The organism is Mycobacterium sp. (assembly GCF_039583785.1).
GTDB lineage: Bacteria > Actinomycetota > Actinomycetes > Mycobacteriales > Mycobacteriaceae > Mycobacterium.
The window spans coordinates 113,286-168,466 of record NZ_JAVKSG010000001.1 but is presented as its reverse complement, the minus strand read 5'-3'; the positions used below and the strand labels follow the sequence as shown (position 1 = coordinate 168,466).

Genomic DNA, 55,181 nt, shown 5'->3' with positions numbered 1-55,181 from the left:
GCCTCGGCCACATGACGCAGATCGCCCACCAGGCCGTCGGAGACGTCGATCATCGCCTCAGCGCCGGCCTCGGCGGCGGCAGAACCCTGCCGGTACGGCGGTTGCGGCACCAGGTGGCGCTGGCGCAACTCAGTGAAACATTCGATCTCTTTGTCCCACAACGCATATCCGGCAGCCGAACAGCCCAACTGGCCCGCGACGGCCAGCTGCGAACCGGGCCGCGCACCGGATCGCAACACCGGGGCCCGGCCGCCGAGATCGCCGAGCACGGTCACCGACACCACCCACTGCGGGCTGCTGACCACGTCTCCCCCGACGATGACCGCACCGATCCGTCCGGCCTCGTCCCACATCCCGTCGGCCAGCGCGGTGACGTGTGCGACCGGGGTGTCTGCCGGCGCGCCGAATCCGACGACGAACGCGGTGATCCGTGCGCCCATCGCCTCGATGTCGGCAGCATTCTGCGCCATGGCTTTACGGCCGACATCGTGCGGCGTCGACCAGTCCAGCCGAAAATGCCGGCCCTCGACGAGCATGTCGGTGGACACCACCACGCGGCCGTCGCCGGCGCCGACCACGGCGCCGTCATCGCCCGATCCGATGACGACATCGCTGGACGCGGGTCGACCGTGAGTCAGCCGCTCGATCACGCCGAACTCACCCAGCTCACCCAGCGTCTGATCCGGCTCACCACTGCCCACGCCGACAACGGTAGGTTCTAGGACGCCGAGATCGAGCAGAGGGTGAGGCAATGACCGACTCCGAAGGCCCGCCGCGGGCAGCGCTGATCGCCGCTTTGGTGGTGGCGATCGGCACGATCGGCGTCATCCTGGCCGTCGCCGCGACCCGCCACCGGACGGGGCCGACGGTCGTCGCCGCCCTACCCGCGCCGCAGGCCCACGATCCGGCGTGCCAGAAGCTGCTTGAGGCGCTGCCCCAGCGACTCGGCGACTACGCCCGAGCCCAGCTGGCCCAGCCCGCACCCGTCGGCGTCGCCGCCTGGCAACCCACTGAAGCCGGGGGTCCCGTCGTACTGCGATGTGGCCTCGATCGGCCGGCCGACTTCGTCGTCGGATCCCCGATCCAGGTCGTCGACAACGTGCAATGGTTCGACGTCCCCCAGGATCAGCGATCCACCTGGTTCACCGTCGATCGCGCCGTCTACGTGGCGCTGACTCTGCCGCAGGGCTCCGGACCGACGCCGATCCAACAACTCTCCGAGTTGATCGACCGCGTGCTGCCGGCCCACCCGATCAACCCGTCGAGCCCGAATTAGCGCAGGCCCATCCCCCGCGACAGCGCGGTGTCCACCATGGTGGCCAGCAGGGTTTGGTAGTCCACGCCGCTGGCCGCCCACATCCGGGGATACATCGAGATCGTGGTGAATCCGGGCATCGTGTTGACCTCGTTGATCAACGGCCCGTCTTCGGTGAGGAAGAAATCCACCCGCGCCAGACCGCGGCCGTCGATCGCCTTGAATGCCCGAATCGCCAACTCGCGCACCGTATCACTGACGTCATCGTCGATTTTGGCGGGCACGTCGAGTTCGGCGGCGTCGTCGAGGTATTTGGTCGCAAAGTCGTAGAAAGAGTCCTCGCGCCCGCGGACCCCCGCCACCCGGATCTCGCCGACGGTACTGGCTTGCACTGTGCCGTCAGGGAATTCGAGCACACCGCATTCCAGTTCCCGGCCGACGATCGCCGACTCGACGATCACCTTCGGGTCGTGTATGCGGGCGTGGGCGATCGCGTCGGGCAGTTCCTGGCGGCCGGCCACCCGGCTGACACCGATCGACGAGCCACCGCGAGCGGGTTTGACGTAAGCCGGAAGCCCAAGCCGGTCAAGCTGGTTGGCATCCAGCGTGGGCTCCGACGGTCGCAGCACCGCGTAGTCGCCGATCGGAAGCCCTTCGGCCACCAGTAACTTCTTGGTGAATTCCTTGTCCATACCGGCCGCGCTGGCCAGCACCCCGGCGCCGACGTACGGCACACCGGCGAGCTCGAGCAGACCCTGGATGGTGCCGTCTTCGCCGTACGGCCCGTGCAAAACCGGGAACACCACATCGACCGACGCCAGCACCTCGGCTCCGCCGGGTGACAGTGACACCAACTGACCGGCCCGCCGGGGGTCCGCCGTCAGCGCCAACTCGGTTCCCGACTCCAAACTCACTGCCGGCAACTGCCGGTTGGCGATCGCGAGCGCGTCCGGATCGCCGTCGGTGAGCACCCAGGAGCCTTCCGGGGTGATGCCGACCGCGACAACCTCGAACCTCTCGGGGTCGAGGTTGCGCAGAATACTGCCCGCCGAGACGCAGGAAATAGCGTGCTCGTTGCTGCGTCCGCCGAAGACGACGGCAACCCGGACACGGCCCTGATCGGGCGTGCCGGCGGACAGGCGGGCGTTCACAACCTAGAGACGCTACCGTCTGGCGCTGCGGCGCTGGTTACAAGCTCATTCCGGCTTGGCGCTGCGCCCCAGCAGCGCGATCACCGCCTGATCCACCGACAACCCCTTGTGGCAGACCCGGTGGACGGCGTCGGTCAGCGGCATCTCGACGTCGTAACTCGAGGCCAGCGCCAGCACCGACTCGCACGACGTCACCCCTTCGACGACGTGGCCGTCGCGCGCCAGCATCGCCGACTCCAGCGATTCGCCGCGGCCCAGGCTTTCGCCGAAGGAACGGTTGCGCGACTGGGGCGAGGTGCAGGTGGCGACCAGGTCGCCCACCCCGGCCAGCCCGGCCATCGTCGTGGCCTTGGCGCCGACCGCGATGCCGAGCCGCATGATCTCGGCCAGGCCGCGGGTGATGATCGCCGCCGCGGTGTTCTCCCCCAGGCCGAGACCGGCCGCCATGCCGCAGGCCAGCGCGATCACGTTCTTGCAGGCGCCGCCGATCTCGGTGCCGATGACGTCGGCGTTGGTGTAGGGCCGGAAGTATCCGGCTTTCAGCATGCGCTGCAGGGCAACCGCACGACCGGAGTCGGTACAGGCGATGACGGTGGCGGCGGGCTGCCCGGCGGAGATCTCGCTGGCCAGGTTCGGCCCGGAGATCACCGCGACCTGCGACGGGTCGACACCGGTCACGTCGACGATGACCTGGCTCATCCGCATCAGCGTGCCCAGTTCGATGCCCTTGGCCGTGCTGACCATGCTGGCACCGGAGGTGACCAGGCCCGCCCATTGCTCGAGGTTGGTCCGCAGCGTCTGCGCGGGCACGGCCAACAGCACGGTGGCCACCCCGGTCAGCGCTTCATTCGCGTCCGCGGTCGCAGTGATGCCGGTAGGTAGCTCCACTCCCGGCAGGTAGGCGGCGTTGTGCCGGCTGGAGTTGATCTCGGCGGCGACGTCGGGACGCCGCGCCCACAACCTGACGTCACCGCCGGCGTCGGCGAGTAACTTGGCCAGCGCCGTGCCCCACGCACCGGACCCCATTACCGCTACCGCTGTGATCGTGGGCATGCGCGTCGGTCTCCGTCTCGTCGGTGTGCTCTGGCTCCCGGCGCTTCACCGTAGCCCAGCGACGATGCAGGCCGGCACGGCCTGAGGAGGAGCTGGGCCATCCGAACCAGCCCAGCGACGATGCAGGCCGGCACGGCCTGAGGAGGAGCTGGGCCATCCGAACCAGCCCAGCGACGATGCAGGCCGGCACGGCCTGAGGAGGCCGGGCCATCGGCACTGGCAGGATGGTGCGGTGAGCCGCGGCCGAACCGACGCTGACATCGGCGTGATCGTCGCCGTCAAGCGTCTGACTGCCGCCAAGACCAGACTCGCGCCGATGTTCGCCGCGCCCGTCCGGGAAAACATCGTGCTGGGAATGCTGGTCGACACTCTCACCGCGGCGGCGAGGGTGAGCTCCGTGCGCCTGATCACCGTCGTGACACCCGACGATGTCGCGGCCGCTGCGGCGGTTGAGCTCGGTGCCGCAGTCATCGCCGACCCGACGCCGGCCGGCCACCCGGATCCGTTGAACAACGCGATCGCCGCCGCCGAACAGGTGGTGTCCGAGTCAGTATCGAATATTGTTGTCCTGCAAGGGGATCTGCCCGCTTTACAGGCCCAGGAGCTCGACGACGCCATTACCGCGGCACGTTTGCACTCGCGCAGTTTCGTCGCCGACCGGCTCGGCACGGGCACCGCGGCGCTGTGTGCATTCGACACCCCGCTCGATCCCCGGTTCGGGTTGAATTCCGCTGAGCGACACAAGAATTCGGGCGCAGTCGAACTCATCGGCAGGTGGCCGGGATTGCGCTGCGACATCGACACACCCGACGATCTCGCGGTCGCGCGCGGCCTGGGAATCGGACCGAAGACTATGAGTGCGATCGAAGGTCTGTCGCACCAAGCCGGGTAACGATGGGACAACGGCTGCTCAACGGCCACCGACAACCGCCGCCGGCCCAACATCACGCTGCGCGCATCCGACAGCCTTGAGCGCCCTGTTCCGGGCACTGCGCCGACCGTAGAGCCGCGCACAGAACGACGTCAGAACCTCCACCATGTCGCGCACCAAATCATCGGTGACCTCACCAGAATCGAGCACCACCAGCCGCCGGCCATGCGCCGACAGCGCGGCCTCGACCAGTTCGGTGTTCATCCGCCCCAACCGGTCCCGATGCTCAACCACCACAGCGGTGACCTTCGGATCCGCTAACAGCCGCCGCACCTTGGACCGTGAGCCGTTCACCCCCGACCCAACCTCGGCCTCCACCCGCACCACCTGGCCACCGGCCTGCGCAGCCCAACGTGAAAGGCGAGCGACCTGCCGATCCAGCTCCGACTTCTGATCATGCGAGGACACCCGTGCATACAACCCAAACGCAGCAGTCAAAGCCCCCGGCAGAACATCCGGTGACACCAGCACCGAGCGGGAGTTCACCCGAACGGCCGGCACCGGCAACGTGCCGTCCCGAAACCAGCGATACGCCGTCTGAGGATGAACACCCTGCGACCGAGCCCACTGCGTCAGATTCACCCAACCAGCGTACTCATTAGAACGTCCGTACACTCACTATTATCCACTAAATCGCCCCCAACGGTTTCACACCCCGTCACCGATGGGGAATGATCGCAAGGGTGACCGACATCGAAGCCCCGGACGCAGGCGTCGCCGCCGGATCGTCCGCATGGTCTGCCGCCGACTCCGCGCCGGGCGCGCCGCCTGCCACCACCGCTGCCGCAGTCGAGAATCCGCTTCCCGAAGACCGCTACCTCAACCGGGAATTGAGCTGGCTGGACTTCAACGCGCGCGTCCTCGCGCTCGCCGAAGACACGTCGCTGCCCTTGTTAGACCGCGCGAAATTCCTGGCGATATTTGCCTCCAACCTCGACGAGTTCTACATGGTTCGCGTTGCCGGGCTGAAGCGACGCGACGAGATGGGGCTGTCGGTGCGCTCCGCTGACGGGCTGACTCCACGTGAGCAACTCCGCCGAATCGGCGAGCAGACCCAGAAGATCGCCACCCGGCACGCGGAAGTTTTCCTGAATTTGGTGGAGCCGGGCCTGGCCGCAGCAGGTATCCGCATCCTCACCTGGGCCGATCTCGACCACTCGGAGCGCGACCGGCTGTCGACCTACTTCACCGAGCAGGTCTTCCCGGTTCTGACTCCGCTGGCCGTTGACCCCGCTCACCCCTTCCCGTTTGTCAGTGGTTTGAGCTTGAACCTCGCCGTGACGGTGAAGCAGCCCGACGACGGCGGTCAGCATTTCGCCCGGGTCAAGGTGCCCGACAACGTCGATCGTTTCGTCGAACTCGACGACCGACCTGGCGCCGCTGATTCAGTCGAAACGAAAGAAGTCCGCTTCTTGCCGATGGAGGAGCTGATCGCGGTATTCCTCACCAAGCTGTTCCCGGGCATGGAAATTGTTGAGCACCATGCATTCCGGGTGACCCGTAACGCCGACTACGAGGTCGACGAGGACCGCGACGAAGACCTGCTGCAGGCGTTGGAGCGCGAGCTGGCCCGCCGCAGGTTCGGATCGCCGGTGCGCCTCGAGGTGGCCGACGACATGACCGAGCACATGCTCGAACTGCTGCTGCGGGAGCTCGACGTGCATCCCGGCGATGTGATCCAGGTGCCCGGGCTGCTTGATCTCTCGTCGCTCTGGCAGATCTACGGAGTTGACCGCCCGGCGTTGAAGGATGCTGCGTTCGTCCCGGCGACCAGTCCCGCATTCGCCGACCGGGAAACGCCGAAGAGCATTTTCGCGACCCTGCGCGAAGGTGACGTGCTGGTGCACCACCCCTATGACTCGTTCTCGACGAGCACGCAGCGCTTCATCGAACTGGCCGCCACCGACCCGAACGTACTCGCGATCAAGCAGACGTTGTATCGCACCTCCGGTGACTCGCCGATCGTCCGGGCGCTGATCGAAGCCGCCGCAGCGGGAAAACAAGTCGTGGCACTGGTGGAGATCAAGGCCCGGTTCGACGAGCAAGCCAACATCAAGTGGGCCCGTGCGCTGGAGCAGGCGGGTGTCCACGTGGCCTATGGACTCGTCGGTTTGAAAACACACTGCAAGACATGCCTCGTCGTGCGGCGCGAAGGCTCGACGATTCGGCGTTACTGCCACATCGGAACCGGCAATTACAACGGCAAAACGGCTAGGCTGTATGAGGATGTCGGCCTGCTGACCGCCGATCCCGACATCGGCGCCGACCTGACCGATCTGTTCAACACCTTGACCGGTTACTCACGCAAGGTTTCCTATCGCAACCTCCTGGTCGCACCGCACGGACTTCGCAGCGGCATCATCGAACGCGTCAACCGGGAGATCGCCGCGCACGAGCAAACCGGGCACGGGCACATCCGGCTGAAGATGAACTCTCTTGTCGACGAGCAAGTCATCGATGCGCTCTACCGCGGGTCGCAGGCCGGCGTCCGCGTCGAAGTCGTGGTGCGCGGCATTTGCGCGCTGCGTCCGGGCGTGCCGGGCTTCTCCGAAAACATCACTGTGCGCTCGATTCTGGGACAGTATCTGGAGCATTCGCGGATCTTCAATTTCGGTGCGATCGATGAATTCTGGATGGGCAGCGCCGACATGATGCACCGCAACCTGGACCGCCGCGTCGAGGTCCTGGTTCAGGTGAACGATCCCAGGCTGACCGCTCAGCTCAACGACATCCTCGACTCGGCCCTCGACCCCGCAACGCGCTGCTGGGAATTGGGACCGGAAGGCCAGTGGAAGGCGTTGCCACGGGCCGGCCACTCGGTTCGCGACCACCAGGTTGCGCAGATGGAAAAACACCGGAGTAACTGACTGACACGTAGCCTTTAGACTTCTGGCCGCGGATCCCCGGAGCTCAAATTGACCTGCAGGAGTTCAGGTGTCGACACAACCCTCGTGGAGTCGCTCGGCGAGCAAGATCGTTCTCGCTGCGGGCGGCGTGCTCTGGCGACCCGATCACCGTGAGTCCGCCGAAGAGGTTGCGGTTATCCACCGTCCGCGATACGACGACTGGTCGCTGCCCAAAGGCAAAGTCGACCCCGGCGAAACAGAGCCGGTGACCGCCGTGCGCGAGATCTTCGAAGAGACCGGACACCACGTTCAGCTGGGTCGCCGGATCGCCACGGTGAGTTATCCCATCGAGCCGCGCACGAAGAAGGTGCAGTACTGGTCGGCACGCAGCATCGGTGGCAGCTTCGCCCCCAACCACGAAGTGGACGATCTCATCTGGCTGCCGGCCGCCGCCGCGATCAAGAAAGTGTCGTATCCATACGACCGAAAGGTATTGCGGCGCTGGGCTAAACAGTCAGCTGACACAAAATCTGTCTTGATCGTGCGTCATGGCACCGCGGGCAGCAAGTCCCGATTCTCCGGCGACGACAAACTGCGGCCGCTGGACAAAAAGGGCCGAGCACAGGCGGAGGCGCTCGTCGCGCAGCTGTCGACCTTTTGCCCCACCGATGTCTATTCAGCGGATCGAGTGCGGTGTCATCAAACGGTGCAGCCGTTGGCTGAAGAGCTGGGCGTCACCATCAGCAACGAGCCGAGCCTGACCGAAGAGGCATACGCCGACAATCCCAAACGCGCCCGGCGACGTGTTCTGCAGATCGCCGAGTCAGACCCCGCGCCGGTGATTTGCACGCAAGGCAAGGTGATTCCGGACCTGATCGCGTGGTGGTGCGAGCGCGACGGCGTGCGCCCGGACAAGTCGCGTAACCGCAAGGGCAGCACGTGGGTGCTCTCGTTGGCGGGCGGGCGGCTGATCGCTGCCGATCACATCGGTAGCGCGCTGGCCGCCAACGTAGTGGCCTGACACGCAAATTCGCCGCGGGCGGCCCGTGAGAGCCGGTGCCACGGCGAATCTGCGTTTGCTGCGGCTAGTGCTCAGCGACGACCACGACGTGCTGCGGCCTTCTTGGCCGGAGCTTTGGTGACCTTCTTGGCCGGTGCCCGCTTCGTCACCGCTTTCTTGGCGGGAGCCTTCTTTGCGACGGTAGTCCGCTTGGTCGCTGCCTTCTTGGCGGGAGCCTTCTTTGCGGCGGTAGTCCGCTTGGTCGCTGCCTTCTTGGCGGGAGCCTTCGTCACAACCGCCTTCTTGGCCGGGGCCTTCTTCACGACCTTCTTCACAGCCGCCTTCTTGGCCGGGGCCTTCTTGGCCACCCTCTTGGCCCCACCGCTTGCGACAACACCTCGCTTCACTGCAGGTCCTTCCGCCGGGAGACGTTGCGAGCCAGAAACAACCGCTTTGAATTGTGCGCCGGGCCGGAAGGCCGGCACGGAGGTTGGCTTCACCTTCACCGTCTCGCCAGTGCGGGGGTTACGGGCTACGCGGGCCGCGCGGCGCCGCTGCTCGAAAACACCGAACCCAGTAATGGTGACACTGTCGCCCTTGTGCACGGCGCGCACAATCGTGTCGACGACATTCTCGACGGCGGCGGTTGCGTGCCGACGGTCTGAGCCCAATTTCTCTGTGAGTACATCGATGAGCTCTGCTTTGTTCATGCAAATCCTCCGAAGCTAGTGGCCCTCGTTTGGGCCGACTAGCAGACACGGTAAACCCTAAGGTGCCTGATTTCCAAGAGCCACGCGCAATTTCAATGGTTCCTGGCGAACTTTTTGGAATCCGCTTGCCGCCCTTGGGAGGTGGCGCGGTAGCCGAATACGGCACTGGGGCGCCGCAAATTCGGGCTCGATCGAGCCGTCAGGAAGCGGGCAAAGTCTTCGGCTTCCAGTCCGGGCGGGCCGCCTCGAAGGCTGCAATCTGATCGCGTTTCCGCAGCGTAAGAGCTATGTCGTCGAGTCCCTCGAGTAGACGCCATGCGGTGTAATCGTCAATCGTGAACGGCACCACCACCGTTCCCGCCGACACATTCCGATCTTGAAGACTTACAGTGATTTCCAGCCCGGGGCTGCCCTCGATCAGCTTCCAAAGAAGTTCCACGTCATCCTGCGCAACTTCGGCCGCTAACAGACCGGCCTTCCCGGCATTACCCCGAAAAATGTCGCCGAACCGGGACGAGATCACCACCCGGAAGCCGTAGTCCATAAGCGCCCACACCGCGTGCTCGCGGGAGGAGCCGGTGCCGAAATCCGGTCCGGCCACCAGTACTGAACCTCTGTCGAATGGGCTGAGATTGAGCACGAAAGACGGATCGTTGCGCCATGCCGCGAACAGGCCATCCTCGAAACCTGTTCGGGTTACCCGCTTCAAATACACCGCGGGAATGATCTGATCGGTGTCGACATTGGACCGCCGCAGCGGCACTCCGATACCGGTGTGGGTGTGAAATGCGTCCATGTTGTTGACCCCCGTCGTCAGTTCAAGTCGTCCGGCGCGGACAGCTTTCCGCGCACCGCCGTCGCGGCGGCAACCGCCGGCGACACCAGGTGCGTGCGGCTGCCCTTGCCCTGGCGGCCTTCGAAATTCCGGTTCGACGTTGCCGCGCAGCGCTCCCCCGGTGCGAGCTGGTCGGGGTTCATGCCCAGACACATCGAGCAGCCGGCCTGCCGCCACTCGGCGCCCGCGGCGACGAAGATCTGGCCCAGGCCTTCACTTTCGGCCTCCGCACGAACCCGCATCGACCCAGGCACTATCAGCATCCGCACGCCGTCGGCCACTTTCCGGCCGCGCAGGATGTCGGCCACCGCACGCAGATCCTCGATGCGGCCGTTGGTGCACGAACCGACAAACACCGTGTCCACGGCGACCTCGCGCATTGGGAGCCCGGGCCGAAGGTCCATGTACGCCAGCGCTTTCTCGGCCGCCTGTCGCTCGTGGTCGTCGGTCATCAACTCCGGATCGGGGACCGCGGCGCCCAGCGGCACACCCTGTCCCGGGTTGGTCCCCCACGTCACAAACGGGGTCAACGACGCGGCGTCCAGATAGACCTCGGTGTCGAACTCGGCGCCCTCGTCGGTCCGCAGTTGATCCCAATAGGCCTGAGCCGCATCCCACCGCGCACCCGTCGGGGCGTGCGGGCGGCCCCGCAGGAACTCGTAAGTCGTGGCATCCGGTGCCACCATTCCCGCCCGCGCCCCGGCTTCGATGCTCATGTTGCAGATCGTCATCCGAGCTTCCATCGACAGGGATTCGATGGCACTGCCGCGGTATTCGATGACGTGGCCCTGACCGCCACCGGTACCGATCTTGGCGATGACGGCCAGGATGACGTCTTTGGCGGTCACGCCGGCCGGCAGTTGTCCGTCGACGTTGACAGCCATCGTCTTGAACGGCCGCAGCGGAAGCGTCTGGGTCGCCAGCACGTGTTCGACCTCGGAAGTGCCGATGCCCATTGCGATTGCGCCGAATGCACCGTGCGTCGAGGTGTGGCTGTCACCGCACACGACGGTCATGCCCGGCTGGGTCAGGCCCAGTTGTGGGCCGACGACGTGGACGATGCCCTGCTCGATGTCACCCATCGGGTAGAGCCGAATCCCGAATTCGTCGCAGTTGCGGCGCAGCGTCTCCACCTGATTGCGCGAGACGGGATCGGCGATCGGTTTGTCGATGTCGATGGTCGGAACGTTGTGGTCTTCGGTCGCCAGCGTCAGATCCGGGCGGTGCACCGGCCGGCCTTCGAGTCGCAGGCCGTCGAAGGCCTGCGGACTGGTCACCTCGTGCACCAGGTGCAGATCGATGTAGATCAGGTCGGGTTCGGCGCCGGCGCCCGACGCCACCACGTGGTCGTCCCACACCTTCTCCGCCAGCGTGCGCGGACGCCCGGCAGTGTCGCGGGCAGAAGTTTTCGTCACGAGCTCATCCCAATTCGTTGCTCCCACTATGCGAGACGTTAATATCTCTTTGTGAGACAGGATAGCGGCATCGGTGTTCTCGACAAAGCCGTGGGGGTACTGCGGACCGTCGCGGAATCACCCTGTGGGCTGGCCGAATTGTGCGATCGCACCGGACTGCCCCGGGCCACCGCGCATCGGTTGGCCGCGGGCCTGGAAGTTCACCGTTTGCTCGCGCGCGACGGTGAGGGGCGCTGGCGACTGGGTCCCGCGGTCAGCGAACTCGCGGCTCGGGTCAACGATCCGTTGCTGGCAGCCAGCGCGGCGGTGCTGCCACGGTTGCGTGAGATCACCGGCGAGAGTGTGCAGTTGTACCGTCGCGAAGGCACCTCGCGAATTTGCATCGCAGCGATGGAACCGCCTGCGGGCCTCCGGGATACCGTCCTGGTCGGCGCGCGCCTGCCGATGACGGCCGGTTCCGGCGCCAAGGTGCTGTTGGCCTTCGGCGATGACGCGACCCGAGCGGCGGTGCTACCCGACGCGAAGTTCGGCGACCGCGCGCTGGCCGAAGTGCGGCGACGGGGTTGGGCGCAGAGCGCAGCCGAACGCGAGCCCGGCGTGGCGAGCGTGTCTGCGCCGGTGCGCGATTCTCACGGCTCGGTGATCGCCGCGATCTCGGTGTCGGGCCCCATCGATCGCATGGGTCGCCGACCGGGCGCGCGCTGGGCCGCCGATCTGCTCGAGGCCGCCGACGCACTGACCCGGCGGTTAGGACACTCGAATCCGTGACCTGAGACACTGTCGCCATGGGAACCAACCAGCGCGCGCAGATCGTCCTGTCCGAGACGGAGATCACCGACTTCGTCACCAATAGCCGTACCGGCACGCTGGCCACCATCGGTTCGGACGGACAGCCTCACCTGACCGCGATGTGGTACGGAGTGGTCGACGGCGAGATCTGGCTGGAGACCAAAGAGAAGTCGCAGAAGGCCGTCAACCTCAAACGCGATCCCCGGGTGAGCTTCATGATCGAGGACGGCGACACCTACGACACCCTGCGCGGGGTGTCTTTCGAAGGAGTCGCCGAGATCGTCGACGACCCAGACGTCATCTTCCGCGTCGGCGTCAGCGTGTGGGAGCGCTACACCGGGCCCTACACCGACGAGATGAAACCCGCGGTCGACATGATGATGAACAAGCGGGTCGCGGTGCGCATCGTCGCTCAGCGCACGCGCTCCTGGGATCACCGCAAGCTCGGCATTCCGGCCATGCCGGTGGGCGGTTCAACCGCCCCAGCCGCCGGCTAGAGCTGCTGGCTTGAAGGATGAGTAGCCCCGATGGGATTCGAACCCACGCTACCGCCGTGAGAGGGCGGCGTCCTAGGCCGCTAGACGACGGGGCCGGAACCGATACCGAGCCGCTAGCATAGCTCACCGCCGAACGCCCACCTAATCGCTAGGCGGTGCAACGACGTTGGAGGAGCGCTGGCAAAACTCTGCTGGGGTACCAGGACTCGAACCTAGAATGGCTGAACCAGAATCAGCTGTGTTGCCAATTACACCATACCCCATTGGCTGCCTAAAACTGCTGGTCAGAGGCTTGCCTGTAGACCCTCGGTAGTCGTACGGGCACTGCTGCCAGCCGTGATGGGCCGTCGAGCAGACTACCAAACAAACTCCTCACCTCTCACCAACGCCCGACTCCCCGCCGCAGCTGCGTCTGAACAGTTCGGACCACCGATGGCGCGGCCGGGTCCGCACAGATCCGGACCGATTGGCGCGGTTGCGAATTCTACTTCTGCACCACAGGATTCGACAGCGTCCCGATTCCCGAGATGGTGATGTCGACGATGTCGCCGGCCACGATCGGCCCCACCCCGGCGGGTGTGCCGGTCAGGATCAGATCGCCGGGCAGCAACGTCATCACCCCGGAGATCCATTCCACGATCGCACCGATGTCGTGGATCATCAGCGAGGTCCGACTGTCCTGCTTGACCTGGCCGTTGACCGTGGTGCGCAACTCCAGATCGGCAGGGTCGACCTCGGTCTCGATCCACGGCCCGACCGGGCAGAACGTGTCGTGACTCTTGGCCCGGGTCCACTGACCGTCGGACTTCTGCTGATCCCGGGCGGAGACGTCGTTGGCGATCGTGTAGCCGAGGATGCTCTGGCCCGCCCGGTCGGCCGTGACGTCCTTGCACGGCCGACTGATGACGGCCGCCAGCTCGCCTTCGAAGTGCACCGGCGATGCGCCTGCCGGCAACCGAATCGGCACGTTGGGTCCGATGATCGCGGTGTTGGGCTTGAGGAAGATCACCGGGTCGGCGGGCGCCGGCCCGGTGGAGCCGCCCATCTCGGCGATGTGGTCGGCGTAGTTCTTGCCGATGCAGACCACCTTGCTGGCCAGGATCGGGGCGAGCAGCCGCACGTCGGCCAGGGGCCAGCAACGACCCGTGAAAGTTGGCGTGCCGAACGGGTGCTCGGCGATCTCGCGGACGGTCATGTCGTCGGACTCGCCCTCGATGGAGACGAACGCGACACCGTCGGGACTGGCAATTCGGCCAAGGCGCATTCGGTCTAGCCTAGTCCGCTGACGATGCGCGCCGGCACGGCGGACTGAGCAGGCGGACCAGCGGCCTCGTTGCCACTTAGACCCCCGCAGCCAACTCGCTGTGCGAGCATGGATCGATGCCAACGGACCCGACCGGCACGGTCGGAATCAGTGCAGGCCGACGCTGGGCAATCGTCGTCATCTCGCTGCTGGTGACCGCGAGCGCGTTCATCTTCATCAACGGCGTCGCTTTTCTGATTCCGGCTCTGAAAGAAGATCTCGGGACCCCGCTTGAAGAGGCCGGGTTGCTGTCGTCGATGCCGAGTTTCGGCATGGTCGCGACGCTGATCCTGTGGGGCTATCTGCTCGACCGAGTCGGCGAACGGGTCGTGCTGACGATCGGCTCAGCGCTGACAGCAGGTGCCGCCTACGCCGCAACCACCGTGCACACCATGGTCGCGTTTGCGGCGTGGCTGTTCGTCGGCGGAATGGCGGCCGCCAGCTGCAACTCCGCGGGCGGCAGGCTGGTCTCCGGATGGTTTCCGCCCGAACAACGAGGTTTGGCGATGGGTGTGCGGCAGACCGCGCAGCCACTGGGAATTGCTTTGGGCGCGTTGGTGATTCCCGAATTCGCCGAGGCCAGTCAATCGGCCACGCATGCTCTGATTTTTCCCGCCATTCTGTGCGCGGTCTCGGCGGTGCTCAGCATCGTGGCCATCAGCGATCCACCACGCAAAGAATGGGAAGAAGCTTCCGAGGAGGAACTCGCCAATCCCTACCGCCGATCGTGGGTGCTGCGACGCATTCACGCGGTCTCGGCATTGCTGATGGTGCCCCAGACGGTCACCGTGACCTTCATGCTGATCTGGCTGATCGCGAACTACCGATGCTCGGTCGCCTTGGCAGCAGGCCTCGTCACGGTGTCGCAGGTGCTCGGCGCGGTGGGACGCGTGCTGGTCGGCCGGTGGTCGGACCGGGTCGGGTCGCGATTGCGTCCGGTCCGCGTCATGTCGGTCGCGGGTGCGCTGGTGCTGGCCGGCCTGGCATTCGCCGATCACCTGCGCTCCTCGATTGCGGTGCCGTTGATGATCGCAGCGTCGGTGGTGGCTGTGGTCGACAACGGGTTGGAGTCGACGGCGATCACCGAGTACGCGGGCCCGTTCTGGAGTGGACGCTCGCTGGGCCTGCAGAACACCTATCAGCGATTGATGGCGGCCGGCGCGCCACCGTTGTTCGGTGGGCTGATCGCCTCACACGGCTACCCGCCGGCATTCGTTGTCAGCGCACTGTTTCCGCTTTTGGCGGCGCCCATCGTGCCGACCAGGACGTTGCCGCCCGGCCTGGAGACTAGAGCGCGGACGCGATCCTTTCGCCGACTTCGGCGGTGGATAGCTTTTCGCGCGGGCGACTGGCCAAATGGTAAGCCACGGCCCGGTCCACTCGCGCGGCGGCAGCGTCTTCGCCGACGTGGGAAAGCAGCAGCGCCACCGACATAACCGCAGCGGTCGGGTCGGCGATCCCCTGGCCGGCGATGTCGGGCGCGCTGCCGTGCACCGGCTCGAACATCGACGGGTTGGTCCGGGTGGCGTCGATGTTGCCGCTGGCCGCCAATCCGATTCCGCCACACACCGCGGCGGCCAGGTCGGTGATGATATCGCCGAACAGGTTGTCGGTGACGATCACATCGAAGCGGCCGGGGTCGGTGACCAGATGGATGGTGGCGGCGTCGACGTGCTGATAAGCCACCTCGACAGTTGGATAATTTTGCCCGACCTCGTCCACGGTCCGCGACCACAGCGAGCCAGCGAAGGTCAGCACGTTGGTCTTGTGCACCAACGTCACATGCTTACGGCGCTGCTGGGCGCGGGCGAAGGCGTCTTCGACCACACGGCGGATCCCGAACGCGGTGTTGGTGCTCACCTCGGTCGCCACCTCGTGGAGCGTGCCGACTCGGATCGCGCCGCCGGTCCCGGTGTAAGGACCCTCGGTACCCTCGCGGACCACCACGAAGTCGATGTCCGGATCGCCCACCAGCGGGCTGGTCACACCCGGATACAGCCGGCTGGGACGCAGGTTGACGTGGTGGTCGAGCTCAAATCGCAGCCGTAGCAACAGGCCTCGCTCCAGCACCCCGCTGGGTACCGACGGGTCACCGATGGCGCCCAGCAGGATGGCGTCGTGCTCGCGCAGTTCGGCGACCGCCGTATCGGGCAGCAGTTCGCCGGTGGCGTGAAATCGCTTGGCGCCCAAGTCGTAATGCGTCTTCTCCACACCGGGTAGTACCGCGTCGAGAATCTTGACCGCTTCGGCGATCACCTCAGGCCCGATCCCGTCACCCGGAATAACGGCCAGTTTCACGACAGGTCAACCACTTCGAGCTTGTTGGCCGAAACGGCGGACCTGATCTCGGTGCGCACATCGGCGGGGACGTCGCGGTCGAGCCGCAGCAGGATCGTCGCGCCCGGGCCCTCGGCGTCCTCGGACAGTTGGGCGGCCTGGATGTTGACCCCCGCGGTGCCCAGCAGTGTGCCGATCTTGCCCAGTGCCCCAGGCTGATCGCCGTAGTTGATGACAAGGTAGATACCGTGTGCGCGCAGGTCGAAGTTGCGGCCGTTGATCTGCACGATCTTCTCGACCTGCTGCGGGCCGGACAATGCGCCCGCCACGTTGACCACCGAACCGTCGGCGGCCACCGCACGCACGTCGACGACGCTGCGGTGGTTGGGGCTTTCGGTGGCGGTGCTGATGTCGGCGGCAACCCCGCGCTCCTCGGCGATCGCCGGGGCGTTGACGAACGTCACCTGGTCCTCGATGACCGCCGTGAACAGGCCGCGCAACGCCGAAAGGCGAAGCACCTCAACGTCTTCACCGGCCAATTCACCGCGAACCTGCACCGACAGCGACGCCGGCAGTTCCTCGGTGAGCGCACCGGCCAGCAGGCCGAGCTTGCGCACCAGGTCGAGCCACGGCGACACTTCTTCGCTGACCGTTCCGCCACCGACGTTGACGGCGTCGGGGACGAACTCCCCCGCCAGCGCGAGCTTGACGCTGGCGGCGACGTCGGTGCCGGCGCGGTCCTGGGCCTCTTCGGTCGATGCGCCCAGGTGCGGCGTCACCACGACCTGCGACAGCTCGAACAGCGGGCTGTCAGTGCACGGTTCCTTGGAGTACACGTCGAGGCCGGCGGCGCGCACGTGTCCGCTGGAGATGGCGTCGGCCAGCGCGGCCTCGTCGACCAGACCACCGCGGGCGGCGTTGACGATGATGACGCCGGGCTTGGTCTTCGCCAACGCATCCTTGTCGATCAGGCCTGCCGTCTCGGGTGTTTTCGGCAGGTGCACCGAGATGAAGTCGGCGCGGCCGAGCAGTTCGTCGAGCGAGAGCAACTCGATGCCGAGTTGCGCCGCACGGGCCGCCGACACGTAGGGGTCGTAGGCCACGATGTGGGCCTCGAAAGCGGCCAGCCGCTGCGCGACCAATTGGCCGATGCGGCCCAGTCCGACCACCCCGACGGTCTTGCCGAAGATCTCGGTGCCCGAGAACGACGAGCGCTTCCAGGCGTGCTCGCGCAGCGTGGCGTCGGCCGCGGGAATCTGGCGGGCGGCCGACAGCAGCAGCGCCAACGCATGCTCGGCGGCGCTGTGGATGTTCGACGTCGGCGCGTTGACCACCAGCACACCGCGTTCGGTGGCGGCCTTGACATCCACGTTGTCCAGCCCGACCCCGGCGCGGGCGACGATCTTGAGTTTCGGCGCAGCATCGAGCACCCCGGCGTCGACGGTGGTCGCGGAGCGGACCAGCAGCGCGTCGGCTTCGGGCACCGCAGCCAGCAGCTTTGGCCGGTCCGGGCCGTCGACCCAGCGCACCTCGACCTGGTCGCCCAGGGCTTCGACGGTGGATTCGGCAAGTTTGTCAGCGATAAGAACTACAGGCAGGCTCACGCGGGCAAGCCTATGCGGCGATCGCAAGCGCGGCGCAGCCGGGCGTAGCGGGTCGTCGCCGTCGGCTTATGCGGCGATCGCAAGCGCGGCGCAGCCGGGCGTAGCGGGTCGTCGCCGTCGGCTTATGCGGGTTGTGGCGGATTGCACACCCTGGGTTGTCGGTACCCGGGTGAATCCTGTCGATAAGCACGACGACAGGAGAAACGCCCATGTGCTGGCAATGCGATCATCCTGAGGCCACTGTGCAGGAGTGGATGGAAAAGCTTCACCGGTTGGTGGAGAAGCTCGGCTGGATCGTCCAATTCGTGGAAGACCAACGCACGCCCTACGCCTACACGGTCGGCCTGCACAAGCGTGGGCTCCCCGAGCTCCTGGTGACTGGCCTGCCGCCGGGGGCGGCGAACTACATGCTCAGGAGCGTCGGCGAGTATCTGGTGAGCGGCGGAAAGCCGGTACCCGGTGAGCGGATTTTGATAGGCGACGAACTACTGCTCGACGTTGTCCAGGTGGAACATCCGGACGCGCACATGAACGTGGCGGTCGCGTTCTACGGCCCCGGGCTGCGGGCGCTGCAGTTGGTGTGGCCCGACGACCGGGGACACCGGCCCTGGTGCGCGGAATTCAGCAACGGTCCGGAGCGCCAGCCGGTACTCGGCGTTCGGGTTGCCCCACCGGATGAACGACATCGACGCTAGCGCGACGACACGCCGAAACTTGTCGCGCTAACGTCGATCTCGACGAAGCCGCAACCTTAGGCGGTCTCGGTGATCGGCCGGTCGACCCAGCTCATCAGGTCGCGCAGCTTCTTACCCGTGACCTCGATCGGGTGCTCGGCGTTTTCCTTGCGCAGCTGCTCGAGCTGCTTGTTGCCACCCTCGACATTGGCGACCAGCTTCTTGGTGAAGCTGCCGTCCTGGATGTCGCGCAGGATCGCGCGCATCCGCTCCTTGGTGTCGGCGTCGATCACCCGCGGGCCGGACAGGTAGCCACCGAACTCCGCGGTGTCGGATACCGAGTAGTTCATCCGGGCGATGCCGCCCTCGTACATCAGGTCGACGATTAGCTTGAGCTCGTGCAGCACCTCGAAGTAGGCCATCTCCGGCGGGTAGCCCGCCTCGACCATGACGTCGAAACCGGTCTTCACCAATTCCTCGGTGCCACCGCACAACACGGCCTGCTCACCGAACAGGTCGGTCTCGGTCTCATCCTTGAACGTGGTCTTGATGACGCCGGCACGGGTGCCACCGATGGCTTTGGCGTAGGACAGTGCCAGCGCCTCACCGTCGCCGTTCGGGTCCTGGTCGACGGCGATCAGCGCGGGCACGCCCTTGCCGTCGACGAACTGCCGGCGCACCAAGTGGCCCGGGCCTTTTGGCGCCACCATCGCGATGGTGACGTTGCCGGGCGGCTTGATCAGGTCGAAGTGGATGTTGAGTCCGTGACCGAAGAACAGCGCGTCGCCGTCCTTCAGGTTGGGCTCGACGTCGTGGGAGAAAATGTCGGCCTGCGCGGTGTCGGGCGCCAGCAGCATGATCACGTCGGCCCACTTGGCCACCTCGGCCGGGGTGTCGACAGTCAGGCCCTGCTCGGAGACCTTGGCCCGCGACTTCGAGCCCTCCTTCAAGCCGACCCGAACCTCGACGCCGGAGTCGCGCAGGCTCAGTGAGTGCGCGTGCCCCTGGCTGCCGTAGCCGATCACACCGACCTTGCGGCCCTGAATGATCGACAGGTCCGCATCGTCGTCGTAGAACATCTCCAAAGCCACCTGAATGTCTCCTTCTTTCTCGGCTTTTTGAAACTGGTTGGGTTATTTGGCGGTACCGATGGCGCGTGGCCCCCGGGACAGGGAAACCACACCCGATTGCACGATTTCGCGGATGCCGAACGGCTCGAGCACTTTCAGCAGCGCTTCCAGCTTGCCGCGGTCACCGGTGGCCTCGATAGTCAGCGATTCCGGCGACACGTCAATCACCTTGCCGCGAAACAGGTTCACCGCCTCGATCACCTGACTGCGGGTTCCGGCATCGGCACGGACTTTGATCAGCGCCAGCTCGCGCGACACCGAGCTGTTGTCGTCCTGCTCGATGATCTTGATGACGTTGATCAACTTGTTGAGCTGCTTGGTGATCTGCTCGAGCGGGGTGCTCTCGGCGGAGACCACAATGGTCATCCGCGACATGTCTTTCTGCTCGGTGGCACCGACAGCCAGCGACTCGATGTTGAACCCGCGCCGGGAGAACAGCGCTGCGACGCGCGCCAGCACACCGGGCTTGTCTTCGACCAACACCGACAGGGTGTGCGTCCTCGTCGATCCGGAGGTCATCAGGCGTGCCCCTCGACGCCGTCGTCGAACAGCGGGCGGATACCGCGGGCGGCCTGGATCTCGTCGTTGGAGGTCCCGGCCGCCACCATCGGCCACACCTGAGCGTCGGCGCCGACGATGAAGTCGATCACCACCGGGCGGTCGTTGATCGCCCGCGCCTGGTTGATCACGTCAACGACATCTTCTGCACGCTCGCAACGCAATCCGACGCACCCCAGCGCCTCGGCCAGCTTGACGAAGTCGGGGATCCGGCGAGAGTGGGTGGCCAGGTCGGTCTGCGAGTACCGCTCCTCGTAGAACAGGGTCTGCCACTGGCGCACCATCCCGAGGTTGCCGTTGTTGATCAACGCAACCTTGATCGGTGCGCCTTCTATCGCACAGGTGGCCAGCTCCTGGTTGGTCATCTGGAAGCAGCCGTCGCCGTCGATCGCCCACACCTCGGCGTCGGGTCGGGCCATCTTGGCGCCCATGGCTGCCGGGATGGCGAAACCCATAGTGCCCAAACCGCCGGAGTTGAGCCAGGTTCGCGGCTTCTCGTAGGAGATGAACTGCGCAGCCCACATCTGATGCTGACCAACGCCGGCGACGTACACCGCATCGGGACCGGCGATCGCGCCCAGCTTTTCGATCACGTACTCCGGGCTCAGGCTGCCGTCACTTTGCGGCCCGTAGCTCAACGGGTAGGTGGCTTTCACCTCGTCGAGATAGGTCCACCAGTCAGCGATGTCAGCGATTTCGGCCGTGCCCTTGTCTCGATGGCGGCGCAGTGCCCCGATCAACTCGGTGATGACGGCTTTGACGTCACCGACGATCGGTACATCGGCATGGCGGTTCTTGCCGATCTCGGCGGGGTCGATGTCGGCGTGAATGACCTTGGCCTCTGGGGCGAACGAGTCGAGTTGCCCGGTGACCCGGTCGTCGAAACGGGTGCCCAGCGCGATCAGCAGGTCGCTGCGCTGCAGCCCGGCCACCGCTGAGACGGTGCCGTGCATACCCGGCATGCCCAGATGCTGGCGGTGGCTGTCCGGGAAGGCGCCGCGCGCCATCAGCGTGGTGACCACCGGGATGCCGGTCAGCTCGGCCAGTTCGCCCAATTGTTCACATGCCTCGCCCCGGATCACCCCGCCGCCGACGTAGAGCACCGGCTTGCGGGCGGCGGCGATCAGCTTGGCGGCCTCATTGATCTGACGGTTGTGCGGCTTGGTGTTCGGCTTGTAGCCGGGCAGGTCCATCCGCGGCGGCCAGCTGAAGGTGCACTGGCTTTGCAGCACATCCTTCGGGATGTCGACCAGCACCGCGCCCGGCCGACCGCTGGCGGCGATGTGGAAGGCCTCAGCCAGCACCCGGGGGATCTCGTCGCCGTCGCGAACCAGGAAGTTGTGCTTGGTGATCGGCATCGTGATGCCGGAGATGTCGGCCTCCTGGAAGGCGTCCGTCCCGATCAACGACCGTCCGACCTGGCCGGTCACCGCGACCACCGGAATGGAGTCCATCTGCGCGTCGGCCAGCGGAGTCACCAGGTTGGTGGCACCGGGGCCGGAGGTGGCCATCATCACACCGACCTTTCCGGTGGCGTGGGCGTAGCCGCTGGCCGCGTGGCCGGCGCCCTGCTCGTGGCGAACCAGCACGTGGCGCAGCTTCTTCGAGTCGAACAGCGGGTCGTAAACCGGAAGCACGGCACCGCCGGGGATACCGAAGATAACCTCGACGTCGAGCTCCTCCAACGACCGGATTACCGACTGCGCACCCGTAAGTTGTTCCGGTGCAACATGTTTCGGCCGAACCGTCGGCGGCTTGGCAGCAGGCTTCGCCGCGTCGGAGGCGATACGGGCCACATCCTGCGACGCAGACTTCGGGGCCGGCATGTTCGGCTCGGAGTGCGATCTGGTAGGTGCGCTCACGGTGTCCTTCTTGTCCTCGGTTGCCCTGGAAAGTTGTAGGTGATCGTTTCGTTGACGCCACGTCGACGGTGGGCAACAAAAAACCCCCGTCAGCTCAGCAGCTGCACGAGGGTTGCGCGTTGATGGACTCGATCAGTCAGGCACCAACGCGCATGTGGATTACTACGAGCTCTCCAAATGTGTTCATCGCCCCATGACGGTAGCTGCCGTACTGGTCAACCGTCAAATGCCGGTGGCCGCCGAGGTCTCGGACCGGCCCGGTGCCATGATGCTTAGATGGCCACCGATTCAGCGGAGGATGCCCACGCCACCTCGCCGGTGGTGCTCAATATCTCGCCGATAGCCCACTTCGCGGTGGGATTCTTCGCCCTCGGACTGCTGGTGCCGGTGCTCACCTGGCCGGTAGCAGCTCCGCTGCTGAGCATCCCGGTGCTGTTGTCGGCGTTGATCGTTCGGCTCCGCACGCGGGCCGACGACACCGGCGTGACCGTGCGCACGCTGCTGGGCAGCCGGTCGGTGCGCTGGGAGGACATCGAAGGCCTGCGATTCAGCAGAGGCTCATGGGGTCGCGCTCAACTGAAAGACGGCCACCAGTTGCGACTGCCCGCGGTCACCTTTGCCACCTTGCCGCAGCTGACTCAGGCCAGTGCCGGCCGAGTGCCCAATCCGTACGCGGATTAACCCACCGGGTTGGTGCCGGTGAGCAAAATCCAGAGCCCAACCCCCGCGCCGATGCCGAGCACCAGGGCGGCAAACGAACCGATGAACGGTCGCCGCGCCCAGCCGCGGCCGGCATCGAAGCCGTAGCGACCCGGACCCACGAGGATGACGGCGGCGGCCATCACGATCAGCGAGATCTCGTACTCGTGGCCGTTCGGCAGGAAGTACGGGAACGACCGGTGACCGTGCTGGGTGGACATGCCCGCGAGCATGCTGTTGGTCAGGTAGGCCAGCGCGCCCGCAGCGGCAATCGGAGTGAACAGGCCGAGTACCAGCAGCACACCGGCGGCAATCTCGCCGCCCACGGCGCCGTAGGTGAGGATGTCGGCATGCTGATAGCCGACCTCGGACAGCGCGTTCTTGAAGCCGGTCAGGCCTTCTCCACCCCACCAGCCGAACAACTTCTGTAGCCCGTGGGCAAGGAAAACGGCGCCGAGGCCGACCCGCAAAATCAACAGGCCGAGATGTTGCGTACCGCGGCGGCCGGCAGCGCGTACCCGCTGATCGTCGAAGTGTTCGTGCTGGTCCATCCCTGCCGGCGCGAACACCGAGTGCCGGCCGGTGGGCTGCGGCTGGTACGGCAAAGGCTCGTGGCCGCCGAGCACCCCGGCTCCGCTGCTCGACGAGCGGACGCTGCCGGAATCGGCGGCGTCGTAGTGCGGAATCTGGGTCGTCTCGAAATCGCCTGCGTAGGTATCTGATGGCAGGTCGTCTTCGGGGTCGACCAGCTGCGCGGCGGTCCGCCGCTCAGCAGTTGGCAGAGCGGATGAGTCCCCTCGTTGCCAATGTGCGTCTTTCGATTGACTGGTCACTCGTGCAAGGGTAAAGGCAAATTCCTGCGAATCGGGGATTTGAGCGGGGCATTCGAGGTTGGGATTTGCGCACCACCTAGCGCGGCTGGGTGTTTGCGGGCAAATGACGGTGGCGGACGGTACCCGTCTCGGGCGCAGGCGCGGACATGTCCGTAATCTGGCAGCTATGCGGTTGTGGTGGTCGAGGCTGCGCGGTCTGTCTGCGCTCTGCTCGGCGATGCTCGTTCTGGCTGGTTGCGCCCAGTTCAACGATGTCCAGTCACAGCCGTTCACCACCGAACCCGAGCGGCATGGCGCGCCGAGCTCCTCGCCGCCTCCGCCGCCACCGCTGCCGGACAAGCCGTTCCCGAAGGAATGTCCCGCCCCCGGGGTGATGCAGGGCTGCCTGGAGAGCACCAGCGGCCTGCTCATGCGGCCCGACAGCAAATCTGCTCTGGTCGCCGAGCGAACCACTGGCGCGGTCAAGGAGGTGTCGGTCAGCGCCGAGCCCAAGGTGAAGGTCGTCCTTCCCGTCGACCCGACCGGCGATGGCGGATTGATGGACATCGCGCTCTCGCCGACGTATTCGCAGGACCGGCTGATGTACGCCTACGTCAGCACCCCGACCGACAACCGGGTCATCCGGGTCGCCGACGACGATACGCCCAAAGACATCCTGACCGGAATTCCCAAGGGCGCCAATGGCAATACCGGCGCGTTGATGTTCACCAGTCCCACCACGCTACTCGTGATGACCGGCGACGCAGGCAATCCGGCGCTGGCCAATGACCCCGCGTCGCTGGCGGGCAAGGTGATTCGCATCGAGCAGCCCACCACGGTCAACCAGGCCCCGCCGACCACAGCGCTCAGTGGCATCGGCGTCGGCGGTGGCATGTGCACCGACCCCATCGACGGCTCGCTCTTCATCGCCGACCGCACGCCCACATCTGACCGGCTGCAGCGAATCACCAAGGACTCCAAGGTTTCCACGGTGTGGAACTGGCCGGACCGCCCCGGGGTCGCCGGTTGTTCAGCGCTGGACGGCACCGTGCTGATCAACCTGGTCAACACCAAGCAGACGGTCGCGATCCACCTCGCGCAGGGCACAGGTGCCGTCACCGGTCAACCGGACGTCGTTCGCCAGGACGCCCACGGGCATGCATGGGCGCTGCGGATGTCGCCGGACGGCAACATCTGGGGCGACACGATCAACAGGACCAGCGGCGACGCCACGAAGTTCGATGACGTGGTGTTCCCGCTGTTCCCGCAGGGCGGCGGCTTCCCGCGGGCCAACGACGACAAGACCTAGCCCAGCCTCACCCCAGCGGGTGTGAATCTGACGACGCTTAATCGGCGTGTTTCGTCGCGCGATTCACAATCGGCGATGTGCGCTCGAGGCGGCGGCAGGTGTTCACCGGCAAGCGCACCCCGGTCGCTCATCAAGTGAGTACATCGATTGCCAAGCACGCCCGCTCTACGCGCCGGACCCGGCGCTATGCCTTGGGCTAACTCGTGGTCAGCCTGCCGACATTGTTGACGACATTCTGGCGAACCTGTTCTCAATCCTCGGCGGGCTGCCGGTCGGTCGCGCAACGACACCGCAGCTGTGAAATTAACATTTCATAAGCCTGGACTCTTATCCTACGTTTAGGTAAATTACTCCCTGTCAATTAGACATGGATGCAAGGAGCCTGCCATGCAACTCGCCACTCCCCCCTGGATCACCGCCGGTGTCGCCCTCGTAGGAGCGGGAAGCATAGCCGCCATCCCGGTCGCCCGGCCATTACCCGACCTGCTTGATCTCCAGTCCCGAGCCGTAAGGCTCACCTCCGGCGAAACCGATCTTCTTTCGGCGTGGGTGACCCAGTTCAACGACGCGTCCGCGAACGCCACGATCCTCGCCGACGACTTCGGCCTGGCCCCCGGCGTGGGGCTGCAGCAGGCCATCGTCAACCAGGTCGGCTTCCTGGATCAGGTGATTAACGACCCGTCGAGCCTCAGCACCGTCTTGACTGATTTCGGCAACAACCTGCAGAACGTGTTGTCGTCGGTGTTCCTGGTCGGCGCGAGCGACGCCACCATCAAGACGGTGGAGGCTCACACCCTCGATAGTCTCCACGGCGTCGCCGTCAGCCTTCTTCCCAGTGGCTTGCCGACGGCTGACCAGCCCGCGGCTGAGGCGATCATCCAGTTGTTGTCCTCACCGGCGAGCGCCATGTTCATCGGCGACGTGGGCCCGTTCATCAGCCCCTGGGTGGCGGGCCTCAACAGCATCGAGGCGATTGCGACCGATCTCCAAAGCGGTGACACGACGGCGGCAATGACAGCCCTGGTCGACGCGCCGGCTAACTTCGTCGGCGCCTTCTTCAACGGCGCCAGCCTCAACCTCGATGCGCTGGTGCCGCTGCTCAGCCAATTGAATCTTTTGCCGGCGGGCACCGAACTCACCGGGCTCAACTACGCGTTCGGCGGGCTGTTCAGCCCCGGCTCCGTGACGGCGGGCCCTTACGAGTTCTTCAACAGCAGCGGCACTGAAATTGGCCACTCGATACCCGCTGTCGGCGGCTCGATCTTCAACAGCCTCGGCCTTAACGTCGATTTAGGCACCACCCCGATCGATATTCCGGGCGAACCGGTCGGCCCGATCGCGTCGTTGGAGGGCTTCTCGCAGGCCATCGGGCAGCTGCTCGGCGACGGCTGGGACGGCAAGAAGCCCGTCCCGGTCCCCCCGCTGTCCACGCTGACGTACCCCACCCTGGACGCGTCGCCGGCCAGCGATGCCGCGAGCATCCTGACTGCCGACACGCTGCCTGCCGACGCGCTGCCCGCCGACGCGGTGACCTCGTTGAGCAGCATCCTGGGCGACCTGTCCGCGCTGCCGAACGACATCGGTAACATCCTGACCAGCCTCTTCTGAGTCCTGTCCAGACCTGCCCAGGCGACAACCAGGAGCGATCGGCTCCCGCAAAGGGAGCCGATCGCTCTGCACGACGGTTTAGGTGACGAGATGCCAGAGGACACAACGCCCGCCGTGCACACCCTGGTGGACCTCCTGCGGAGCAGAGCCGAACGCTACCGGGACAAGGTGGCGTTCAGCTTCTCCTACAACGGCGACGGCGAAGACAGTAGCCGGCTGACCTACCGCGAGCTGGACATCAAGGCCCGAGCAATCGCGTCTGAGCTGCAACAACAGGGCGCCGCGGGCCAGCGTGTCCTGGTGTTATGCGGCCCGGGTCTGGACCACGTCGCCGGCTTCTTCGGGTGTGTCTATGCGGGCGCCGTCGCGGTGCCGGTGCACCAACGCCTGGCTCCACGCCTCACGTCGGTGGTGCCCGATGCGCAAGCCGACTTCGCGCTCGCCACCTCCGAGACGCAAGCGAAAGTCCAGGCCGCGGTAGACGGTCTGGTCAATGGGCGACCCTTGCGGTGGGGCAACACGGACGAGGTGGTCGGGGACGCCGAAAGCTGGGTGCCCCCAGGCATCGACGAAAGCGCAACCGCCATGGTGCAGTACACCTCGGGCTCCACCCGCTCCCCGAAGGGTGTTGTGCTCAGCCACGGCAACCTGCTGCACAACTTGGCGGCCATCCATCAGGCGTGGCCCGGTGACGACCACGAAATCGCTATGCTGTGGCTGCCGCAGCATCACGACATGGGCCTCATCGGCGGCTGCCTCGCGATGGTGGACATCGGGTGCACCAGCGTGCTCATGTCGCCGACCGCCTTCATCCAGCGGCCCATGCGGTGGCTGGAAGCCATCTCCCGGCACCGCGCCACCATGACCGTCGCGCCGAACTTCGCCTACGACAAATGCGTCGAAACCAGCAATGCGGCGGAGCGCGCCGCACTCGACCTGTCCAGCCTGTCCACCGCTATGAGCGGTGCCGAGCCAGTGCATGCCGCAACATTGCACGCTTTCACCGAGGCCTTCGCACCCGCCGGTTTCCGGCCGGAAGCGTTTCTTCCGGTGTACGGGCTGGCGGAGACCACCCTGCTGGTGTCGGGAGGATCGGACTGCGTGCTGCCGGTGCTCGCCCACCTGGATCGCACCGCGCTCGGCGAGGACCGCATCGCCGACGCCGCGCCGGACGACGCCACCGCGGCGACGTTGGTGGGTTGCGGTCAACCCCGACAGCACGTTGTCATCGTCGATCCGGAGACCCACCGGCCCTGCGGGCCGGACGAGGTCGGTGAGATCTGGGTCGCCGGGGCCAGCGTTGCCCGGGGTTACTGGGGAAGGCCGGAAGAGACCGAGCAGACCTTCTCGGCGTTCCTGTCGACTACCGGCGAGGGCCCGTTCCTGCGTACCGGGGACCTGGGTTTCCTGCGCTGCGGCGAACTGTTCATCACCGGGCGCTGCAAGGACCTCCTCGTCATCGACGGCCACAACTACTACCCCAACGACATCGAGATGACCGTGCAGGGCTGCCATCCGGCGTTCCTGACGGGCCGTGGTGCGGTCTTCGCGCTCACACCGAGACCGGGTGCCACCGAACAGCTCGTTGTCGTGCAGGAGGTGGACCGCCATCGAATCGGTGAGGCCGAACTCACCGAGATGGTGAACGCCATCCAGACCGCGCTCACAGAACAGCATCGGATCCAGGCAGACTCCGTGATCCTGGTGGAGCCAAGGCGGATTCCCACGACGTCGAGCGGCAAGATCCAGCGCGGCCAGTGTCGGCAGCAGTTCCTCGACCGCGACCTTGAGACGCTGGCCGAACGGCATGAAGCGGCGCCGCCCGACGAAAACCTGGAGGCGGCGGCCAAGGTGGCCGGTCTCATCAAACTGGCGTGGTCATTGCAGCACCGGGCATCCGGCCAAATCTGACCGATCGGCACGCCCGCACCCGCTAGCTGCAGGTAGCGAGCACCAGTTCACGCACCCGCGCGGCGTCGGCCTGACCCTTGGTGGTTTTCATCACCGCGCCCACGATCGCACCGGCCGCCTGCACCTTGCCGCCGCGAATCTTCTCGGCGACATCGGGATTGGCTGCCAGCGCTTCGTCCACGGCGGCTTGGATCAGCGAATCGTCGCGCACCACAGCCAAACCGCGCGCAGTCATCACCTGTTCGGGTTCGCCCTCGCCGCCCAGCACGCCCTCGACCACCTGGCGGGCCAGCTTGGTGGTCAGCTTGCCGTCGTCGACCAGCGCCACCACCGCTGCGACTTGGGCCGGGCTGATGGGCAATTCGTCGAGTTCGACGCCGACCTCGTTGGCCTTTTGCACCAGGAAGTTCCCCCACCAGGCCCGCGCCTGCTCGCTGGAGGCGCCTCGCTCGACGGTCGCGATGACCAGTTCCACGGCGCCGGCATTGACCAGATCGCGCATCACCTCGTCGGAAAGACCCCAGTCCTGCTGAATCCGATTGCGGCGCAACCACGGTAGCTCAGGGATGGTTGAGCGCAGCCGCTCCACGAGCTCGCTGCTAGGCGCGACCGGCTCGAGGTCAGGCTCGGGAAAGTAGCGGTAGTCCTCCGCGGTTTCTTTGGTGCGACCCGAGCTGGTGAAGCCATCTTCGTGAAAGTGCCTGGTTTCCTGGATGACTCGTCCACCGGAGGCCAGAACTGCACCCTGGCGCCGCATCTCGTAGCGGACGGCGACCTCGACGCTCTTGAGAGAGTTGACGTTCTTGGTTTCGCTGCGAATACCGAACTCGGTGGCGCCGATCGGCTTCAGCGACACGTTGGAGTCACAGCGCATCGAACCTTGATCCATCCGGACGTCGGAAACATCCAACGCACGCAACAGGCCTCGCAATGCGGTGACGTAGGCGCGGGCAATCTCCGGTGCCCGCTCGCCGGTGCCTTCGATCGGCTTGGTGACGATCTCGATCAGCGGCACCCCGGCCCGGTTGAAATCGGCCAGTGACGACGTCGCGCCGGCGATGCGGCCGGTGTCGCTGCCCAGGTGGGTCAGCTTGCCGGTGTCCTCCTCCATGTGGGCGCGCTCGATGTCGATCCGCCAGGTGCTGCCGTCGTCGAGCGGAACGTCGAGGTAGCCGTTGATGGCGATCGGCTCGTCGTACTGCGAGATCTGGTAGTTCTTCGGCTGGTCCGGATAGAAGTAGTTCTTGCGGGCGAACCTGCCCCACGGCGCGATGTCGCAGTTGAGCGCCAGCCCGATCCGGATGGCCGATTCGACGGCGGCCTCGTTAAGTACGGGCAGCGAGCCGGGCAGGCCCAGGCACACCGGGCAGACGTGCGTGTTGGGCTCGGCGCCGAACTCGTTGGCGCAACCGCAGAACATCTTAGTGGCGGTGGAGAGCTCGACGTGCACTTCCATGCCGAGCACCGGGTCGTAGCGCGCGATCACATCGTCGTAGTCGAGCAGTTCACCGCCGGCCGCACTGGGAACGCTGGCAGGAGAAGTCATGCACCAGATCCTAAGCGGCCGGCTAGCCGAAGAAGGCCGCGGCGTCGTCGTAGCGACTCTGCGGGACCAGCTTCAGCTGGCGCACCGCATCGGCCAGCGCCACCCGGCCGATGTCTTGGCCGCGCAACGACACCATCTGCCCGTATTCACCAGCGTGCGCGGCGTCGGCGGCGTTGACGCCGAACCGGGTCGCCAGGACACGGTCGTAGGCGGTCGGTATGCCGCCGCGCTGGACGTGGCCGAGCACCGTCACCCGGACGTCTTTGTTGATCCGCTTCTCCACCTCGATGGCCAACTGTGCGGCCACGCCCGTGAATCGCTCGTGGCCGAATTCGTCGGTGCCACCTTCGGCCAGCTTCATCGACCCTTCGGCCGGCTTGGCGCCCTCGGCCACCACACAGATGAAGTGCGAGTCGCCGCGCTGGAAGCGCCGCTTGACCAGCCGACATACCTCGTCAATGTCGAAAGGCTGCTCGGGGATGAGAGTCATGTGCGCGCCGGACGCCAACCCGGAGTTGAGCGCGATCCAACCGGCGTGCCGGCCCATCACCTCCACCAGCATCACCCGCTGGTGCGACTCGGCCGTGCTGTGCAGCCGGTCGATGGCGTCGGTGGCTACCATCAACGCCGTGTCATGGCCGAAAGTCACGTCGGTGCAATCGATGTCGTTGTCGATGGTCTTGGGCACACCGACGACGGGCACGTTCTCCTCGGACAGCCAGTGCGCGGCGGTCAGTGTGCCTTCGCCGCCGATCGGGATGAGCACGTCGATGCCGTTGTCATCCAGCGTCTGCTTGACCTGGTTCAGGCCGGCCCGTAGCTTATCGGGATTGACCCGGGCGGTGCCGAGCACCGTTCCGCCCTTGGCCAGCAGGCGATCGTTGCGATCGTCGTTGGCCAGTTGGATGCGCCTGTTCTCCAGCAGCCCGCGCCAGCCGTCCTGAAATCCGACTACCGACGACCCGTAACGGGACTCGCAGGTGCGCACCACCGCCCGGATGACGGCGTTGAGGCCAGGACAGTCGCCACCGCCGGTGAGAATTCCAATCCGCATGCGTCCATCTTGCCCCGTAACAGCCCGGGCGGCAGCCGATCGCGTCTGGCTCAGATGGCCGACGGCAGCGCTCCCCGAGCGGCCTCGTAGGCGGCCCCAACCCGATAGAGCCGGTCGTCGGCCAGCGCCGGCGCCATGATCTGCAGCCCGACCGGCAGGTTGTCGTCGTCGGACAATCCCGACGGCACCGACATTCCGCAGTGTCCGGCCAGGTTCAACGGCAGCGTGCACAGGTCGAACAGATACATCGCCAGCGGATCGTCGACCTTCTCCCCCAACGGGAATGCCGTCGTCGGCGTGGTCGGCGAAACCAGCACGTCCACGGTTTGATACGCAGCGTCGAGGTCGCGGGCGATCAATGTCCGCACCTTCTGCGCCTGGTTGTAGTAGGCGTCGTAGTAGCCGGCCGACAGCGCGTAGGTGCCGATCATGATGCGCCGCTTGACTTCCGGCCCGAACCCGGCAGCCCGGGTCAATGCCATCACCTCTTCGGCGCTGTGGCTGCCGTCGTCGCCGACGCGTAGCCCGTAGCGCATCGCGTCGAAACGGGCGAGGTTGCTGGACACCTCCGACGGCAGGATCAGGTAGTAGGCGGGCAGCGCGTGATCGAAATGGGGACAGTCGACTTCGGACACGTCGGCGCCGAGCGCGGTCAGCTGCTCGACTGCCGTGTTGAACGACGCGAGCACACCGGGTTGATAGCCCTCGCCGCGCAGTTGCTTGACCACGCCGACCCGTACGCCCTTGAGATCGCCTGCGGCGCCGGCCCTCGCAGCGCCGACGATGTCGGGCACCTCGGCCTCGATGGAGGTGGAGTCGCGTGGGTCATGCCCGGCGATCACCTGGTGCAGCAACGCCGTGTCCAGGACCGTGCGCGCACACGGTCCGCCCTGGTCGAGCGACGACGCGCAGGCCACCAGGCCGTAGCGCGACACCGTGCCGTAGGTGGGTTTGACGCCGACGGTCGCGGTCAGCGCAGCCGGCTGGCGGATCGAACCGCCGGTGTCGGTGCCGATGGCCAACGGCGCCTGGAATGCCGCCAGCGCGGCGGCGCTGCCGCCGCCGGAGCCGCCGGGCACCCGGTCGGTGTTCCACGGGTTGCGGGTCGGGCCGTAGGCAGAGTTTTCCGTCGACGAGCCCATCGCGAACTCGTCCATGTTGGTCTTGCCCAGGATCGGGATGCCGGCCGCGCGCAGCCGCGCGGTCACCGTCGCGTCGTACGGCGAACGCCAGCCCTGCAGAATCTTCGACCCGCACGTGGTGGGCATGTCGATGCTGGTGAAGACGTCTTTGAGGGCCAGCGGAACGCCGGCCAGCGCCGAGGCCGGCTGCTCCCCGGCGGCCAGCGACGTGTCGACGGCGGCCGCGGCTGCCAGCGCCGCGTCGGTGGCAACATGCAGGAATGCTGCGTATCGCCGGTCGGTCGCCGCGATCTGGTCCAGGAATGCCTGGGTGACCTCGGTCGACGACAGCTCCCTGGCCCCGATCTTCGCGGCCAGCGTGGCGGCGTCCAGCCGGATGATGTCGGTCATTGCGGTTCCCCGAGGATCTGCGGGACGACGAAGCGACCGTCGAGGGCTTCGGGTGCCTCAGCCAGTGCCTGCTGCTGGGTCAGGCACGGCGCGGTCTGATCTGGCCGGGTGACGTTGACGGCCTTGAGCGGGTTGTCGGTCGGTTCGACGCCGGCGACATCGACGGCCTGGATCTGGCCGACGTGGGTCAGGATGGCGTCGAGTTGACCGGCGTAGCTGTCCAGCTCATCGTCGGTCAAGGCCAGGCGGGCCAACCGGGCCAGGTGGGCCACCTCGTCGCGGGAGATCTGGGACACGACTGCAAATCCTAGCCCGGCGACGATGCGGCCCGGGACGGTCGGGCCGCCGACATGCCGAGCGCGCGCCGCTGTGAAACAGTGTGGCGTGTCGTCCTATCTGCTCCGCGTCCAGCTGGCCGATCGACCAGGCAGCCTCGGCTCGCTGGCCGTGGCCCTGGGATCGGTCGGCGCCGACATCCTTTCGCTGGATGTCGTGGAGCGCGGACCCGATTACGCCATCGACGATCTCGTGGTCGAGCTCCCTGCCGGCGGCATGCCCGACACGCTGATCACGGCGGCCGAGGCCTTACAGGGCGTACGGGTGGACAGCCTGCGGCCGCACACCGGATTGCTGGACGCGCACCGCGAGCTGGCGCTGATCGACCACGTCGCCGCCGCGGGCGACATCACCGCCAAGCTGAAGGTGCTCGTCAGTGAGGCGCCGCAGGTGCTGCGGGTGAGCTGGTGCACGGTGCTGCGGAAGTCCGACGACGGATTCCAGCGCACCGCCGGTAGCCCCGGGGCGCCGGAAACCCGCCTGAGCGATGTGCCGTGGATGCCGATCGAGCACGCCACCGCATTGGACGCCACCGAAGACTGGGTGCCGCAGGTCTGGCGCGACCTGGACACCACATTGATCGCGGCTCCGCTGGGCTCCACCGACACCGCGGTGATGCTCGGCAGGCCGGGCGGCCCGGCGTTCCGGCCATCGGAAGTTGCCCGGCTGGGCTACCTGGCCGGGATCGTCGGGACGCTGCTGCACTGATCGTCCCGGCAGACGGGGTATTCGTCGGATGTAGCGCGGCAAACCTGGGCAAGCACGGCATCGACTTTGCTGCGGCGCAGTCCATTTAGCGGGATACGCACCGCATCGAGGTTCCGTCCCGGACGACAGATGAGCCGAGGTGGATGGTGATCGGTCGGATTGAGGGCCGATGTTGGTCAGCAGTGGTGACCTACCGAGAGCGAACAGGCCCGGATCATCTCGGTACGTCGCTCACGAGAAAGCGAGGTGGCGATTTATGAAGGCTAAGGAGTTCGACGAGCGGTTCGACGCCGGCGAGGACATGGCCGGCGTCTTGGATACGGCACGTGCGCGGCGCCCCGGCGAGGAACACCGGCGGGTCAACGTCGACTTCCCGGCATGGATGATCGCCGAACTCGACCGCGAAGCCACCCGCCTCGGAGTCACCCGCCAGTCACTGATCAAGGTCTGGATCGCCGAAAAACTCGACCGCGGCGATCACAGCGCAGCGTGACCAACTCTCCAACGTCATCGCTGCGGCGGGCGCGCCACCAACGTGGGCGGTCACGGCTGTCGCGGCGAGACCTGTTCCCACCAGTTGATGGTGTCACCGTCGGTGGTCATCCGATCGAGGATGTCGGCGATCACCTCGACGTGTGCTCCGCCACCGCCGGACCAGCAGAATTTCCACAGCTCATGGGCCGCCCGATGGTAGTGGTGGATCGTCTCATCGACGGTGTAGGCGTCGACCTCACCGGCACGGTAGCGATCGATCGCACTCGCAATATGTTCGATGAGCTCACCGAGCCGCGCCTGGTGATAGCCGGCCACGGCTTCTCGGGCCGCGCGGCGTTGAGCCTTCGTTCCCACAGCGAGACGATATCCACCACCGGCGCCGCCTGCTCCCGCTGACCGCGGCCGGTACGGTCCTGCACAATGTTGGTCAGCGACCTCAACCATTTCCTGGACATGCCTGACGACGCCCCGGTCCCGCACATCGCCTGGCAGGTACTGGAATAGCCCAGCGTGTATATCGCCTGCGAGATATAGCTACGGCGCTATAATGGGTCAGTGTCGGATGAAGATGATCAGCCGTGGCACATAGAACTGAGCGGGGAGGTAGACGAGTGGTTGCAGGCGTTGCCGGTGAAGGCCAAGGCGCAGGCGATCCGGGCGCTGGATCTGCTTGCCGAACATGGCATCTCGTTGCGGATGCCGCACAGCCGCAAACTCGACGACCAGTTGTGGGAGTTGCGGTTTCGGTGCGAGCGGGTAAATCAGCGTATTACCTACACGGTGGAACCCGCGCGGCGCGTGATCACGATGACGACGTTCCGCAAGCAGCGCAGCAACGAGCGCAGGGAAGTGCAGCGGGCACGCAACGTGCTACGCCGCCGGCAAGGCAAGGGGTGAGCCAATGAGCAGCTACAGCGACCGCCGCGATCAGCTTGTGGCCGAACTAGGCCCCGAGGACCGGGCCGTGTTTGACGAGGCTTACGCGACCGCGGGTCTGGCGATGGAACTGGCTGAGACCGTCTATCGTGCCCGTGAGGTCGCCGGGCTCACCCAGGCCGAACTGGCCCGCAAGATGGGTACCACGCAGTCGGCGATCGCCGCCATCGAATCCGGCGCTCGCACCCCAACCGTCGAGCTGCTCGAACGCCTCGCCCGCGCCTGCGGGCAGCGACTCACTATCCGTATCGACGCCGCCTAACCAACAGGTAAAACAGGCGTCGGGTCATGATACGGCCGAGCTGGCGTTGAGGACTTTGCCTAGGTGCCGGTAGATGGTGGGCCGGGTTGCGCCGAGCTCGGTCGCGATCTCGGCAACGGTGTAGCGACGTTTTCCGTCGTCGTCGAGCTCGGCGTACATGGCCTGAGCCAATGCCACTTGTCGCGGCCCCAGTTTGGGTTTCTGTCCGCCGGTGCGGCCGTGGGCACGCGCGGCCGCCAGGCCGTCCATCGTGCGCTCAGACATCAATGCGTGTTCGAATTCGGCTACGGCGCCGAGGATTTAGAAAAACATACGGCCGATGGCGGTCGAGGTGTCGATGTCCTGGTCGAGCACCACCAGATCCACGTCGGCGACGTGTAGGCGCTTGGACAACTCGATGAGGTGTTCCAATGACCGGCTTAGCCGGTCGAGTTTGGTCACCACCAGCTGATCGCCGGCCCAGTTGGCTGAAAGCAGGGCTTTGTCCAACTCCGGTCGGCGGGCCAGCTTGCCCGACGCCTTGTCGAGGAAAATCTGATCACAGCCCGCCGCGGTGAGCGCGTCGTGTTGGGCGCAGTCGAACGTCAGGGCACGTGGACAATTGTGCGGGAGCCGTTTGCCCAGAACGCACTCAACTCGTGCATCGCGGTGTCGTGAGTGATCAGCCAGTGCCCGCCCTGATTGACTAGCACAATCGGCGCGGGATAGGTGCGCTGGTAACTGTTTCCCCCGGTGGACACGGTGGCGCCTGCGAAGTTGTTTGGTGCGGCCTGGATGTCGGTCACTATGAACGGTAGGGGCAGCGCGGGGCCTTCGATCTTGTGTAGGTGATCGTCGATTGTCCCAGCTTCCTCAGGGGTGAATCCAGGCGTGACGATGTTTCCCTTGTTCGCTGCGGGAATGTTCGGGTCAGTTAGCTCAGCCATGATTGCGACGACCTGATCGACGGTTGGTACAGGTCCAGCACACGCGGGTTGTTCGGGGTCTCCGCAGTCCGCATGAGCAGTTCCAGGTAGGGCCACGCCGGCAAGGGCAAGCACCGTCGCTATAACAGCGGTCTTCATACGCGCACTGTAGTTGCGTTAGCTGGCAGCTATCTGGCTTGCTGAGCGTATCGGTAACGATCGTTACCGAAACACCCCGCTGCTGTGAAAACGGGGCTGATTTGAGGGATCGTGGCAGGGTGAATTCTCGACCTCCTCGACCCAACTGGTGCGTGGCAACCGAAGTCGATTACGACTCCACCATCATCGGCGGTACACGCGAACTCATCGACCAACTCTGCGCATCCGAGACGATCGAGGTCCTACAGATCCCGCCCGACGCCCCATACGAAGATCACCTAAACGCTTAACCGGTCCACCGGTCGTCGACACCGACATCGCACGTAAGGCCGGCGTGAGAGCGTCAATAGTATTTGCACGTAGATTTGGCTAGAATTCATGTATGAGTGCTGTGCCACTGGGTGAGGCCCGCGACCGACTATCGGAGTACGTCGCCGATGTCGAACGCACCCACGAACGGGTCACGATCACGCGACATGGCCACCCGGCCGCCGTACTAATCTCCGTCGATGATCTCGCCTCCATCGAGGAAACCTTGGAAATTCTCGGCAGCCCCGACGCCGTGCAAGCGATCCGGGAGGGGCAGGCCGACGTCGCGGCCGGTCGATTTGCCGACAATGACGAGATCAAAGCCCGCTACGGCGTTGCGTGAGCGAGCCTTACCAGATTCAGATCACCGCTCGTGCTGCCCGGGATTTACAGCGCCTACCGGAGAAGGTCGCGACGGCCTGCGTCGCATTCATCTTCGGCCCGCTCGTCGAGAACCCCAGGCAGGTCAGCAAGCCCCTTCGTGACGAGTTGGTCGGCCTGCGATCTGCCCGCCGCGGTGACTATCGGGTCGTCTACGCCATCGTCGAAATCACACGCCGAATAGAAATCATGCACGTCGACCGGCGCAGCGACGTCTACCGATAGCAAGATGTGGGTTGCACTCGGGCTAACCGTTCCGCTGGGTCGCAGACAAGACGGACAAGCCAGCCGAGATCCGTCAAACCCCTCTGGCATTTGAGACAGGAACTGCTCGATGCCAATTCGACACAAACGAGACAGGAACACAAAAATTGGTCAGCAGACGCCTTCGAGCGAGAAGTGATGGGCTGATATCTGCAGGTGGTTCCGCATGTACAGCCGATGAGCCGCCGCCCGATCGCTTCCCACGCCCGAATCCAGATGGACCCCTTCGCATTGGCGACGTTTGGCATCAGCGATTACCCACCGCATCAGTTCATCGGCCGATCCGTTGCCACGTGCTGCCTCCAGCGTGCTGACATCGTCGATGTACATGTAATGCCCCCACGCTGTTGACCACAGCTCTCGAAAACCAACGACTGATACCGCTCCATCCGACGAATCTTGGAACACGCCGGCCAGCCGATAGCCAGTCGGCCGCAGCCGGGTGTCAATGAAGTCGATAACGGCGTCGGCAGTCTTCCAGCGAGGCCTCAGCACGAGCATTGCCTCGGCAGCTTCCGCGTTTTCGCCTTCCATAATTTCGCGTATCTGAGCCATGGTCTGAAGTCGATCATGTGGGACAGGAACTGATCAACTTCATTTCTCTCCAAACGAGACACGGCGTGCGTCGATTTGGGGTGCAAGGGCTTATGGCGTGCGCCCTGACTGGTGAGCACCGTGGACAGGATCGAACCTCGTTGGAAGTCTCCAGAAAAGCCGGGAGAACCTCCTGGCCGTGACAGCGTGGCTCGGTAACGTTTCAGGTAGCAGGGGGAATGAACCGTCCGAGAGGCGAAAGGACCGTGCTCACAGTGATTGCGTTGGTCTCGCTGCCGCCGTGGCTACGCACGACACGCGCAGTACTCGCTGGAGTGGCCGCGCTTGCCGGCGCACTAATGATCGTCGGACCCGCGCTGCCGAGCCACGTCGTCGCCCCCTGGCGGACAACTATTGTCCCCAGCAAATTTCAAGCAGCGGTTGACGATGCTTTCGCGGCGGGCAACTCAGGCTGTCTGTGCTCACACCTGCGCCTGCGCCTGTCTCAGATCTGAAAAGCCTGTTGGTGGCCACCGCCTTGGTGGCACCGCAGGTCCAGCATTCCGGTGCGGGGTCGGGGTACTGAGTCGGCTGTTAGGGTGGCCGCGACGCAGGGCAGCCGTCGTCGATATTTGAGCGTTTGACGGCTCCGCGTTACGGCGTTACCTTGACGCGAGCTTGGAAAAGCACATATTGTCCGCGCTCCTGTCACAGGGCGCGCTGTTGTGGGGGGCTCACAGATGGCTGGTAAGAAGCGCGCCGCGGAACAGCACCGATCACGGAACGCCAAAGCGCGTCGTCGCGTGCTCGGTCTGGGGACCGGCGCCGGGGCGGTGCTGGCATTCGGGATGGGTCCGCTGGTCACCGCGCCCGCAGCCCACGCCGACATCCTCGACTCGATCCTCGACCCGATCATCCAGCCACTGGTGGATGCCTCCACGGCAGCCGCCGCTGCGCTCAGCGCGGGCACTGCCGGCTTAGATGGTCTGGCGGTGCTGGATCCGTCGTCGGCCGTTGATGTGGCCAGCGCCAGCGGCTTTGGCTTAAGTGGCATTGATTCGGCGTTGGCCGTGCCCGCCGAGCCGCTGGCTGCTCTGAGTGCGTCTGTTGATCCGGGCGCGGCGGTGGCCGCGGCGTCGAGCGCGTCTGTCGATCCGGCCGCGGCGTCGTCGTTGGCGGCTTTCGATGAGTCGGTCAACAGTTCCCTGGAAGCTTTCATCAATACGCCATCCGGTATGCAGTTCGCCACCGAGATCAATACGTTGTTCGGGTCTGATCTGATCGGCAACGGTGCGGCCGGAACAATGGCCGACCCCACGGGCGGCGCTGGCGGGTCGCTGTTCGGCGACGGTGGAGCCGGCTTCGACGCCAGCGGTGACCCCGGTGTGGCCGGCGGTGACGGGGGTACGGCGTCGGGCATGTTCAGTATCGGCGGTGCCGGCGGTGACGGTGGCGCCGGCGCTGATGGTGGTGCCGGTGGTGCGGCGACCGGGTCGTTCGATATCGGCGGCGCGGGCGGTGCTGGTGGTGCCGGCGCTGTTGGTGGTGCCGGTGGTGCGGCGACCGGCACGGACGGCGTCGACGGCGTGGCCGGCCCGGCCGGCCCGAGCGTGGTGGCCACCGTCAATATCAGCAACCTCGGGGCTGGGCCGATTGGGGTGGCGATATCAAACACCGGTCCCGACGCCGGCGACATCTACGTCACCAATGCTGCCGGCACGGTGTCGGTAATCGACCCCACCACCAACACGGTCGTATCCACCATAGATGTGGGCGGTGACCCGCTCGGGGTGGCGGTGGCTCCCACCGGTGCCGACGCCGGCGACATCTACGTCACCGACTTCGGTGGCTACGACGTGTCGGTGATCGACCCCGCCAACAACGACATGGTGACCACTATCGGCGTCGGCGGCGACCCGTATGCGGTGGCGGTGTCACCCACCGGTCCCGAGGCCGGCGACATCTACGTCGCCAACGCCGCCAACAACGACGTGTCGGTAATCGACCCCACCACCAACACCGTGGTGGCCACCACCGGCGACGTCGGCAGCCTCCCGGATGCGCTAGCGGTGTCACCCACTGGTCCCGAGGCCGGCGACATCTACGTCACCAACGAAGACAGCGGCAACGTGTCGGTGATCAACCCCACCACCAACACCGTCATTGACACCATCGGCGTCGGCAATGCCCCGCAAGGGGTGGCCGTGGAAACCACCGGCCCCGACGCTGGCGACATCTACGTCACCAACGCCGGCGGCGACGACGTGTCGGTAATCGACCCCACCACCAACACCGTCCTTGACACCATCGGCGTCGGCAACGGTCCGGATGGGGTGGCCGTGGAAACCACCGGCCCCGACGCCGGCGACATCTACGTCACCAACGAAGGCAGCGACACCGTGTCGGTGATCGACCCCACCACCAACACCGTCATTGACACCATCGGCGTCGGCAACGGTCCGATTGGGGTGGCCGTGGAAACCACCGGTCCCGAGGCCGGCGACATCTACGTCACCAACGCTGTCGGCAACACGGTATCGGTGATCACGCCGTAGCCGGTTTGAACGGCTCTGCCGGCGCCGTCGGCCTGTGATCGCTCCCGGCGACATCACGGCCCGCCGCGACAGCGACCAGGAGCGCTACGTCGTTGTCCTTACAAACACGATTCACCTCACAGCCGCCACAGGACGAGTCATTACCGGCCCCTTCGTTCCCGGCCAAATGCCCAGCGGAACAATGGCAATGATCGTCACTGTTCAGCAACCCGAAGGCGCTGTGCTGCCCGAGCTGGTCCAGTGGCTTCCAGTCGCGGACCTTGATGAGCGGATAGGAAATGTCGGGACCACCGCACTGCACGACACAACCGCGATCGTCACCGCGCTGATGACCTGACCGGCCGCGCCGGACATCACCTGCCCGGCCCGCTGGCTGATCGGCTGCCGGTAAGTCGATCTCATACAGCTGAGGGTTTGCCGAGACAACGCCCGCGGCCCGGCGTGCTGCCTGACCGCGAAGTGGGTGCAGTTTCAGCTGGATTCCGAAGGCCCCTCCGCCAACAGCTTGCGAAACCCATCCTCATCGAGGACGGGCACCCCGAGTTCGACCGCTTTGTCGTACTTCGATCCGGGAGAATCGCCGGCGACCAGGTAGTCGGTCTTCTTCGACACCGAACCGGCGGCCTTGCCACCGCGGGTCAGGATCGCCTCCTTGGCATCGTCGCGGGAGAACCCGGCCAGTGAGCCGGTGACAACGATCGTCAACCCCGCCAAGGTGCGCGGCACGCTGGTGTCGCGCTCGTCGGCCATCCGCACCCCGGCCGACCGCCACTTGTCCACGATGCGGCAGTGCCAGTCGACGGTGAACCACTCGGTCACCGCGTCGGCGATCGTCGGGCCGACGCCCTCGACCGCGGCCAGTTGCTCCGACGATGCGGATCTGATCGCGTCGAGGCTGCCGAACTCGGTGGCCAGCGCCCTTGCCGCCGTCGGCCCGACGTGGCGAATCGACAACGCCACCAACACCCGCCACAGCGGTTGCTTCTGGGCGGTGTCCAGATTGGCCAAGAGTCGCTTGCCGTTGGCGGACAACGTGCCGGCTTTGGTGGTGAACAAGTCGGTCCGCAAGAGCGCGTCTTCGGTGAGACTGAAAAGATCACCCTCGTCCCCGATCACCTGTGCTTTCAGTAGCGCGATCGCGGCCTCGTAGCCGAGCCCTTCGATGTCGAAGGCGCCGCGGCCGGCGACATGGAACACCCGCTCCCGCAACTGTGCCGGGCAGGACTGCGAATTGGGACAGCGGAGGTCGGCGTCGCCGTCCTTCGCCGGCGCCAAGGTCGTGCCGCATTCGGGACACGTTGTGGGCATGACGAATTCGCGCTCGGAGCCGTCGCGCAGATCGACGACCGGACTTAGCACTTCGGGGATCACATCGCCGGCCTTGCGGAGCACCACCGTGTCGCCGATCAGCACGCCCTTGCGCTTGACCTCCGCGGCGTTGTGCAGGGTGGCCAGGCCGACCGTCGACCCCGAGACGGTGACCGGCGTCATGAACGCGAACGGCGTCACCCGTCCGGTCCGGCCGACATTGACCCGAATGTCGAGCAGCTTGGTCTGCACCTCTTGCGGCGGGTATTTGTAGGCGATCGCCCACCGGGGCGCCCGCGACGTCGAGCCGAGCCTGCGCTGCAATGTCACGTCGTCGACTTTGACTACCACCCCGTCGATTTCGTGGTCGACGTCGTGGCGGTGCTCACCCCAGTAGCCGATGCGATCCAGAGCGCCGGCCGCGTTGTCCACCCGGGCGGTGTGACCGGAGACCGGCAGGCCCCAGGCCGCCAGCGCCTGATAGGCGTCGTGCAGGGTGCCCGGTCGATAGCCCTCGATGTGCCCCAATCCGTGGCAGATCATCCGGAGTTTGCGACGGGCTGTGACGGCGGGATCCTTTTGCCGCAGCGAACCCGCCGCGCTGTTGCGCGGGTTGGCGAACGGCGACTTGCCGTTCTCAACGAGCGCGGCGTTGAGTGCCTCGAAATCGTCGAGCCGGAAGAACACCTCGCCGCGCACTTCGAGGACGTCGGGCACCGGGTGGTCGTCGCTGGGCGTCAGCCGTTCGGGCACATCGTCGATGGTGCGCGCGTTGAAGGTGACGTCCTCGCCGGTCCGCCCGTCGCCGCGGGTCGCAGCCCGAACCAGTCGGCCGTTGCGGTAGACCAAACCCAAAGCGACACCGTCGATCTTGAGCTCGCAGAGGAACGGAACGTCGGCGCCGACTTCGGCGTGAACGCGGCCCGCCCACAGGTCGAATTCCTCGGCGCTGAACACGTTGTCCAGCGACAGCATTCGCTCCAGATGGTCGGCCGAAGTGAAATCCGTGGCGAAACCGGCGCCGCCGACGAGTTGGGTCGGTGAATCGGGCGTGCGGAGTTCGGGGTGGTCGTCCTCGAGTGCGCACAGGCGGCCCAGCAGTGTGTCGAAGTCCGCGTCGGAGATGATCGGCGCATCGCGCACGTAGTAGCGGAATTGGTGTTCGCGCACCTCGTCGGCCAGCTCGCGCCAGGTACGACGCACCTCAAACGGAACCGGATCAGCCTCGGGTGAACTCACCTCGGCAGGCTATCGGAGCGCGCCGACAGCACCGCGCGGCTAGCTGCGGTAGAGGTCGGGGAACTCCGACCTGAGCGCGCCGAGCTTGGGCAGGTCGTTGGCGACGATGTACGGATTGTTCGGGTGCAGGTCGAAAAAGTTCTGGTGATAGGCCTCGGCGGGAAAGAACTGGGCGCCCGGCGTCACGGTGGTGACAATCGGCGCGGGGAAGGCGCCCGCCGCGTTCAGCTGAGCGATGTATGCTTCGGCGATCTTCTGCTGGTTGTCGTCCTGGGTGAAGATCACCGAGCGGTACTGAGGACCGATGTCGGGGCCTTGGTAGTTGAGTTCGGTCGGGTCCTCGACGACGCCGAAAAACACCCGCAGCAGCCGGCCGAAGGTCACCTGCGTCGGGTCGTAGGTGATCCGGACCGACTCGGCGTGCTTGGTGGTGCCGCTGCTGACCGTGTCGTAATCGGCGGTCGACTTGTCTCCCCCGGCGTACCCGGACGTGGCCGCCGTCACGCCTTTGACGTGCTGGAAAACGCCCTGCACACCCCAGAAGCAGCCGCCGGCCAGCACCACGGTCTCAGTCTTGCGGCCGCCGGCCGTGGGCTCGTCGACGGTTGGAGCCGGAAGAGCGCTTGCCGCCGTCCCGCTCGCGGACGGCATCGCCGGGGATCGGACCAGGAACGCCGCGGCGGCAAGACCGATCACGGCCAGCCAACTCGCCAGGACCACCCGTCGACGACCGGATCCGCTTGTGCCATTCATCGTGGTGTCCTCTCCCCAGTGACCGCCAGGATATCGCAGTCACGTGAACGGCGCCGGGACGTCAATTCGGCCCAGACTGCTTCAGCGCGGCGAAGAGTTCGCCAAAGGGGTCATCGGTGACCATCAACAGCATGATGAATATCGATGCGCCGTAGCACTTTTCGTATTTACCGAGCATCTCTTGAACGTCGGGTGAGGACATCGGGCAACGCTAACCGCGCTCAGATGGCATCCGGATCGTCGGCGAAGCCCTCGGCGACGCGGCGGACCAAGCCGATGGCGGTGCGCGCCCACTCCGGGGTCGCACCCGCGAGTCCGCACGCGGGGACGATACCGATGCGATCCCGCAGCACCGACCGACTGAAGCCGATCCGGTCGGTGATGGCCACGACGCTGGTCGCGACCTCTTCGAGCGCGGCGTGACGGGCCGGTGCGCTGGACGGCACCACACCCAACATGACGACCCGTCCCGATTCTACGAATTCGCCGACCGCCTCCAGATCGGCTGGCTGCAACGTTGCCGCGTCTACCGATACTGCGTCAATATTGCAGCGCTGCAGAATTTTCCAGGGAATCGACGATGCGCAGCTGTGCACCGAAACCTCGGCGCCGGCCGCGGACGCACAGACGTCGAGGATCGTGGTGGCACGCGACTCGTCGATGGCGGACACCGGGCTCAGCGCGGTCACTCCGGTCAGGTGACCGGCGAGTGCCGCGGGCAGCGACGGCTCGTCGAACTGCACGACCACCGGCGTATCGAGTCGACGAGATACCGATGCCCGGTGGGCGGCGACCCCCTCGGCCAGTGAGGCGGCGATGTCGGTGAGCGCGCCGGGATCGGAGATCGCGCGATGTCCGTTGGACAGTTCCAGCTCGGCGGCAAGCGTGATCGGCCCCGGCGCCTGAACCTTCACCGGCCGCCCGCTGCCGCGCAGGCCCGCCACCTCCCAGGCCTCTTCCAGCGCGTCGATGTCCTCGGCGAGCAGGCTGACCGATCGTCGGGTGACCGCGCCGGGGTGAGCCGACAGCCGGTAGCCACGCGGGACGGTGTCGATGGCGATGTCGACGAGCAGAGCGCCGGCGCGGCCGATGATGTCGGCGCCCACTCCCCTGCTGGGCAGTTCGACCAGATGGGCCATTGCCGCACCCAATTCGCCAACGACGACCTCGGCTGCGGGTCGCGCGGCCGCTCCGGGCCAGGATCCGATGCCGGTGGCTGTTGCGAAAACACTCACCGGAGAACCGTATTCGATTGCGTCTCGCACGAGTGGCGCGAGGTCGGGTCGGCACGATTACGCTTGAGGGTCACGATGACCAAACGACGGCTGGCCCTGTGTGCGGCGGCTCTGCTGGCCACGGCGTGCACTCGCGTGGTCGGCGGAGCCGCGACGACGGAATCGGGTCTCGAGCCCGACGGATTCGACGTCGGGCGGGTGCTGCTCGATCAGTCGCGGATGCAGGCGATCACCGGCGGCGGCGAGTATCTGACGATCATCCCGTCGATGGATGCCACTTCCCCGGTCGACATAGACACCCTTGCGCAGACCGCGCCACCGGCATGCCGCTTCGTCTACGCCGAGACCGCGACGTTCGGACCCGACGTCGAGGCGTTCCACAAGACCACCTTTCAAGATCCACCACGCGGCGGCATCATCTCGGAAGGTGCCGCGGCGTATCGCGACGGCGATACCGCTCGACGCGCGTTCGGGGCGTTGGTGGCCACTGTCCGCAACTGCGCGGGCAGTTCGGCCGGCGACGGCCTGATCGGCGACTGGAGCGCCGACGACCGGTCGCTGCAGACCCGGCCCGGCGACTGCGGGCGCGATTACCGGCTCAAGTCCCTGGTGCTGATGGAGGTCACGTACTGCGGGTTTCCGGATTCGGTGTCTGCGATCGTCATCTCGAACCTCGCCGGCAACGTCCCGGGCTAGTGTTCGCGCGCCGAGCGCGCACCGGGGGCGGATTAGCGGCCGCATTCTCCCCGTGGTTTCACGTTGGGCGAGAGCGTAGGACGGGAAAGAGTCACGCCGCCGAAGCGATGGTGGCGCTGGCGAGCACCTCGTCGCCGTCCGGGTCGCGGCGGTACAGCACCAGCGTCTGCCCCGGCGCCACCCCGCGCAGCGGAGTCCGCAGTCGCACCGCCAGCTGCTCGCCGGCCAATCGCGCTTCGGCATCGACGGTTTCGCCGTGTGCCCGCACCTGCACCGCGCAGTCGATAGGTCCGTCGGGAGCGGCGCCCGCGGTGAACACCGACTGGAGGCCGGTCAGCTGCCAGACCTCCAGTTCGGCCACCGAGCCGACCTGGACGGTGCCGCTGTCGGCGTCGATCGCGGTGACGTAGCGCGGCCGGCCGTCCGGCCCCGGGCCGGCGATCCCCAGCCCCTTACGCTGGCCGATGGTGAAGCCGTGCACGCCGTCATGGGTGGCCAGTACGGCACCGCCCCGGTCCACCACCGAACCGCGGCGCACTCCGATGCGCTCACCGAGAAACGCGCGGGTGTCGCCGGAGGGGATGAAGCAGATGTCGTGACTGTCCGGCTTCTCGGCGACCGACAGGCCGCGGCGGGCCGCCTCGGCGCGGATCTGCGACTTGGGGGTGTCGCCGATCGGAAACACCGCGTGCCGCAACTGCTGCGCAGTAAGCACCGCGAGCACGTAGGACTGGTCTTTGTCGGCATCGACGGCCCGGCGCAGCCGCCCGTCCGCGAGCCGGGCGTAGTGGCCGGTGGCGACCGCGTCGAACCCCAGGGCTAGCGCGCGGGCGGCCAACGCGGAGAACTTGATTCGTTCGTTGCACCGCACACACGGGTTCGGGGTTTCACCGCGGGCATAGGACGACACGAAGTCGTCGATCACGTCTTCTTTGAACCTGTCGGCGAAATCCCAAACATAGAACGGGATTCCGAGCACATCCGCGACTCGTCGGGCGTCGCCGGCGTCCTCCTTGGAGCAGCAGCCGCGCGAGCCGGTGCGCAGGATGCTCGGGGCGTGCGACAGGGCCAGATGCACGCCGACCACGTCGTGGCCGGCGTCGACCATGCGCGCGGCGGCGACCGACGAGTCGACGCCGCCACTCATCGCGGCGAGCACCTTCATCGCCAAGCCCCCGCGGCGGCAAGTGCTGCCTGCCGTGCGCGCGCCACGGCACCGGGCAGCACCGCCAGGGCGGCGTCGACGTCGGACTCGACGCTGGTGTGCCCCAGCGACAGTCGCAACGATCCGCGGGCACTGGCGGGGTCGACCCCCATCGCGATCAGCACATGCGACGGCTGGGCGACCCCGGCGGTGCACGCCGACCCGGTTGAGCATTCGATTCCGTTGGCGTCCAACAACATCAACAACGCATCACCTTCGCAGCAATCGAAGGTGAAGTGTGCGTTACCGGGTAGCCGTCGGGCACCGGTGGCGCCGTTGAGCCGGGTGTCTTCCACGGCGTCCAGCACCCCGTCGATGAGTCGGTCGCGCAACAGCCGGAGCCGTGCATTGTTGGCGTCCAATCCGTCGACGGCAACCCGTAGCGCGGTCGCCATGCCGACTGCGGCGGCGACATCGGGTGTGCCGGAGCGGATGTCACGCTCCTGGCCGCCGCCATGCGACAACGGCACGCAGGTGACGTCGCGGCGCAGCAGCAGCGCGCCCGCACCGACCGGGCCGCCGAACTTGTGTGCGGCCACGCTCATCGCGGACAACTGTGTAGCCCCGAAGTCGACCGGCAGCTGGCCCACCGCCTGAACCGCGTCGCTGTGCATGGGGACGTCGAATTCGGCTGCGATAGCGGCGAGTTCGTCGATCGGCATGATGGTGCCGACCTCGTTGTTGGCCCACATCACGGTGACCAGCGCGACGTCGTCGTGGCGTTCCAGCGCCGCACGCAGCGCCGCACCGGACACCGACCCGTCGGCGCTGGTGGGCAGCCAGGTGACCTCGGCGCCTTCGTGTTCGGCCAGCCAGTTCACCGCGTCCAGCACGGCGTGGTGCTCGACCTCGGTGGTGATGATGCGGCGGTGGCCTGGCTCGGCATCGCGGCGCGCCCAGTAGATGCCCTTGACGGCGAGATTGTCGCTCTCGGTGCCACCGGCGGTGAAGATCACCTCGGACGGGCGGGCACCGAGCTTAGCCGCGATCAGCTCGCGGGCCTCCTCGGTGCGCCGGCGCGCGAGGCGCCCGGTGGCGTGCAGCGACGAGGCATTGCCGACAGTGCCCAGGACAGCCGTCATCGCCTCGACGGCAGCGGGGTGCATCGGGGAGGTGGCGGCGTGATCCAGGTACACCATGACCTGCCCAGGATAGCGAGGCCGCTCGGCGACGATGCAGGCCGGAACGGCATGAGGAGGAGTTCGGCAACTAAACCGTTGCGACGACGCGAGCCCGAGGAGGAACTCGACCACTGAGCCCGGCTCGGCCTGGCCGAACCCGGAGAAATCAGGACGCCAGCACGGAGGGCCGCTGCCCGTGGTCCGGACGCGGCACCGCGGTGACGCGGATCACCGCCTGGCAACGACGGGCCAGCTCCCGCCGGTCGCCGCCGGGCAGCTGCAGCGATTCGACGTAGATCCTGGCCACCGTGCGGCGGGCAACCATCAGCCTGCCGATCGAGGCCAGCAAGGTGTCGTCGCCGATGTAGGCCGGCACGGTGGAGACGCTGCCGTCCCGATGCTGGTAGCGCAGCCGCAGCGGCTGGACCGGCCGGCCGGTGTCGACGGCGGCCTGGAACATGGCCGGGTAGAACCGCCCCGACCCCTGGTGAGAGCGCCCCACCGTGCCCAACGGCCCGCCCGCATCGTCATTGGACCTCCCGCACCACGTGGTGCCCTCGGGAAATGCCACCACCGTGTGTCCGGCGTAGAGCCGGGCGGCGACGGTGGCCACCACCGCGGGCAGCTGGCGCAGTTTGGCGCGTTCGATCGGGATGACCTTGACGATGCGCGCCATCATCGTCACCGCGCCGCTGGCGGCCACGTCGGCGCGGGCCACGAACGACAGCGGCGCGGCCCGCCAGCGGGTGGACGGCAGCGTCGCGCCGATCGTGAGGATGTCCAGCCAGGACATGTGGTCGCTGACCACCAGCACGCCCGGCAGGTTGCGGATCGGCCCGCCGGAGACGTCGATCTTGACGCCCAGGCACCACAGCAGCAACCGGCAGTAAATCGTCCTGGACTTCGACCAGCCCGGAATCACCCCGGCCAGCAGCGGCAACGCGGGCGACACCAGCACCAGCAGCGTGATCCGTCGGGCAACGCGCAGCGCGACGATCAGCCGCCGGGTGGCCTCGTAGCCGCCGGCGCGTATGCAGTTCGTGTCGCAGGTCGCCCGTGGCAGCCAGGCGTGGTCGCGCAGCGCTGGGGTGCTCATCAGGCCACCTGACTCGCCGCCTCGGTCGCCGCCGATATCGACCGGAGTCGACGCAGGTAGCGGGTGTCGGCCTGGCGCTTGTCCAGCAGGGCCGGGAAATCGCCGACGCCGAAGTCGGGATCGTGAGCCGGTTCACCGCATATCTGCGCACCCAATCGCAGGTAGCCGCGCATCAGCGGGGGTAGCACCGGCCGGGCGGGCGGCTCGATCTCGTCGAGCGAGCGACCGTCGATGACCACCGGCCGGTATGGGCGGACGTGGTATTCGGCCGGGGCGGCATGCCGCCGGGCGACGAAGTCGCGCACGCCACGGATCTGAGTTCCCGGCGGTTCGCCCGGCACGACGACCGGCACCGACACGCAGCCGGTGACGTAGTCGTAGTCGCAGTGGTCCAGGTAGGCCAGGATGCCGGCCCACATCAGCAGGACGACAGCGCCGTTGCGGTGGTCGTTATGCACCACGGCACGGCCCATCTCCACCAGCGACGGTCGGAGGGCATCCAGCGACCGGATGTCGAATTCGGTTGCGGTGTAGAGCCCTTTGGCTGCGACGGCGCCCGTTGGCGTCAGCATGCGGTAGCAGCCGACCAGTTCGCCGGAGTTTTCTTCGCGAACCAGCAGGTGGTCGCAGTGCTCGTCGAAGCGGTCGGCGTCGAGCCCGTCGTTCTGCCCGGTCAGCGCAAAACCCGGCTCGCTGCTGAACACGTCGTAACGCAGCCGCTGCGCGGCGTCAATGTGGGCCGCATCGTTGGACAGCACCAGCGAGTAGCGTGGATCTGCCGATGAGCATGTCCCCGGGACCGGCTTTTCGGCGGCGATGAGGACCGATTCAGTGTTCACGTGCGCCACTTCTCCTCATCGCTGCGCTCTGCATCGTCGTGCCGCGGCTCATGTGCGCCACTGTGGCGTTGTTGATCAGCCAACTGGCATCAAGGCCGTAACGTGTCCGTGCACGGAAGATGACAAAGGACTGCATCTCAACGTTGCCTGGCTCACAAAATTGGTCCAGTATTCAGCCGTGACGTCTGGCGGGAAATCATTCGATCCGGATGCGCTGCGCGCCAAGTACGCCGAAGAGCGCTGGCGGCGTCTCCGCTCGGACGGCATTTCGCAGTATGTGGAGATCTCCGGCACATTCAGCAAGTTCGGCGACGACCCTTGGGCCGATCCGAACTTCAGCCGCGACCCGATCCACGACACCGTCGACGTCGCGGTCGTCGGCGCCGGTTTCGGCGGGCTGCTGATCGGGGCGCGCTGCAAGCAACTCGGCGTCGACAACGTGCGGCTGATCGACAAGGCCGCCGACGTCGGCGGAACCTGGTACTGGAACCGCTATCCCGGAATCGCCTGCGACGTCGAGTCCTACGTCTACATGCCGCTTCTCGAGGAACTCGGCTACCTGCCGTCCGAGAAGTACGCCAAGGGTCCCGAGATCTGGGAGCACTGCCGTCGGATCGCCGCGCACTACGACTTGTACCGAGACGCATGTTTGCAGACCGAGGTGCAGGAAATCCGTTGGGAGCCCGCCAGTTCCCGATGGGTGATCTCGACTGATCGCGGCGACGAGATTCGCGCCCGATTCGTGGCGATGGCCAACGGCTACCTGCAGAAGCCGAAACTGCCCGGCATCGAGGGCATTACCAACTTCGGCGGCCATACCTTCCACACCAGTCGATGGGATTACGGCTACACCGGCGACGACCTGAGCGGGCTGTCCGACAAACGGGTCGGAATCGTCGGTACCGGCGCGACGGCCATCCAGTGCGTACCGCGACTCGCCGAGGCATGCGGTCAACTGTTCGTGTTTCAGCGCACCCCGTCGACGGTGGACGTTCGGGCCAACCGGCCGACCGAACCGGACTGGGCCGCATCGCTAGAGCCGGGCTGGCAGCAGCGGCGGATTGAGAACTTCCAAATCCTCACTGCCGGAGGCAGTTCCGATGAGGATCTGGTTGACGACGCGTGGACCAGCCTCACCAAGAAAATGCCGATCGTCAACGAAGGCGGCCCGAACGCCGCCGAGCTGGCCGACTTCGCCAAGATGGAAGAGATTCGGGCGCGCGTCGACTCGATCGTGACCGATGCCGCCACGGCCGAGGCACTCAAACCGTGGTACGGGTACTACTGCAAGCGGCCGTGCTTCCACGACGAATACCTGCAGGCTTTCAACCGCGACAACGTCACGCTGGTCGACACACAAGGCCTCGGCGTCGAGCAGATCACCGCGGACGGCGTCGTCGTGGCGGGCGCCGAATACCGGCTGGACTGTCTGATTTTCGCCACCGGCTTCGAGGTGGGCACCAGCTATTGCCAGCGCACCGGCTTCGAGATCATCGGGCGCGACGGGCTCACCCTGACCGACAAATGGGCCGACGGTGTCCGAACCCTGCACGGCGTACATGTCAACGGTTTTCCGAACTGCTTCATCGAAAGCATCGCCCAATCCGGCTTCACGGTGAACTTCCCCTACTTGATCGACACCCAGTCCCATCACATCGCCTGGGTCATCGCCTGGGCGTTGCAGCATGACGTCGCCGAACTCGAGGCCACCGCAGACGCCGAAGCCGCCTGGGTCGACACCGTCGTCGAGCGTTCCAGCGTCATCGCCGGCCGCCGGGAATCGTGCACCCCCGGCTACTACAACCGCGAAGGCCAGGCGAGCCCACGACTCAATCGAGACAGCTTCTTCTTCGGCAGCCCGACCGAATACGCGGACATCCTGAATGCGTGGCGATCCGGCGGTACGCTCGATGGCTTCGACGTTCGCGAGTCGACACCCGACCGGGTCAGCTAGGCAGCGCGATCCGCAGAATCAGGCGTGGTTTCGCTCCGCGTGCCAGCAGCCGCTCGATGAACGTCACGATGGCGAACTCCAGGCCGTACTTGCCCCGGATCACCCCCGCCAGACGCTGAACGGTCGCCGCGTCGGAGATCACCTCGGCGACTCCGTCAACCGGATGAGCGCCGTCGCGCACCTTGCCGCTGCGGCTGCATGGCACCAGCACGACCCGCGGGTTGTTCTTCGCCCGCTTGGCCTTCCAGCTGTCGGCCGGGGTCCAAAAGAAGAGGTGATCGCCGTCGCGCCCGATCCACATCGGCGTCGCAACGGCGGTGCCGTCCTTCTTGAACGTGGTCAGCGAGACGAATTTTTCGGCCCCGAGCGCCGATAACGCAGTCGTCATCGCGCTCCTTGATCCATGCTGGGCTGGAGAGTGGTTCGGGCTCTGCAGACAAGGGTATGGCAGCCAATATGAGTAACGACACCCGACGCTGGTGTTTCGCCGACCAGCTCGGGCCGCATTTCCTGGACAAACCCGACCAGCCGGTGCTGCTGATCGAGTCGCAGGCAGCATTCGCCCGTCGGCGCTTTCACCGCCGCAAGGCGCATCTGGTGGTCTCGGCGTTGCGGCACCGCGCTGCCGAGCTCGGCGATCAGGTCGTGTTCCGGCAGACCCGCACCTACCGTGAGGCGCTGGACCAGCTCGACGAGCCGGTCACCGTGTGCCAGCCCACCTCGTGGGCTGCCGACCGCTTTGTGCGATCGCTGCCGAATGTCGAGGTGCTGCCGGCCCGCGGATTCTGCACCGACCGCGACGCGTTCGGCGAGTGGGCCGAGGGCCATCGCACGCTCAAACTGGAGAACTTCTACCGCGACGCGCGACGGCGGTTCGATCTGCTGATGGACGGAAACCAGCCCGCCGAGGGCCGGTGGAATTTCGACGCCGATAACCGCGAGCCCGCGCCCAAGGGCGGCGATCTGGGGATCAAGGCACCCTGGCGGCCAGAGGAAGACGAGATCGACGAGCAGGTCCGCGCGGACCTGGACCGCTGGGAGCGCGACGGCGACGTGTCGTTCGTGGGACGCGACGGGCCGCGCGAATTCGCCGTCACCGCCGCCGAAGCGCAGAACGCCCTCACAGTCTTCGTGCGAGATCGCCTGCCGTACTTCGGCCCTCACGAAGACGCGATGCTCAGCGGCGACCGCTTCATGGCGCACAGCCTGCTGTCGGCGCCGATGAATCTAGGCCTGCTCGACCCGCTCGACTGCGCATATGCCGCCGAAGACGCCTACCGCTCCGGCAAGGCGCCGCTGGGCAGCGTCGAGGGCTACGTCCGGCAGTTGATCGGTTGGCGTGACTACATCTGGCATGTCTACTGGCATTTCGGGGAAGGCTACCGTCGGCGCAATGCGCTCGACGCGCATGCTCGGGTGCCGACATGGTTCGCCGAGTTGGATGCCGACGCCGTCGACGCGCACTGCCTGAAGGACGTGCTGGCCCAGGTCCGCGATCACGGCTGGGTGCACCACATTCCACGGCTGATGGTGCTGTCCAACTACGCCCTGCAGCGCGGCTGGAATCCCGCCGCGATGACCGACTGGTTCCACCGCTGCTTCGTCGACGGCTACGAGTGGGTGATGGTCGCCAACGTGGTCGGCATGTCCCAGCACGCCGACGGCGGCATGATGGCCACCAAGCCGTACACCTCGGGCGGCGCCTACATCAACAGGATGAGCAACTATTGCCCCGCCTGCCGTTACCGGCCGTCGGAGCGGGTCGGCGATCGGGCCTGCCCCTTCACCGGCGGGTACTGGTGGTTTCTGGAGCGCAACGCCAAACACCTTGCCAACAATCAGCGGATGAATCAGCCGCTGGCCGGCATGCGACGCCTCAAAGACCTCGACGACGTCGTCGAACAGCAGCGCAGCCTGGGCGGGCACGCCCCGTAATGCTCTCCGTCGAACGGTTCATCGCAGCGCCGCCGTCGGCGGTGTGGAACATCCTGGTAGATCTCGACGTCTGGCCGAAGTGGGGCCCGACCGTCAGCGCGGCCTGGCTCGACCCCCCGCACACCCAATTGGAGTTGAACGTAACCGGCGCCGTCCGAACAGCATTGGGCCTCGCCGCCCCGTTCGTCATCACCGAGTTCGAGCCGGGCCGGCAGTGGGGGTGGAAGGTGGCCGGCATCCCGGCAACCCAGCACCGCGTCGAGCCGGCCGGCAGTGGTACGCGAGCAAGCATGTCCGTTCCGTGGTGGGCGGCCGGTTATCTGTCGGTGTGCGCGATCGCCTTACGTCGCATCGACGTCATCGCGACCACCGGACCGTGATAGTCACCAGCCCATGGAGCCCGGTATTCCTTTGAACGGGCCGACAATCCAGCTGGTGATCCAACCGCCGTAGAAGCCACCCGGCTGCGGCCTCACCACCTCTCCGTTGACGGTGCAGCGGTCCACCGCCGCGGCCATCACGGCGACCGCACCGGCCAGAGCCGTGAACCCGCGGGTCGGATGAAGGTAGGTCCAGCCCGCCCGCGGCGCCACCTTCGTGTCGGTCACCAGGTCGTAATACGTTGCCTGCCCTTTCCATTCACACCAGGACGCACCGTCAGCGCGACGCAGCGCCCCGGCGGCGAAGGCGGCCTCGGGCAGGTAGTAGGTCGGCGGGTGACTGGTCTCCAAGACCCGCCAGGCCTGCGTGGTCGAGGCGATCGTTCGGCCACCCAACTCGACGGTGATGGAACCTGCGAACTCCTCCAGCCTCGGCGGCCGCGGGTAATCCCACACCGACTCCTGTCCAGGCCCTGGTTTCTCGGGCGTCGGCCACGGTTTCACACCACCATTGTGCCCCGATTCACACAATGTGTGAGTCGCCGCGGGGCGGGTAGTCTGCAGCGTCGGGTCGCAGTCTTGCGGCGCTGGAGACGAAAGAGGGCGCTGTGACCGATAACACTGACTCGATTCCGCCGGTACACATTGAGCAGTGGCCGGGCAAGGCCTACCCGCTGGGCGCCACCTATGACGGCTCGGGCACCAACTTCGCGGTGTTCAGCGAGGTCGCCACGAAGATCGAACTGTGTCTGTTCGACGCAGACGACAACGAATCCCGGGTGCCGCTCAACGAAGTGGACGGCTTCGTCTGGCACGGTTTTCTGCCTGCCATCGAGCCGGGACAGCGCTACGGCTACCGGGTGCACGGGCCCTACGACCCGTCCGAGGGTCAGCGGTGTAACCCGAACAAGCTGCTGCTGGATCCGTACGCGAAAGCGATCGACGGCATATTCGAGTGGCACCAGTCGCTGTTCAGCTACAACTTCGGCGACCCGGAGAGCCGCAACGACGACGACTCCGCACCGAACATGCCGAAGTCGGTGGTGATCAACCCGTACTTCGACTGGGGCAATGACCGTCCGCCTGACCACCAGTACGCCGACACCGTCATCTACGAGGCGCACGTCAAGGGGCTGACGCAGTTGCATCCCGACATTCCCGAGCGGATGCGCGGCACCTACGCCGGCATCGCCCATCCGGTGATCATCGAGCACCT

General features: G+C 66.1%; 57 protein-coding genes, 2 tRNA genes and 1 pseudogene (2 of these 60 cut by a window edge). 25 read left to right on the top strand and 35 right to left on the bottom strand.

What is annotated here, in order from left to right; translation table 11 throughout:
- A protein-coding gene (locus ABDV69_RS00855) for a thiamine-phosphate kinase (protein ID WP_343571443.1) crosses the window boundary here: on the bottom strand, positions 1 to 701 show its 5' portion. 262 nt of this gene lie to the left of the window's left edge; the window shows 701 of its 963 coding nt (coding positions 1-701); its start codon is at positions 699 to 701; its stop codon lies off the left edge, out of view.
- Positions 702 to 751: 50 nt separating this feature from the next.
- On the opposite strand from ABDV69_RS00855, the gene ABDV69_RS00850 reads away from it, so the two are divergent.
- Positions 752 to 1,276 carry a DUF3515 domain-containing protein gene (locus tag ABDV69_RS00850; protein WP_343571441.1) on the top strand — a complete coding sequence of 175 codons (525 nt, stop codon included), beginning with the start codon at positions 752 to 754 and terminating at the stop codon, positions 1,274 to 1,276.
- Here ABDV69_RS00850 and ABDV69_RS00845 read toward each other — a convergent pair.
- A complete protein-coding gene (locus ABDV69_RS00845; RefSeq protein WP_343571585.1) occupies positions 1,273 to 2,394 on the bottom strand; it encodes a D-alanine--D-alanine ligase family protein in 1,122 nt (373 codons plus the stop codon). The genes ABDV69_RS00850 and ABDV69_RS00845 overlap by 4 nt on opposite strands.
- 57 nt (positions 2,395 to 2,451) lie before the next feature.
- A complete protein-coding gene (locus tag ABDV69_RS00840) occupies positions 2,452 to 3,459 on the bottom strand; it encodes an NAD(P)H-dependent glycerol-3-phosphate dehydrogenase (RefSeq protein WP_343571440.1) in 1,008 nt (335 codons plus the stop codon).
- A 232-nt stretch (positions 3,460 to 3,691) separates the two neighbouring features.
- On the opposite strand from ABDV69_RS00840, the gene cofC reads away from it, so the two are divergent.
- On the top strand, positions 3,692 to 4,351 hold the full coding sequence (cofC, locus tag ABDV69_RS00835; RefSeq protein WP_343571439.1) for a 2-phospho-L-lactate guanylyltransferase: 660 nt from the start codon (positions 3,692 to 3,694) through the stop codon (positions 4,349 to 4,351).
- A gap of 18 nt (positions 4,352 to 4,369) precedes the next feature.
- On the opposite strand, the gene ABDV69_RS00830 is transcribed toward cofC, so the two are convergent.
- Positions 4,370 to 4,972, bottom strand: coding sequence for an IS607 family transposase (locus tag ABDV69_RS00830; RefSeq protein WP_343571438.1), 603 nt, complete (start codon positions 4,970 to 4,972; stop codon positions 4,370 to 4,372).
- Positions 4,973 to 5,061: 89 nt separating this feature from the next.
- Here ABDV69_RS00830 and ABDV69_RS00825 point away from each other — a divergent pair, with 89 nt between their 5' ends.
- Both ABDV69_RS00825 and ABDV69_RS00820 read left to right on the top strand, forming a co-directional pair.
- A complete protein-coding gene (locus tag ABDV69_RS00825) occupies positions 5,062 to 7,257 on the top strand; it encodes an RNA degradosome polyphosphate kinase (RefSeq protein WP_343571437.1) in 2,196 nt (731 codons plus the stop codon).
- Between the two features lie 67 nt (positions 7,258 to 7,324).
- The gene (locus tag ABDV69_RS00820) at positions 7,325 to 8,257 is read left to right on the top strand and encodes a bifunctional NUDIX hydrolase/histidine phosphatase family protein (protein WP_343571435.1); all 933 of its coding nucleotides are present in this window, start codon (positions 7,325 to 7,327) and stop codon (positions 8,255 to 8,257) included.
- A 71-nt stretch (positions 8,258 to 8,328) separates the two neighbouring features.
- Here the strand turns inward: ABDV69_RS00820 and ABDV69_RS00815 are convergent, their stop codons facing one another.
- The 3 genes from ABDV69_RS00815 to leuC form a co-directional block, all read right to left on the bottom strand.
- Positions 8,329 to 8,946: an HU family DNA-binding protein gene (locus tag ABDV69_RS00815; protein WP_343571434.1), complete on the bottom strand. Its 618-nt coding sequence runs from the start codon at positions 8,944 to 8,946 to the stop codon at positions 8,329 to 8,331.
- Positions 8,947 to 9,145: 199 nt separating this feature from the next.
- Positions 9,146 to 9,742, bottom strand: a complete 597-nt coding sequence (leuD, locus tag ABDV69_RS00810; protein WP_343571433.1) for a 3-isopropylmalate dehydratase small subunit — start codon at positions 9,740 to 9,742, stop codon at positions 9,146 to 9,148.
- Between the two features lie 17 nt (positions 9,743 to 9,759).
- Positions 9,760 to 11,196, bottom strand: coding sequence for a 3-isopropylmalate dehydratase large subunit (gene leuC / locus ABDV69_RS00805; RefSeq protein ID WP_343571432.1), 1,437 nt, complete (start codon positions 11,194 to 11,196; stop codon positions 9,760 to 9,762).
- 51 nt (positions 11,197 to 11,247) lie between these two features.
- Here leuC and ABDV69_RS00800 point away from each other — a divergent pair, with 51 nt between their 5' ends.
- On the top strand, positions 11,248 to 11,964 hold the full coding sequence (locus tag ABDV69_RS00800) for an IclR family transcriptional regulator (protein WP_343571431.1): 717 nt from the start codon (positions 11,248 to 11,250) through the stop codon (positions 11,962 to 11,964).
- A gap of 17 nt (positions 11,965 to 11,981) precedes the next feature.
- Positions 11,982 to 12,482: a PPOX class F420-dependent oxidoreductase gene (locus tag ABDV69_RS00795; protein ID WP_343571430.1), complete on the top strand. Its 501-nt coding sequence runs from the start codon at positions 11,982 to 11,984 to the stop codon at positions 12,480 to 12,482.
- Positions 12,483 to 12,504: 22 nt separating this feature from the next.
- Here ABDV69_RS00795 and ABDV69_RS00790 read toward each other — a convergent pair.
- The 3 genes from ABDV69_RS00790 to ABDV69_RS00780 all read right to left on the bottom strand — a co-directional run bounded on the left by ABDV69_RS00790 (position 12,505) and on the right by ABDV69_RS00780 (position 13,746).
- A tRNA-Glu gene (locus ABDV69_RS00790) sits at positions 12,505 to 12,577 on the bottom strand.
- Between the two features lie 96 nt (positions 12,578 to 12,673).
- Positions 12,674 to 12,745: transfer RNA gene (locus tag ABDV69_RS00785), tRNA-Gln, on the bottom strand.
- 221 nt (positions 12,746 to 12,966) lie between these two features.
- Positions 12,967 to 13,746, bottom strand: coding sequence for a fumarylacetoacetate hydrolase family protein (locus tag ABDV69_RS00780; protein ID WP_343571429.1), 780 nt, complete (start codon positions 13,744 to 13,746; stop codon positions 12,967 to 12,969).
- A gap of 116 nt (positions 13,747 to 13,862) precedes the next feature.
- Here ABDV69_RS00780 and ABDV69_RS00775 point away from each other — a divergent pair.
- Positions 13,863 to 14,939: pseudogene (locus ABDV69_RS00775) on the top strand (MFS transporter); the annotation flags it as partial.
- A gap of 133 nt (positions 14,940 to 15,072) precedes the next feature.
- Here ABDV69_RS00775 and ABDV69_RS00770 read toward each other — a convergent pair.
- Both ABDV69_RS00770 and serA read right to left on the bottom strand, forming a co-directional pair.
- Positions 15,073 to 16,083, bottom strand: coding sequence for a 3-isopropylmalate dehydrogenase (locus ABDV69_RS00770; RefSeq protein WP_343571428.1), 1,011 nt, complete (start codon positions 16,081 to 16,083; stop codon positions 15,073 to 15,075).
- Positions 16,080 to 17,666 carry a phosphoglycerate dehydrogenase gene (gene serA / locus ABDV69_RS00765; protein ID WP_343571427.1) on the bottom strand — a complete coding sequence of 529 codons (1,587 nt, stop codon included), beginning with the start codon at positions 17,664 to 17,666 and terminating at the stop codon, positions 16,080 to 16,082. The genes ABDV69_RS00770 and serA overlap by 4 nt, the downstream gene beginning before the upstream one ends.
- Positions 17,667 to 17,920: 254 nt before the next feature.
- Here serA and ABDV69_RS00760 point away from each other — a divergent pair, with 254 nt between their 5' ends.
- On the top strand, positions 17,921 to 18,361 hold the full coding sequence (locus ABDV69_RS00760) for a DUF4262 domain-containing protein (protein ID WP_343571426.1): 441 nt from the start codon (positions 17,921 to 17,923) through the stop codon (positions 18,359 to 18,361).
- Positions 18,362 to 18,417: 56 nt separating this feature from the next.
- Here the strand turns inward: ABDV69_RS00760 and ilvC are convergent, their stop codons facing one another.
- Genes ilvC through ABDV69_RS00745 form a run of 3 tightly spaced genes read right to left on the bottom strand, consistent with a single transcriptional unit; the run spans position 18,418 to position 21,854 of the window.
- Entirely contained in the window at positions 18,418 to 19,419 is a 1,002-nt protein-coding gene (ilvC, locus tag ABDV69_RS00755) for a ketol-acid reductoisomerase (protein ID WP_343571584.1), read from the bottom strand.
- A 54-nt stretch (positions 19,420 to 19,473) separates the two neighbouring features.
- Positions 19,474 to 19,989, bottom strand: a complete 516-nt coding sequence (ilvN, locus tag ABDV69_RS00750) for an acetolactate synthase small subunit (protein ID WP_343571424.1) — start codon at positions 19,987 to 19,989, stop codon at positions 19,474 to 19,476.
- Positions 19,989 to 21,854 (bottom strand): acetolactate synthase large subunit, encoded by a 1,866-nt coding sequence (locus ABDV69_RS00745; protein WP_343571583.1) that lies wholly within the window; start codon positions 21,852 to 21,854, stop codon positions 19,989 to 19,991. The genes ilvN and ABDV69_RS00745 overlap by 1 nt, the downstream gene beginning before the upstream one ends.
- 312 nt (positions 21,855 to 22,166) lie before the next feature.
- On the opposite strand from ABDV69_RS00745, the gene ABDV69_RS00740 reads away from it, so the two are divergent.
- Positions 22,167 to 22,571: a PH domain-containing protein gene (locus ABDV69_RS00740; RefSeq protein WP_343571422.1), complete on the top strand. Its 405-nt coding sequence runs from the start codon at positions 22,167 to 22,169 to the stop codon at positions 22,569 to 22,571.
- On the opposite strand, the gene ABDV69_RS00735 is transcribed toward ABDV69_RS00740, so the two are convergent.
- Complete coding sequence (locus tag ABDV69_RS00735; protein ID WP_343571582.1) at positions 22,568 to 23,371, bottom strand: DoxX family protein; 804 nt, start codon at positions 23,369 to 23,371, stop codon at positions 22,568 to 22,570. The genes ABDV69_RS00740 and ABDV69_RS00735 overlap by 4 nt on opposite strands.
- A gap of 223 nt (positions 23,372 to 23,594) precedes the next feature.
- Between ABDV69_RS00735 and ABDV69_RS00730 the strand changes: the two genes are divergently transcribed.
- The 3 genes from ABDV69_RS00730 to ABDV69_RS00720 all read left to right on the top strand — a co-directional run bounded on the left by ABDV69_RS00730 (position 23,595) and on the right by ABDV69_RS00720 (position 28,229).
- Complete coding sequence (locus tag ABDV69_RS00730) at positions 23,595 to 24,710, top strand: PQQ-dependent sugar dehydrogenase (protein ID WP_343571581.1); 1,116 nt, start codon at positions 23,595 to 23,597, stop codon at positions 24,708 to 24,710.
- Positions 24,711 to 25,097: 387 nt separating this feature from the next.
- On the top strand, positions 25,098 to 26,318 hold the full coding sequence (gene gjpA, locus ABDV69_RS00725) for an outer membrane porin GjpA (RefSeq protein ID WP_343571420.1): 1,221 nt from the start codon (positions 25,098 to 25,100) through the stop codon (positions 26,316 to 26,318).
- 90 nt (positions 26,319 to 26,408) lie between these two features.
- The gene (locus ABDV69_RS00720; protein ID WP_343571418.1) at positions 26,409 to 28,229 is read left to right on the top strand and encodes a fatty acyl-AMP ligase; all 1,821 of its coding nucleotides are present in this window, start codon (positions 26,409 to 26,411) and stop codon (positions 28,227 to 28,229) included.
- Between the two features lie 22 nt (positions 28,230 to 28,251).
- On the opposite strand, the gene gatB is transcribed toward ABDV69_RS00720, so the two are convergent.
- From gatB to gatC, 4 genes are read right to left on the bottom strand one after another with little or no spacing between them, the layout of a single operon-like run.
- Complete coding sequence (gene gatB / locus ABDV69_RS00715; protein WP_343571416.1) at positions 28,252 to 29,775, bottom strand: Asp-tRNA(Asn)/Glu-tRNA(Gln) amidotransferase subunit GatB; 1,524 nt, start codon at positions 29,773 to 29,775, stop codon at positions 28,252 to 28,254.
- 22 nt (positions 29,776 to 29,797) lie between these two features.
- Complete coding sequence (locus ABDV69_RS00710; protein ID WP_343571414.1) at positions 29,798 to 30,829, bottom strand: ATP-dependent 6-phosphofructokinase; 1,032 nt, start codon at positions 30,827 to 30,829, stop codon at positions 29,798 to 29,800.
- A 50-nt stretch (positions 30,830 to 30,879) separates the two neighbouring features.
- Positions 30,880 to 32,361 carry an Asp-tRNA(Asn)/Glu-tRNA(Gln) amidotransferase subunit GatA gene (gene gatA, locus ABDV69_RS00705; protein WP_343571413.1) on the bottom strand — a complete coding sequence of 494 codons (1,482 nt, stop codon included), beginning with the start codon at positions 32,359 to 32,361 and terminating at the stop codon, positions 30,880 to 30,882.
- A complete protein-coding gene (gene gatC / locus ABDV69_RS00700) occupies positions 32,358 to 32,657 on the bottom strand; it encodes an Asp-tRNA(Asn)/Glu-tRNA(Gln) amidotransferase subunit GatC (RefSeq protein ID WP_343571411.1) in 300 nt (99 codons plus the stop codon). Before gatC ends, gatA begins: the two co-directional genes overlap by 4 nt.
- An 88-nt stretch (positions 32,658 to 32,745) precedes the next feature.
- On the opposite strand from gatC, the gene ABDV69_RS00695 reads away from it, so the two are divergent.
- Positions 32,746 to 33,405, top strand: a complete 660-nt coding sequence (locus ABDV69_RS00695; protein ID WP_343571409.1) for an amino acid-binding protein — start codon at positions 32,746 to 32,748, stop codon at positions 33,403 to 33,405.
- Positions 33,406 to 33,661: 256 nt separating this feature from the next.
- A complete protein-coding gene (locus ABDV69_RS00690) occupies positions 33,662 to 33,898 on the top strand; it encodes a CopG family transcriptional regulator (RefSeq protein WP_343571408.1) in 237 nt (78 codons plus the stop codon).
- A 50-nt stretch (positions 33,899 to 33,948) separates the two neighbouring features.
- On the opposite strand, the gene ABDV69_RS00685 is transcribed toward ABDV69_RS00690, so the two are convergent.
- Positions 33,949 to 34,254 carry a hypothetical protein gene (locus ABDV69_RS00685; RefSeq protein WP_343571407.1) on the bottom strand — a complete coding sequence of 102 codons (306 nt, stop codon included), beginning with the start codon at positions 34,252 to 34,254 and terminating at the stop codon, positions 33,949 to 33,951.
- 201 nt (positions 34,255 to 34,455) lie between these two features.
- On the opposite strand from ABDV69_RS00685, the gene ABDV69_RS00680 reads away from it, so the two are divergent.
- Both ABDV69_RS00680 and ABDV69_RS00675 read left to right on the top strand, forming a co-directional pair.
- Positions 34,456 to 34,797, top strand: coding sequence for a type II toxin-antitoxin system RelE/ParE family toxin (locus ABDV69_RS00680; protein WP_343571405.1), 342 nt, complete (start codon positions 34,456 to 34,458; stop codon positions 34,795 to 34,797).
- A gap of 4 nt (positions 34,798 to 34,801) precedes the next feature.
- Entirely contained in the window at positions 34,802 to 35,098 is a 297-nt protein-coding gene (locus tag ABDV69_RS00675; protein WP_343571404.1) for a helix-turn-helix transcriptional regulator, read from the top strand.
- A gap of 24 nt (positions 35,099 to 35,122) precedes the next feature.
- Here the strand turns inward: ABDV69_RS00675 and ABDV69_RS00670 are convergent, their stop codons facing one another.
- The 3 genes from ABDV69_RS00670 to ABDV69_RS00660 are packed head-to-tail and all read right to left on the bottom strand — an operon-like array spanning position 35,123 to position 36,162.
- Positions 35,123 to 35,362, bottom strand: coding sequence for a hypothetical protein (locus ABDV69_RS00670; RefSeq protein WP_343571402.1), 240 nt, complete (start codon positions 35,360 to 35,362; stop codon positions 35,123 to 35,125).
- Between the two features lie 36 nt (positions 35,363 to 35,398).
- Entirely contained in the window at positions 35,399 to 35,686 is a 288-nt protein-coding gene (locus tag ABDV69_RS00665) for a recombinase family protein (protein WP_343571580.1), read from the bottom strand.
- A complete protein-coding gene (locus tag ABDV69_RS00660; RefSeq protein WP_343571400.1) occupies positions 35,683 to 36,162 on the bottom strand; it encodes a hypothetical protein in 480 nt (159 codons plus the stop codon). The genes ABDV69_RS00665 and ABDV69_RS00660 overlap by 4 nt, the downstream gene beginning before the upstream one ends.
- A gap of 382 nt (positions 36,163 to 36,544) precedes the next feature.
- On the opposite strand from ABDV69_RS00660, the gene ABDV69_RS00655 reads away from it, so the two are divergent.
- Both ABDV69_RS00655 and ABDV69_RS00650 read left to right on the top strand, forming a co-directional pair.
- On the top strand, positions 36,545 to 36,814 hold the full coding sequence (locus tag ABDV69_RS00655; protein WP_343571399.1) for a type II toxin-antitoxin system Phd/YefM family antitoxin: 270 nt from the start codon (positions 36,545 to 36,547) through the stop codon (positions 36,812 to 36,814).
- The gene (locus ABDV69_RS00650) at positions 36,811 to 37,077 is read left to right on the top strand and encodes a type II toxin-antitoxin system RelE/ParE family toxin (protein WP_343571398.1); all 267 of its coding nucleotides are present in this window, start codon (positions 36,811 to 36,813) and stop codon (positions 37,075 to 37,077) included. The genes ABDV69_RS00655 and ABDV69_RS00650 overlap by 4 nt, the downstream gene beginning before the upstream one ends.
- Positions 37,078 to 37,227: 150 nt before the next feature.
- Here the strand turns inward: ABDV69_RS00650 and ABDV69_RS00645 are convergent, their stop codons facing one another.
- On the bottom strand, positions 37,228 to 37,671 hold the full coding sequence (locus tag ABDV69_RS00645) for a GNAT family N-acetyltransferase (protein ID WP_343571396.1): 444 nt from the start codon (positions 37,669 to 37,671) through the stop codon (positions 37,228 to 37,230).
- A gap of 719 nt (positions 37,672 to 38,390) precedes the next feature.
- On the opposite strand from ABDV69_RS00645, the gene ABDV69_RS00640 reads away from it, so the two are divergent.
- Both ABDV69_RS00640 and ABDV69_RS00635 read left to right on the top strand, forming a co-directional pair.
- Positions 38,391 to 40,205 (top strand): YncE family protein, encoded by a 1,815-nt coding sequence (locus ABDV69_RS00640; protein WP_343571395.1) that lies wholly within the window; start codon positions 38,391 to 38,393, stop codon positions 40,203 to 40,205.
- A gap of 34 nt (positions 40,206 to 40,239) precedes the next feature.
- Entirely contained in the window at positions 40,240 to 40,542 is a 303-nt protein-coding gene (locus ABDV69_RS00635) for a toxin (RefSeq protein WP_343571393.1), read from the top strand.
- 134 nt (positions 40,543 to 40,676) lie between these two features.
- On the opposite strand, the gene ligA is transcribed toward ABDV69_RS00635, so the two are convergent.
- From ligA to ABDV69_RS00615, 4 genes are all read right to left on the bottom strand, one after another.
- Positions 40,677 to 42,752 carry an NAD-dependent DNA ligase LigA gene (gene ligA, locus ABDV69_RS00630; RefSeq protein WP_343571392.1) on the bottom strand — a complete coding sequence of 692 codons (2,076 nt, stop codon included), beginning with the start codon at positions 42,750 to 42,752 and terminating at the stop codon, positions 40,677 to 40,679.
- A 39-nt stretch (positions 42,753 to 42,791) separates the two neighbouring features.
- On the bottom strand, positions 42,792 to 43,505 hold the full coding sequence (gene msrA, locus ABDV69_RS00625; protein ID WP_343571390.1) for a peptide-methionine (S)-S-oxide reductase MsrA: 714 nt from the start codon (positions 43,503 to 43,505) through the stop codon (positions 42,792 to 42,794).
- Between the two features lie 61 nt (positions 43,506 to 43,566).
- Positions 43,567 to 43,707: a hypothetical protein gene (locus tag ABDV69_RS00620; RefSeq protein WP_343571389.1), complete on the bottom strand. Its 141-nt coding sequence runs from the start codon at positions 43,705 to 43,707 to the stop codon at positions 43,567 to 43,569.
- Positions 43,708 to 43,726: 19 nt separating this feature from the next.
- Entirely contained in the window at positions 43,727 to 44,740 is a 1,014-nt protein-coding gene (locus ABDV69_RS00615; RefSeq protein WP_343571387.1) for a methionine synthase, read from the bottom strand.
- Between the two features lie 75 nt (positions 44,741 to 44,815).
- On the opposite strand from ABDV69_RS00615, the gene ABDV69_RS00610 reads away from it, so the two are divergent.
- Entirely contained in the window at positions 44,816 to 45,436 is a 621-nt protein-coding gene (locus ABDV69_RS00610; RefSeq protein ID WP_343571385.1) for a sensor domain-containing protein, read from the top strand.
- Positions 45,437 to 45,527: 91 nt separating this feature from the next.
- Here the strand turns inward: ABDV69_RS00610 and mnmA are convergent, their stop codons facing one another.
- The 4 genes from mnmA to ABDV69_RS00590 all read right to left on the bottom strand — a co-directional run bounded on the left by mnmA (position 45,528) and on the right by ABDV69_RS00590 (position 49,696).
- Entirely contained in the window at positions 45,528 to 46,601 is a 1,074-nt protein-coding gene (mnmA, locus tag ABDV69_RS00605) for a tRNA 2-thiouridine(34) synthase MnmA (RefSeq protein ID WP_343571383.1), read from the bottom strand.
- On the bottom strand, positions 46,598 to 47,779 hold the full coding sequence (locus ABDV69_RS00600; protein WP_343571381.1) for a cysteine desulfurase family protein: 1,182 nt from the start codon (positions 47,777 to 47,779) through the stop codon (positions 46,598 to 46,600). Before ABDV69_RS00600 ends, mnmA begins: the two co-directional genes overlap by 4 nt.
- Before the next feature lie 148 nt (positions 47,780 to 47,927).
- Positions 47,928 to 48,857: a lysophospholipid acyltransferase family protein gene (locus ABDV69_RS00595; protein WP_343571379.1), complete on the bottom strand. Its 930-nt coding sequence runs from the start codon at positions 48,855 to 48,857 to the stop codon at positions 47,928 to 47,930.
- Positions 48,857 to 49,696 carry a GNAT family N-acyltransferase gene (locus ABDV69_RS00590; RefSeq protein WP_343571378.1) on the bottom strand — a complete coding sequence of 280 codons (840 nt, stop codon included), beginning with the start codon at positions 49,694 to 49,696 and terminating at the stop codon, positions 48,857 to 48,859. The genes ABDV69_RS00595 and ABDV69_RS00590 overlap by 1 nt, the downstream gene beginning before the upstream one ends.
- A gap of 178 nt (positions 49,697 to 49,874) precedes the next feature.
- Between ABDV69_RS00590 and ABDV69_RS00585 the strand changes: the two genes are divergently transcribed.
- The gene (locus tag ABDV69_RS00585; protein ID WP_343571377.1) at positions 49,875 to 51,650 is read left to right on the top strand and encodes an NAD(P)/FAD-dependent oxidoreductase; all 1,776 of its coding nucleotides are present in this window, start codon (positions 49,875 to 49,877) and stop codon (positions 51,648 to 51,650) included.
- Here ABDV69_RS00585 and ABDV69_RS00580 read toward each other — a convergent pair.
- Positions 51,643 to 52,038: a PPOX class F420-dependent oxidoreductase gene (locus tag ABDV69_RS00580; RefSeq protein ID WP_343571375.1), complete on the bottom strand. Its 396-nt coding sequence runs from the start codon at positions 52,036 to 52,038 to the stop codon at positions 51,643 to 51,645. The two genes, ABDV69_RS00585 and ABDV69_RS00580, sit on opposite strands and share 8 nt — an antisense overlap.
- A gap of 68 nt (positions 52,039 to 52,106) precedes the next feature.
- Here ABDV69_RS00580 and ABDV69_RS00575 point away from each other — a divergent pair, with 68 nt between their 5' ends.
- The gene (locus tag ABDV69_RS00575) at positions 52,107 to 53,585 is read left to right on the top strand and encodes a cryptochrome/photolyase family protein (RefSeq protein ID WP_343571373.1); all 1,479 of its coding nucleotides are present in this window, start codon (positions 52,107 to 52,109) and stop codon (positions 53,583 to 53,585) included.
- Complete coding sequence (locus ABDV69_RS00570; RefSeq protein ID WP_343571371.1) at positions 53,585 to 53,965, top strand: SRPBCC family protein; 381 nt, start codon at positions 53,585 to 53,587, stop codon at positions 53,963 to 53,965. The genes ABDV69_RS00575 and ABDV69_RS00570 overlap by 1 nt, the downstream gene beginning before the upstream one ends.
- 3 nt (positions 53,966 to 53,968) lie before the next feature.
- Here the strand turns inward: ABDV69_RS00570 and ABDV69_RS00565 are convergent, their stop codons facing one another.
- Positions 53,969 to 54,469: a DUF427 domain-containing protein gene (locus ABDV69_RS00565; protein WP_343571369.1), complete on the bottom strand. Its 501-nt coding sequence runs from the start codon at positions 54,467 to 54,469 to the stop codon at positions 53,969 to 53,971.
- 104 nt (positions 54,470 to 54,573) lie between these two features.
- On the opposite strand from ABDV69_RS00565, the gene glgX reads away from it, so the two are divergent.
- Positions 54,574 to 55,181, top strand: partial view of a glycogen debranching protein GlgX gene (glgX, locus tag ABDV69_RS00560; RefSeq protein ID WP_343571368.1) — the 5' portion only. 1,546 nt of this gene lie beyond the right edge of the window; only the first 608 of its 2,154 coding nucleotides appear in the window; the start codon lies at positions 54,574 to 54,576; its stop codon lies off the right edge, out of view.

What these genes read in the sequence shown, in the direction of transcription:
- ABDV69_RS00825 (WP_343571437.1), top strand. Translation starts at nt 5,062, where the DNA reads ATGATCGCAAGGGTGACCGACATCGAAGCCCCGGACGCAGGCGTCGCC.
- ABDV69_RS00610 (WP_343571385.1), top strand. Translation starts at nt 44,816, where the DNA reads ATGACCAAACGACGGCTGGCCCTGTGTGCGGCGGCTCTGCTGGCCACG.
- ABDV69_RS00640 (WP_343571395.1), top strand. Translation starts at nt 38,391, where the DNA reads ATGGCTGGTAAGAAGCGCGCCGCGGAACAGCACCGATCACGGAACGCC.
- ABDV69_RS00670 (WP_343571402.1), bottom strand. Translation starts at nt 35,362, where the DNA reads ATGTCTGAGCGCACGATGGACGGCCTGGCGGCCGCGCGTGCCCACGGC.
- ABDV69_RS00745 (WP_343571583.1), bottom strand. Translation starts at nt 21,854, where the DNA reads ATGCCGGCCCCGAAGTCTGCGTCGCAGGATGTGGCCCGTATCGCCTCC.
- ABDV69_RS00570 (WP_343571371.1), top strand. Translation starts at nt 53,585, where the DNA reads ATGCTCTCCGTCGAACGGTTCATCGCAGCGCCGCCGTCGGCGGTGTGG.
- ABDV69_RS00675 (WP_343571404.1), top strand. Translation starts at nt 34,802, where the DNA reads ATGAGCAGCTACAGCGACCGCCGCGATCAGCTTGTGGCCGAACTAGGC.
- ABDV69_RS00645 (WP_343571396.1), bottom strand. Translation starts at nt 37,671, where the DNA reads ATGGCTCAGATACGCGAAATTATGGAAGGCGAAAACGCGGAAGCTGCC.
- ABDV69_RS00780 (WP_343571429.1), bottom strand. Translation starts at nt 13,746, where the DNA reads ATGCGCCTTGGCCGAATTGCCAGTCCCGACGGTGTCGCGTTCGTCTCC.
- gatA (WP_343571413.1), bottom strand. Translation starts at nt 32,361, where the DNA reads ATGACCGACATCATCCGGCTGGACGCCGCCACGCTGGCCGCGAAGATC.
- leuD (WP_343571433.1), bottom strand. Translation starts at nt 9,742, where the DNA reads ATGGACGCATTTCACACCCACACCGGTATCGGAGTGCCGCTGCGGCGG.
- ilvN (WP_343571424.1), bottom strand. Translation starts at nt 19,989, where the DNA reads ATGACCTCCGGATCGACGAGGACGCACACCCTGTCGGTGTTGGTCGAA.
- mnmA (WP_343571383.1), bottom strand. Translation starts at nt 46,601, where the DNA reads ATGAAGGTGCTCGCCGCGATGAGTGGCGGCGTCGACTCGTCGGTCGCC.
- ABDV69_RS00660 (WP_343571400.1), bottom strand. Translation starts at nt 36,162, where the DNA reads ATGAAGACCGCTGTTATAGCGACGGTGCTTGCCCTTGCCGGCGTGGCC.
- ABDV69_RS00760 (WP_343571426.1), top strand. Translation starts at nt 17,921, where the DNA reads ATGGAAAAGCTTCACCGGTTGGTGGAGAAGCTCGGCTGGATCGTCCAA.
- ABDV69_RS00690 (WP_343571408.1), top strand. Translation starts at nt 33,662, where the DNA reads ATGAAGGCTAAGGAGTTCGACGAGCGGTTCGACGCCGGCGAGGACATG.
- ABDV69_RS00655 (WP_343571399.1), top strand. Translation starts at nt 36,545, where the DNA reads ATGAGTGCTGTGCCACTGGGTGAGGCCCGCGACCGACTATCGGAGTAC.
- ilvC (WP_343571584.1), bottom strand. Translation starts at nt 19,419, where the DNA reads ATGTTCTACGACGACGATGCGGACCTGTCGATCATTCAGGGCCGCAAG.
- ABDV69_RS00620 (WP_343571389.1), bottom strand. Translation starts at nt 43,707, where the DNA reads ATGTCCTCACCCGACGTTCAAGAGATGCTCGGTAAATACGAAAAGTGC.
- ABDV69_RS00600 (WP_343571381.1), bottom strand. Translation starts at nt 47,779, where the DNA reads ATGGTGTACCTGGATCACGCCGCCACCTCCCCGATGCACCCCGCTGCC.
- ABDV69_RS00595 (WP_343571379.1), bottom strand. Translation starts at nt 48,857, where the DNA reads ATGAGCACCCCAGCGCTGCGCGACCACGCCTGGCTGCCACGGGCGACC.
- ABDV69_RS00815 (WP_343571434.1), bottom strand. Translation starts at nt 8,946, where the DNA reads ATGAACAAAGCAGAGCTCATCGATGTACTCACAGAGAAATTGGGCTCA.
- ABDV69_RS00575 (WP_343571373.1), top strand. Translation starts at nt 52,107, where the DNA reads ATGAGTAACGACACCCGACGCTGGTGTTTCGCCGACCAGCTCGGGCCG.
- ABDV69_RS00720 (WP_343571418.1), top strand. Translation starts at nt 26,409, where the DNA reads ATGCCAGAGGACACAACGCCCGCCGTGCACACCCTGGTGGACCTCCTG.
- ABDV69_RS00710 (WP_343571414.1), bottom strand. Translation starts at nt 30,829, where the DNA reads ATGCGGATTGGAATTCTCACCGGCGGTGGCGACTGTCCTGGCCTCAAC.
- gjpA (WP_343571420.1), top strand. Translation starts at nt 25,098, where the DNA reads ATGCAACTCGCCACTCCCCCCTGGATCACCGCCGGTGTCGCCCTCGTA.
- ABDV69_RS00840 (WP_343571440.1), bottom strand. Translation starts at nt 3,459, where the DNA reads ATGCCCACGATCACAGCGGTAGCGGTAATGGGGTCCGGTGCGTGGGGC.
- gatB (WP_343571416.1), bottom strand. Translation starts at nt 29,775, where the DNA reads ATGACTTCTCCTGCCAGCGTTCCCAGTGCGGCCGGCGGTGAACTGCTC.
- msrA (WP_343571390.1), bottom strand. Translation starts at nt 43,505, where the DNA reads ATGAATGGCACAAGCGGATCCGGTCGTCGACGGGTGGTCCTGGCGAGT.
- ABDV69_RS00580 (WP_343571375.1), bottom strand. Translation starts at nt 52,038, where the DNA reads ATGACGACTGCGTTATCGGCGCTCGGGGCCGAAAAATTCGTCTCGCTG.
- ABDV69_RS00795 (WP_343571430.1), top strand. Translation starts at nt 11,982, where the DNA reads ATGGGAACCAACCAGCGCGCGCAGATCGTCCTGTCCGAGACGGAGATC.
- ABDV69_RS00740 (WP_343571422.1), top strand. Translation starts at nt 22,167, where the DNA reads ATGGCCACCGATTCAGCGGAGGATGCCCACGCCACCTCGCCGGTGGTG.
- ABDV69_RS00850 (WP_343571441.1), top strand. Translation starts at nt 752, where the DNA reads ATGACCGACTCCGAAGGCCCGCCGCGGGCAGCGCTGATCGCCGCTTTG.